The sequence below is a fragment of the Uliginosibacterium sp. 31-12 genome (assembly GCF_030548425.1).
GTDB classification, from domain to species: domain Bacteria; phylum Pseudomonadota; class Gammaproteobacteria; order Burkholderiales; family Rhodocyclaceae; genus Uliginosibacterium; species Uliginosibacterium aquaticum.
Genome location: NZ_JAUOOA010000012.1, coordinates 1 through 56,851 on the forward strand (window position 1 = coordinate 1; position 56,851 = coordinate 56,851).

At 64.1% G+C, this 56,851-nt stretch carries 49 protein-coding genes; 17 read left to right on the forward strand and 32 right to left on the reverse strand.

Annotation, left to right across the window (positions count from 1 at the left end; genetic code table 11):
- Positions 1–418: 418 nt before the first annotated feature.
- Positions 419–1,063 (forward strand): leucine efflux protein LeuE, encoded by a 645-nt coding sequence (gene leuE / locus Q3Y64_RS17880; protein WP_303563984.1) that lies wholly within the window; start codon positions 419–421, stop codon positions 1,061–1,063.
- Between the two features lie 61 nt (positions 1,064–1,124).
- On the opposite strand, the gene pelA is transcribed toward leuE, so the two are convergent.
- The 5 genes from pelA to Q3Y64_RS17905 all read right to left on the reverse strand — a co-directional run bounded on the left by pelA (position 1,125) and on the right by Q3Y64_RS17905 (position 8,063).
- The gene (pelA, locus tag Q3Y64_RS17885) at positions 1,125–2,477 is read right to left on the reverse strand and encodes a pectate lyase (protein WP_303563985.1); all 1,353 of its coding nucleotides are present in this window, start codon (positions 2,475–2,477) and stop codon (positions 1,125–1,127) included.
- A 217-nt stretch (positions 2,478–2,694) separates the two neighbouring features.
- Complete coding sequence (locus Q3Y64_RS17890) at positions 2,695–3,609, reverse strand: amino acid ABC transporter substrate-binding protein (protein WP_303563987.1); 915 nt, start codon at positions 3,607–3,609, stop codon at positions 2,695–2,697.
- 297 nt (positions 3,610–3,906) lie between these two features.
- On the reverse strand, positions 3,907–4,920 hold the full coding sequence (locus tag Q3Y64_RS17895; RefSeq protein ID WP_303563989.1) for a zinc-binding alcohol dehydrogenase family protein: 1,014 nt from the start codon (positions 4,918–4,920) through the stop codon (positions 3,907–3,909).
- Positions 4,921–4,963: 43 nt separating this feature from the next.
- A complete protein-coding gene (locus tag Q3Y64_RS17900) occupies positions 4,964–6,985 on the reverse strand; it encodes a PEP/pyruvate-binding domain-containing protein (protein WP_303563992.1) in 2,022 nt (673 codons plus the stop codon).
- A gap of 112 nt (positions 6,986–7,097) precedes the next feature.
- Positions 7,098–8,063 carry a DMT family transporter gene (locus Q3Y64_RS17905; protein WP_303563995.1) on the reverse strand — a complete coding sequence of 322 codons (966 nt, stop codon included), beginning with the start codon at positions 8,061–8,063 and terminating at the stop codon, positions 7,098–7,100.
- Positions 8,064–8,167: 104 nt separating this feature from the next.
- Between Q3Y64_RS17905 and Q3Y64_RS17910 the strand changes: the two genes are divergently transcribed.
- The gene (locus Q3Y64_RS17910) at positions 8,168–9,055 is read left to right on the forward strand and encodes a LysR family transcriptional regulator (protein ID WP_101940717.1); all 888 of its coding nucleotides are present in this window, start codon (positions 8,168–8,170) and stop codon (positions 9,053–9,055) included.
- A gap of 219 nt (positions 9,056–9,274) precedes the next feature.
- Here the strand turns inward: Q3Y64_RS17910 and Q3Y64_RS17915 are convergent, their stop codons facing one another.
- Both Q3Y64_RS17915 and Q3Y64_RS17920 read right to left on the reverse strand, forming a co-directional pair.
- Positions 9,275–9,673 (reverse strand): diacylglycerol kinase family protein, encoded by a 399-nt coding sequence (locus Q3Y64_RS17915; RefSeq protein WP_303563999.1) that lies wholly within the window; start codon positions 9,671–9,673, stop codon positions 9,275–9,277.
- A gap of 137 nt (positions 9,674–9,810) precedes the next feature.
- Positions 9,811–11,724, reverse strand: a complete 1,914-nt coding sequence (locus tag Q3Y64_RS17920; protein WP_303564002.1) for a hypothetical protein — start codon at positions 11,722–11,724, stop codon at positions 9,811–9,813.
- A gap of 120 nt (positions 11,725–11,844) precedes the next feature.
- Between Q3Y64_RS17920 and Q3Y64_RS17925 the strand changes: the two genes are divergently transcribed.
- Complete coding sequence (locus tag Q3Y64_RS17925; RefSeq protein ID WP_303564004.1) at positions 11,845–12,120, forward strand: hypothetical protein; 276 nt, start codon at positions 11,845–11,847, stop codon at positions 12,118–12,120.
- A gap of 95 nt (positions 12,121–12,215) precedes the next feature.
- Positions 12,216–12,911 carry a DsbA family protein gene (locus Q3Y64_RS17930; protein ID WP_303564006.1) on the forward strand — a complete coding sequence of 232 codons (696 nt, stop codon included), beginning with the start codon at positions 12,216–12,218 and terminating at the stop codon, positions 12,909–12,911.
- A 20-nt stretch (positions 12,912–12,931) separates the two neighbouring features.
- Here the strand turns inward: Q3Y64_RS17930 and Q3Y64_RS17935 are convergent, their stop codons facing one another.
- From Q3Y64_RS17935 to Q3Y64_RS17965, 7 genes are read right to left on the reverse strand one after another with little or no spacing between them, the layout of a single operon-like run.
- The gene (locus Q3Y64_RS17935; protein ID WP_101940711.1) at positions 12,932–13,867 is read right to left on the reverse strand and encodes a sugar kinase; all 936 of its coding nucleotides are present in this window, start codon (positions 13,865–13,867) and stop codon (positions 12,932–12,934) included.
- A gap of 2 nt (positions 13,868–13,869) precedes the next feature.
- Entirely contained in the window at positions 13,870–14,889 is a 1,020-nt protein-coding gene (locus Q3Y64_RS17940) for an SPFH domain-containing protein (RefSeq protein WP_101940710.1), read from the reverse strand.
- A gap of 25 nt (positions 14,890–14,914) precedes the next feature.
- Positions 14,915–15,934, reverse strand: coding sequence for a bifunctional nicotinamide-nucleotide adenylyltransferase/Nudix hydroxylase (locus tag Q3Y64_RS17945; RefSeq protein WP_303564011.1), 1,020 nt, complete (start codon positions 15,932–15,934; stop codon positions 14,915–14,917).
- A gap of 10 nt (positions 15,935–15,944) precedes the next feature.
- Positions 15,945–17,657 carry an NAD+ synthase gene (locus tag Q3Y64_RS17950; RefSeq protein ID WP_303564013.1) on the reverse strand — a complete coding sequence of 571 codons (1,713 nt, stop codon included), beginning with the start codon at positions 17,655–17,657 and terminating at the stop codon, positions 15,945–15,947.
- Entirely contained in the window at positions 17,654–18,157 is a 504-nt protein-coding gene (locus tag Q3Y64_RS17955; protein ID WP_101940704.1) for an NADAR family protein, read from the reverse strand. Before Q3Y64_RS17955 ends, Q3Y64_RS17950 begins: the two co-directional genes overlap by 4 nt.
- Before the next feature lie 12 nt (positions 18,158–18,169).
- Positions 18,170–19,375 carry a nicotinate phosphoribosyltransferase gene (pncB, locus tag Q3Y64_RS17960; RefSeq protein ID WP_303564016.1) on the reverse strand — a complete coding sequence of 402 codons (1,206 nt, stop codon included), beginning with the start codon at positions 19,373–19,375 and terminating at the stop codon, positions 18,170–18,172.
- A gap of 34 nt (positions 19,376–19,409) precedes the next feature.
- A complete protein-coding gene (locus Q3Y64_RS17965; RefSeq protein ID WP_303564018.1) occupies positions 19,410–20,276 on the reverse strand; it encodes a cysteine hydrolase in 867 nt (288 codons plus the stop codon).
- Positions 20,277–20,430: 154 nt separating this feature from the next.
- On the opposite strand from Q3Y64_RS17965, the gene Q3Y64_RS17970 reads away from it, so the two are divergent.
- A complete protein-coding gene (locus Q3Y64_RS17970) occupies positions 20,431–21,117 on the forward strand; it encodes an NUDIX domain-containing protein (RefSeq protein ID WP_303564020.1) in 687 nt (228 codons plus the stop codon).
- Between the two features lie 37 nt (positions 21,118–21,154).
- Positions 21,155–21,979: a hypothetical protein gene (locus tag Q3Y64_RS17975; protein ID WP_303564022.1), complete on the forward strand. Its 825-nt coding sequence runs from the start codon at positions 21,155–21,157 to the stop codon at positions 21,977–21,979.
- Between the two features lie 171 nt (positions 21,980–22,150).
- Here the strand turns inward: Q3Y64_RS17975 and Q3Y64_RS17980 are convergent, their stop codons facing one another.
- The 7 genes from Q3Y64_RS17980 to Q3Y64_RS18010 form a co-directional block, all read right to left on the reverse strand.
- Entirely contained in the window at positions 22,151–25,306 is a 3,156-nt protein-coding gene (locus tag Q3Y64_RS17980; RefSeq protein ID WP_303564024.1) for an efflux RND transporter permease subunit, read from the reverse strand.
- A 124-nt stretch (positions 25,307–25,430) separates the two neighbouring features.
- The gene (locus Q3Y64_RS17985; protein WP_303564026.1) at positions 25,431–26,918 is read right to left on the reverse strand and encodes an efflux RND transporter periplasmic adaptor subunit; all 1,488 of its coding nucleotides are present in this window, start codon (positions 26,916–26,918) and stop codon (positions 25,431–25,433) included.
- A complete protein-coding gene (locus Q3Y64_RS17990) occupies positions 26,915–28,180 on the reverse strand; it encodes a TolC family protein (protein ID WP_303564028.1) in 1,266 nt (421 codons plus the stop codon). The genes Q3Y64_RS17985 and Q3Y64_RS17990 overlap by 4 nt, the downstream gene beginning before the upstream one ends.
- On the reverse strand, positions 28,177–28,668 hold the full coding sequence (locus Q3Y64_RS17995) for a cupredoxin family protein (RefSeq protein ID WP_303564030.1): 492 nt from the start codon (positions 28,666–28,668) through the stop codon (positions 28,177–28,179). Before Q3Y64_RS17995 ends, Q3Y64_RS17990 begins: the two co-directional genes overlap by 4 nt.
- Positions 28,669–28,678: 10 nt before the next feature.
- A complete protein-coding gene (locus Q3Y64_RS18000) occupies positions 28,679–29,011 on the reverse strand; it encodes a copper-binding protein (protein WP_303564032.1) in 333 nt (110 codons plus the stop codon).
- Positions 29,012–29,077: 66 nt separating this feature from the next.
- Entirely contained in the window at positions 29,078–29,455 is a 378-nt protein-coding gene (locus Q3Y64_RS18005; protein WP_303564034.1) for a hypothetical protein, read from the reverse strand.
- 44 nt (positions 29,456–29,499) lie between these two features.
- Positions 29,500–30,765, reverse strand: coding sequence for a putative acyl-CoA thioester hydrolase (locus Q3Y64_RS18010; RefSeq protein ID WP_303564036.1), 1,266 nt, complete (start codon positions 30,763–30,765; stop codon positions 29,500–29,502).
- A gap of 242 nt (positions 30,766–31,007) precedes the next feature.
- Here Q3Y64_RS18010 and ydiK point away from each other — a divergent pair, with 242 nt between their 5' ends.
- The 8 genes from ydiK to yecR all read left to right on the forward strand — a co-directional run bounded on the left by ydiK (position 31,008) and on the right by yecR (position 42,528).
- Positions 31,008–32,120, forward strand: coding sequence for an AI-2E family transporter YdiK (gene ydiK, locus Q3Y64_RS18015; RefSeq protein WP_303564039.1), 1,113 nt, complete (start codon positions 31,008–31,010; stop codon positions 32,118–32,120).
- 12 nt (positions 32,121–32,132) lie between these two features.
- Positions 32,133–33,854 (forward strand): autotransporter assembly complex family protein, encoded by a 1,722-nt coding sequence (locus Q3Y64_RS18020; RefSeq protein ID WP_303564041.1) that lies wholly within the window; start codon positions 32,133–32,135, stop codon positions 33,852–33,854.
- Positions 33,854–37,654 carry a translocation/assembly module TamB domain-containing protein gene (locus Q3Y64_RS18025; protein ID WP_303564043.1) on the forward strand — a complete coding sequence of 1,267 codons (3,801 nt, stop codon included), beginning with the start codon at positions 33,854–33,856 and terminating at the stop codon, positions 37,652–37,654. Before Q3Y64_RS18020 ends, Q3Y64_RS18025 begins: the two co-directional genes overlap by 1 nt.
- A gap of 150 nt (positions 37,655–37,804) precedes the next feature.
- Positions 37,805–38,818 (forward strand): tRNA dihydrouridine synthase DusB, encoded by a 1,014-nt coding sequence (gene dusB, locus Q3Y64_RS18030; protein ID WP_101940692.1) that lies wholly within the window; start codon positions 37,805–37,807, stop codon positions 38,816–38,818.
- Complete coding sequence (locus Q3Y64_RS18035; RefSeq protein WP_101940691.1) at positions 38,815–39,051, forward strand: helix-turn-helix domain-containing protein; 237 nt, start codon at positions 38,815–38,817, stop codon at positions 39,049–39,051. Before dusB ends, Q3Y64_RS18035 begins: the two co-directional genes overlap by 4 nt.
- A 55-nt stretch (positions 39,052–39,106) precedes the next feature.
- On the forward strand, positions 39,107–40,702 hold the full coding sequence (purH, locus tag Q3Y64_RS18040) for a bifunctional phosphoribosylaminoimidazolecarboxamide formyltransferase/IMP cyclohydrolase (RefSeq protein ID WP_101940690.1): 1,596 nt from the start codon (positions 39,107–39,109) through the stop codon (positions 40,700–40,702).
- Between the two features lie 160 nt (positions 40,703–40,862).
- On the forward strand, positions 40,863–42,131 hold the full coding sequence (purD, locus tag Q3Y64_RS18045) for a phosphoribosylamine--glycine ligase (RefSeq protein WP_303564047.1): 1,269 nt from the start codon (positions 40,863–40,865) through the stop codon (positions 42,129–42,131).
- Between the two features lie 67 nt (positions 42,132–42,198).
- Positions 42,199–42,528 carry a YecR family lipoprotein gene (yecR, locus tag Q3Y64_RS18050; protein WP_101940688.1) on the forward strand — a complete coding sequence of 110 codons (330 nt, stop codon included), beginning with the start codon at positions 42,199–42,201 and terminating at the stop codon, positions 42,526–42,528.
- A gap of 59 nt (positions 42,529–42,587) precedes the next feature.
- Here the strand turns inward: yecR and Q3Y64_RS18055 are convergent, their stop codons facing one another.
- Positions 42,588–43,505, reverse strand: coding sequence for a hydrogen peroxide-inducible genes activator (locus Q3Y64_RS18055; RefSeq protein ID WP_303564048.1), 918 nt, complete (start codon positions 43,503–43,505; stop codon positions 42,588–42,590).
- A 235-nt stretch (positions 43,506–43,740) separates the two neighbouring features.
- Here Q3Y64_RS18055 and Q3Y64_RS18060 point away from each other — a divergent pair, with 235 nt between their 5' ends.
- The gene (locus Q3Y64_RS18060) at positions 43,741–45,195 is read left to right on the forward strand and encodes a DegQ family serine endoprotease (RefSeq protein WP_101940687.1); all 1,455 of its coding nucleotides are present in this window, start codon (positions 43,741–43,743) and stop codon (positions 45,193–45,195) included.
- 73 nt (positions 45,196–45,268) lie between these two features.
- Here the strand turns inward: Q3Y64_RS18060 and Q3Y64_RS18065 are convergent, their stop codons facing one another.
- The 9 genes from Q3Y64_RS18065 to Q3Y64_RS18105 form a co-directional block, all read right to left on the reverse strand.
- Entirely contained in the window at positions 45,269–45,964 is a 696-nt protein-coding gene (locus Q3Y64_RS18065; RefSeq protein WP_101940686.1) for a transposase, read from the reverse strand.
- Between the two features lie 7 nt (positions 45,965–45,971).
- Positions 45,972–47,099: a deoxyguanosinetriphosphate triphosphohydrolase gene (locus tag Q3Y64_RS18070; protein ID WP_303564055.1), complete on the reverse strand. Its 1,128-nt coding sequence runs from the start codon at positions 47,097–47,099 to the stop codon at positions 45,972–45,974.
- Between the two features lie 2 nt (positions 47,100–47,101).
- Positions 47,102–48,184 carry a 3-dehydroquinate synthase gene (gene aroB, locus Q3Y64_RS18075; protein WP_101940684.1) on the reverse strand — a complete coding sequence of 361 codons (1,083 nt, stop codon included), beginning with the start codon at positions 48,182–48,184 and terminating at the stop codon, positions 47,102–47,104.
- A complete protein-coding gene (locus Q3Y64_RS18080; protein WP_303564058.1) occupies positions 48,166–48,702 on the reverse strand; it encodes a shikimate kinase in 537 nt (178 codons plus the stop codon). The genes aroB and Q3Y64_RS18080 overlap by 19 nt, the downstream gene beginning before the upstream one ends.
- Before the next feature lie 90 nt (positions 48,703–48,792).
- Complete coding sequence (gene pilQ, locus Q3Y64_RS18085; RefSeq protein ID WP_303564059.1) at positions 48,793–50,931, reverse strand: type IV pilus secretin PilQ; 2,139 nt, start codon at positions 50,929–50,931, stop codon at positions 48,793–48,795.
- Positions 50,928–51,458, reverse strand: coding sequence for a pilus assembly protein PilP (locus Q3Y64_RS18090; RefSeq protein WP_254048175.1), 531 nt, complete (start codon positions 51,456–51,458; stop codon positions 50,928–50,930). Before Q3Y64_RS18090 ends, pilQ begins: the two co-directional genes overlap by 4 nt.
- An 8-nt stretch (positions 51,459–51,466) precedes the next feature.
- Positions 51,467–52,111 carry a type 4a pilus biogenesis protein PilO gene (locus Q3Y64_RS18095; protein WP_101940682.1) on the reverse strand — a complete coding sequence of 215 codons (645 nt, stop codon included), beginning with the start codon at positions 52,109–52,111 and terminating at the stop codon, positions 51,467–51,469.
- Positions 52,108–52,701, reverse strand: coding sequence for a PilN domain-containing protein (locus tag Q3Y64_RS18100; RefSeq protein WP_101940681.1), 594 nt, complete (start codon positions 52,699–52,701; stop codon positions 52,108–52,110). The genes Q3Y64_RS18095 and Q3Y64_RS18100 overlap by 4 nt, the downstream gene beginning before the upstream one ends.
- Positions 52,698–53,774, reverse strand: a complete 1,077-nt coding sequence (locus Q3Y64_RS18105; RefSeq protein WP_170022233.1) for a pilus assembly protein PilM — start codon at positions 53,772–53,774, stop codon at positions 52,698–52,700. Before Q3Y64_RS18105 ends, Q3Y64_RS18100 begins: the two co-directional genes overlap by 4 nt.
- 217 nt (positions 53,775–53,991) lie before the next feature.
- Here Q3Y64_RS18105 and Q3Y64_RS18110 point away from each other — a divergent pair, with 217 nt between their 5' ends.
- Entirely contained in the window at positions 53,992–56,283 is a 2,292-nt protein-coding gene (locus Q3Y64_RS18110; RefSeq protein ID WP_101940680.1) for a penicillin-binding protein 1A, read from the forward strand.
- A gap of 1 nt (position 56,284) precedes the next feature.
- Here Q3Y64_RS18110 and cyaY read toward each other — a convergent pair whose 3' ends face one another.
- Positions 56,285–56,617, reverse strand: a complete 333-nt coding sequence (gene cyaY / locus Q3Y64_RS18115; protein ID WP_303564065.1) for an iron donor protein CyaY — start codon at positions 56,615–56,617, stop codon at positions 56,285–56,287.
- A 65-nt stretch (positions 56,618–56,682) separates the two neighbouring features.
- Between cyaY and Q3Y64_RS19535 the strand changes: the two genes are divergently transcribed.
- Positions 56,683–56,793 (forward strand): lipoprotein, encoded by a 111-nt coding sequence (locus tag Q3Y64_RS19535; protein ID WP_217423406.1) that lies wholly within the window; start codon positions 56,683–56,685, stop codon positions 56,791–56,793.
- Positions 56,794–56,851 lie beyond the last annotated feature (58 nt).

A 56,851-nucleotide genomic window follows, 5' to 3' on the forward strand; every position in this document is an offset into this window, starting at 1 on the left:
GGTTGTCGTAGGTGCGGCTTCAGCCGCATGCGCCCCACGCCACCTCGGGCCCCGCCGGCTGAAGCCGGCCCTACGGGGCATTGATCGGAGACGGGTGAGTTTTCGTAGGTGCGGCTTCAGCCGCATGTGCCCCACGCCACCCCCGGCCCCGCCGGCTGAAGCCGGCCCTACGGGGCATTGATCGGAGATGGGTGGGTTGTCGTAGGTGCGGCTTCAGCCGCATGCGCCCCACGCCACCTCGGGCCCCGCCGGCTGAAGCCGGCCCTACGGGACACTGATCGGAGACGGGTGTTTTTTTTGTAGGTGCGGCTTCAGCCGCATGTGCCCCACGCCACCTCGGGCCCCGCCGGCTGTAGCCGGCCGGGATGGCGGACAAAGGCGTAAGCTTTCGGCTGTTTTTCTGCTCCAGGAGTGAGGCATGTTTTACGGTGTGACGGATATCTGGACCTATGCGCTGGGCGCGCTGTTCATCGTGCTGCTGCCCGGCCCGAATTCGCTGTACGTGATGGCGGTGGCCTCGCGCGAGGGCGTGGCGGCGGGTTATCGCGGCGCCTGCGGGGTATTCCTGGGCGATACCGTGCTGATGATCCTGTCGGCAGCCGGCGCGGCCTCCTTGCTGAAGACGCATCCGGCGCTGTTCATGCTGGTGAAGTATGCGGGGGCGGCTTATCTGGGCTGGGTGGGGCTGAGCCTGTTGCGCCAGGCGCTGGCGAACTGGCGCGGCGAAGCGCCGGCAGGAGGCGAAGCGCAGGCTGAGGCCTCGAAACCCTTTCAGCGTGCGCTGGTGATCAGCCTGATGAATCCGAAGGCGATCCTGTTCTTCATTTCCTTCTTCATCCAGTTCGTGGATCCGCAGGCGGCGCAGCCGGCGGTGGCTTTCCTGATCCTGGGGGTGATCCTGCAGATCCTGAGCGCGCTGTATCTCTCGGCGCTGATCTTCGGCGGGGCTTATCTGGCGGCCCAGTTCCGCAGCCGTCAGCGCCTCGCCGCCGCCGGCACAGCCAGCGTGGGCGGGGTGTTTCTGGGCTTCGGGGTGAAGCTGGCCACGGCCAGCCTGAGCTGATCGGCAGCAGACAGAAAAAGGCCCCGCACTAGCGGGGCCTTTTTCATGCGCTTGCCGTGGCTCAGTAGCCGACCGATGTGGCGTAACTCAGCAGGCTGGAGGCGTAGGCGCCGCCCCAGGAGTAGCCGTAGCGACGCTCGGCTTCGATGGCCATGATGTCGTACTGCTTGCCGGTGCAGGTAGCGAAGGGAGCCGGGGTGCTGCAATCGCTGCCGTTCGGGGTGCGGCCGCTGAAGAAGCCAACATCCTTGTCCAGATCGTAGAAGCGAAACCACATCACGCTGCCCGCCTGAGTCTGGATCGGGTTGTAGGTGATGTCGGTGCTGCCGGAGGCACGATTGACGTAGGCGGTATTGGCCACCTGCACGGCGCTGCTGCGAAACCAGGCCAGGCCCGCCTGCACGGCTGCCTTGATCTCGGCGGTTTGCGGCCGGCTCATCAGATAACCGATCACGCCGACCGACTCCTTGCCGCTCTTGGAGGGCCATTCATAGGCGCGACCCTCGCGTGCCACGTAGCTCACCGGGTCGTGCTGGGCGCACCACACCGTTTTCACCCCGTTCTGCACGATCTGGGATTTGAGGATGTAGTCCACGCCCTTGTCGATGGCGGTGGCCAGCTTGGCGTACTGCTCGGCGGTGAACAGGTCGGTGGCATCCAGCGGGGCCGTCTTCTTGGCGACCTGATCGAGCACCAGCATCACCCGGGCCATGGCGTCGTCATTGAAGGTGACGTAGTTGGAATAGGGCGTGTCGCCTGAGCGTGCCGGGTACACCTGTGGAAAGCCACCCGTGGGGTATTGCATCAGGAGCAGGAAATCGAGCGTTCTGCGGGCCGCATCGCGGTATTTGGTATCGCCGCTGCGCTTGTACACGTCGGCCAGGAAGAAGAGCTCAGAGGTAGTGGCGTCGTTGTCGATGGTGCCCAGATCTTCGCCATTCACGCCCAGCCAGGTGGAGGATTTGCTGCCGGCGACCCATTTGGTGACGTACAAGGCGGTCTTGCTGGTGCTGGCGGTGTTCTTGTAGTCAGTGAGGTGCTTGTAGAAGCCACCCTCGGTGGTCTGCCAGGTCAGCATGACGTCGGCCTTGGCCATGTCTGCGGCGAGCTTGGCCGCTGCATCGCCGGTGGTGCTGAGCAGGATCTGGTAAGTCGTCATCTCGCCGCTGGCGGGGTTGCCGCTCTGGCTGAGGATCGGAGCAGCACTGCTGACCGCGGCACTGCTGCTGGAGCTACTGGTGGTGGATCGGTTCGCGCTGCTGCTGGCAGCCGAGCTCGAAACCGCTGCGCTGCTGGCGGCACTGCTGCTCGCCGGGTTGCTGGATGTGCTGGCGGATGTGCTGCCGCCGCCCCCGCAGGCACTGAGGCCGGCGCAAAGCAGCAGGGCAAGCACGCTGTGGCGTGTGGTGATCATGGTTCTCCTCCCAAGGATGTTTCTTGTTTGATCGGGCCGTGCCGGATGGCGGCCAGCCCAGCCGCATTCTGACCATGCGGAGGGCTCCGGGGGCTTCTTTTTTCTGCCGGCCCCGCTTGCGATCTTGAACTGCCGCGCAGCAAAAAGGCCTCGCTTGCGCGAGGCCTTCCGGGTGATGCGAACAGCGCGTCAGGCGGTGAGGCCGCCTGTCATGTGATTACAGGGTGTAGCCGAGCACCTTGGCAAAACCCGAATCCTTGGCCGGACGGGTGAAGGCTTCGCGGGTGAGGCGCGACATCGGCACTTGCAGGCTGGAGGTGTTGAACCACTTGTCGTAGATGCGGTTGATCTCGCCGCTGGCGTAGAGCTCAACGAGGGTCTTGTCGATGGCGCTACGCAGTTCGTTGTCGTCCTTGCGCACCATGATGGCGTAGGGCTCGATCGAGAGGTAGTCACCGGCCAGGGCGTATTGATCGCGATCCGGCAGGGTGGACAGCAGGCCGGAGAGGAGCACGTCGTCCTGCGGGAAGGCGACGGCCTTGCCGGCTTGCAGGGCCTTGAGGGCTTCGGTGTTGCTGGGGTAGCTCTTGAGCTCGGTGGTGCGCAGCTCCTGATCACGCAGCTGGCTGAAGAGCTTCTCGGAGGTGGTGCCCTTGCTCAGTGCGATGCTGCCATTGGTAATGGTGCGCAGATCGGTGATGCCGGAATTCTTGCGAGTGAGGATCTTCATGCCGGCCACGAAGATCGTGTAGGAGAAGGAGACCTGCTCCTGACGTGCCTTGGTGTTGGTGGTGGAGCCGCATTCCATGTCGGCTTCGCCGCTCTTGATCTTGGGAATGCGCTCGGCGCCGCTCACGGTGATGTACTGGGCCTTGAGGTTGGGCAGCTTGAGATCCTTGCGCAGGCGCTCGACCACGCGCTGGCACAGCTCGACGGAGTAGCCGCTGGCCTGACCCTTTTCATCGACGAAGGAGAAGGGGCGCGAGGCTTCGCGGTTGGCAATGGTGATGGTCTGGGTCTGGCGGATGCGGGCCAGCGAATCAGCGGGGGTCTGGGCATGCGCAACGGAACTGGCAACGAGCAGGCCGGCAATCGCTAGGCCGGAAGAAAGACGGGAAAGGATGTACAGCATCGGGAACCTTGATCTTCAAAAATACAGGAGATGGCCTGGTGCAGACGGATCAATCCGCCCGACAGGCAAACGCACATGCTCAACCGGGGCGGTGAGCAACTGCGAACTGGTTCGATTCTAAAACATACCCTTTCGTACGGCTTGTATATCTTCTTTCTGTGAAACCTTATTTTTCACAAGCCTGCCCGGCTCAAGGGCGATTGCTGCGGCAAGCCCAAGCCCAAGCCCGTCATCCTGTGCATTGGCGCTGTGCCGGCTGCAGCAGGGCGGCCCGGCGGGCGCCCTGCCCCACTGCGTTCAGCGCCAGCCTTCGAGCACGATCTTGCCGCGGGCCTTGCCCGATTCGAGCAGAGCATGGGCGCGCTTGAGGTTGGCCGCATTGATCGGGCCGAAGTGCTCGCCGAGGGTGCTGCGGATCTGGCCGGCGTCGACCAGGGCGGCAAGCCGGTCGAGGATCTGGTGCTGGGCGACCATGTCCGGCGTGTTGAACAGGGCGCGGGTGAACATCAGCTCCCAGTGCAGGGACACGGACTTGCGCTTGAGCAGCTTGATGTCGAAGGGCGCCGGATCGTCGATGAGGCCGAAACGGCCTTGCGGTGCGAGGCATTCGGCAATCTGGGCGATGTGCTGGTCGGTCTGGGTGAGGCTCACCACGTAGCGCACCTGGGGGATGCCGATGCGCTTGAGTTCCTCGCTGAGCGGCTGGCTATGGTCGATCACATGATGGGCGCCGAGCTCGCGCACCCAGGCCTGGGTTTCAGGCCGCGAAGCGCTGCCGATCACGGTGAGGCCGGTGAGCTGGCGTGCCAGCTGGGTCATGATCGAGCCGACGCCGCCGGCTGCACCGATGATCAGGATGGCGTCGTCGCTCGTGCCGCCCTGCTTCACTTCGAGGCGGTCAAACAGCATTTCCCAGGCGGTCAGGCCGGTCAGCGGCAGCGCCGCGGCCTGTGCATCCGGGAGAGACTGCGGGGCATGGCCGACGATGCGTGCGTCCACCACATGGCGCTGGCTGTTGGCACCCGCGCGGGCGATGGAGCCGGCGTACCAGACGCGATCGCCGGCCTTGAACAGCGTCACCTCGGCGCCCACGGCGAGCACCCGGCCGACGGCGTCCCAGCCCAGTATCTTGAACTCGCCCGCCGCCGGGGCCGCACTCTTGCGCACCTTGGTATCGACCGGATTGACGGCGATGGCACTCACTTCAACCAGCAGATCGTGCGGGCCGGGCTGCGGCTCGGGCAGTTCAAGGTCCAGCAAGGCATCGCTGTGCTCGATGGGGAGGATGTTCTGGTAGGCAACGGCTTTCATGGGCGGTTCTCCTGCTTGCGGTGGGAATGTTGCGAAGCGTCTGTCAGCTTCGGGCGGGGCGTCTGGGGGGCTGCGTAGCCAGCCGGGTGGGCACTGCGGCTGCATAGGGGCGGGCCTGCAGGACGACGATCTGCTCGCCCTCGGTGGTAGCCCATTCGATGTCCTGATCGCGACCCCGGAACAATTGCCGGATGGCGCTGCCAACGCGCGCGAGCCGCCGGGCGCTGGCTTCGTCGAGCACGGTTTGCTGCTGATGGGCCTCGTCGATGGCGCGCTCGCGCACGCCGCCGGATTCATCGAGGGTCAGCTCGCTCTGTTCGTCGGCACGGCTGAGCAACTGCACAGCGCCGCTGCGCGCGTCGACCATGACTTGCTCGGCAATCCGGCGGCCCTCGACGACCTTGATGCCAATGCCGCGCTTGGCGGCGATGTAGCTGGCGCCGCGATGCGCCGGATCGAAAGGATCGCGGGTGATCATGACACCGGAGCGGCGCGCATCGATGGCAGTCTGGACGAGCACGCCCATGGCCACCGCCTCCAGCGGGATGGCGCCGGCGCGGCGGGCTTCGAAGGCTTCACTGTTGAAGACCGAGGCCCAGACGGTCTTGACGGCCTCGGGCAAGGCCTCGACGAGGCGCACATTGGGCACGGTGGTGTAGAGGCCGGCGCCACTGAAACCGGGCAGGTCTTCCGAGTTGGAGGAGCTGCGCACGAAGACGCCCGCGCCGCCCAGTTGCTGTTGCCACTGCGCCTGCCACTCAGCCAGCCAGGCGGCCGGCAGCGGCAGGGCGATGAGCTGGCTGCGCAGGGTCTCCAGCGCGGCATGGCGCACGCGGGCATCGTCGTCAAAGTGCGGCGTGACCAGCGCGGCCTGGATCAGGGCCTGGGCGTCGGCACGCTTGATGAACGCGGCGTAGCGCGCAAAAGGGATGCAGAAACCATCCGGCACCTGCACCGAGGGAATCTTTGCTGCGCGGATTTCACCCAGATTGGCGGCCTTGGCGCCGCAATGCGCGCGATCCCGGGCGTGCAGCTGGCTCAGCGGCGTCAGGCTCTGGTGGCTGAGATCGGGCCGCGGCAGCGTGCGTGCCTTGTGCGCGACGACCAGCGTCTGCGGCGGAATCGGCTGGATCGTATAGCCGGTGCGCGTCACCCGCAGTTCCACCCACTGACGGTCGTAGCCGGACAGCTCCGCGAGCGCGTTGCGCAGCCAGGCATTCGGAATGCCCCAGCCCTTGGCGAGCAGATTGACATGCGAGATGGCCGTCGAGGGACGACTGGTGATGACGCCCGCCACCGGCGGCAGGCTGATCGGCACTTCGTCGAGCACCAGGATGTCCTGTGGATCTGCATCGGCCACGATGCCACCTGCTGGCACCACACGCACCCGGCCCCTCGCCACGCCCTCGTTGAGGGGCAGAAAAGCCTGCTCGCGGATCAGCTGCTCCTGCGACACGAAGGCCACGCCGGCGGCTGTCGCCACCCGCTCATGGGCCTGTGCGTTGGCCTTGAACAGCAAGGGCGCGAAAAAGGCCGCCTGCAGGCTTTGCTGCGTGGTGCGCAGCAGGTTCGTATCGAGCTGGTCGCCCTCCCAGCATTCGAAGGTCCATTGCTGCGTGCTGTTCTGCCAGCTCAGGGTGCCGAGGATGAAGCGCCGGTCCGGCGCACGGTAGTTGGCGGCCATGGCGGCGCGCCCGAGCTGCAGGTGGAGTGGCCCGCGGGTCAGGAATTGCTCATGCAGCCCATAGCGCCGGGTGTTGATGAAGTAGGGCTGGTCGCCATGCTGGCGGTCAATCAGGAACAGCAGGTGCGGCAGCTCCAGCGGTGTGCCGAGGTTGTAGCGCCGCGCCAGGCGATCGAAGTCGGCGCGCTGGCTGATGTGATGGCGATAGGCCTCGCTCGCCGGCGGCAAGGGATCGACTTCTCCTGCCGCGCGGAAGGCCGAGGGCTTGGCTGCCAGCTGGGCCTGGACGGGCAGCGCGCCAAGGGAGAGCAGGCACAGCGCCGCCAGGGCGATTCGGCGGAGGCGGCAAGCCAGGGAGGAAACGGACGCAGTGCAGCTCATGCTGGATGAAGATGCCAGGGTAATGACAGGGCCCCCATCATGCCACCGGCCTTGGGCCACAGGTCTGCCAGCCGGAGCACCTGCGGGCCACTGATCCGGCCATCTCGCGCCTTCATTTGGGCGTTGCCAGCGCCGGGCGCAAGATTGAGGAAGGCTTGGCCCCGGCCTGCCCGCCCAGCTGGTTGAGCACCAGACTCACCAGCACCAGTGCAGCCCCGATCAGTTCACCATTGCCCAGCGCATGGCCACGCAGCACGCCGATCAGCAGCGCGGTGAGCGGCACCACATTGATGAAGAGCAGGCCACGCTGAGCGCCGATCTGGCGCATACCCTGATTCCAGCACAGCACCGCCAGCACGGCAGCCAGCAGCACCAGAAACAGCAGGGCCGGGGCCAACGCGGGCAAGGTTGCGGCGGAGGGCAGACGCAGCGCACCGAAGGCCCCCGCCAGCAGCCAGAAAGCCACCAGCCCGAGCGCACCCCCGCTGCTGCTGAGTGCGGTGTAACGCAGCGGCGACCAGTGCGGGAAGGCTGCCGCGCCCATCGAATACAGCACCCAGCACATTCCGCCGGCAATCATCATCAGGGTGGGCAGCAGCGCCGCATGTTCGGTGAGCCGCGCCGGGTGGCCGTCGGTGGTCAGCAGGAGCACGCCCACCACCGCCAGGGCCAGAGCCACGAAGCTGCGCGCCGCCGGGCGCTGGCCACTGCGAGCCCACTGGATCAGCACCGCGATCAGGGGCTGGAGGGCCATCACGATGGCACCGAACTCCGGCCGCGACATGCCCACGGCGTAGAACATGAGCAGGTTGAAGCCCGCAAACCCCAGGGTGCCGAGGCCCAGCAACTTCCAGCCCTGGCCTTCGAGGCGCAAAGCATCCGCGCCTTCGCGCCAGGCCAGCAGGGCCATGAAGATGGGCGCAGCGATGCCATAGCGCCACAGGCTCATGCTGATCGGGTCCATGTCAGCCAGCACGGCTTTCGAGACCGGGAAGGCGGCGCCCCACATGACGGTGGCGGTCAGCAGGGCGAGCCCGCCCCAGGCAGCGGGACTCAGACGGGGCGGGAAGGCGGACATGGTGCGATCTCGGTTGCAGCGGGGGATGGCTGCAGTTTAGGGTGAGTCGATCTGTCAAAAAAGCGCTACAGTCGAACATGATTGTTTCTAAATGAGCGCAAATCATGGAACGCCTGATCAATATGGCCAGCTTTGCCGAAGTGGTTGAAGCGGGTGGTTTTTCGGCTGCGGCAGACCGCCTCGGCTGCTCGCGCGCCGTGGTGAGCAAGCGCATCAGCGCACTGGAGAAGGATTTCGGCCTCACCTTGCTGCATCGCACGACCCGCCGCCAGAGCCTCACCGAGGCCGGCGAGGCGCTGTATGCCTACTGCCGCCGCGTGCTCGACGAGATGAACAGCGCCGAGGCGCATCTGCAGGAGCTCTCCAGCACGCCGCGCGGCACCTTGCGGATCACGGCGCCGCATTCCTGGGGCAACCACGTGCTGGGTCCGCAGATCGGGCGCTTCCTGCTGCGTTACCCGGAAATCCGGGTCGAGCTGCAGCTGAGCGATCAGCTCGCTGATCTGGCGGCCAGTGCGGTCGACATCGCCATCCGCCTCACCAACACCCCGGCACCCGGGCTGGTGGCGCGCCACCTGGCCGAGCTGCCCTATGTGATCTGCGCTGCACCGGCCTACCTGAAAACGCATGGCACACCGCTCCAGGCGCAGGAGCTGGCGCGCCACAACTGCATCTTCTATGCCGGCGAAGCCCGCCTCAACAACTGGCAGCTGCGCACCCCGCAAGGCGAACTGCTGACGCTGGAAGTGGCTGGTTCGCTGGCTGCCAACAGCGTTGAAGTGATGCGCAGTGCGGCCCTCGAAGGCCTCGGCATCGTCGCCCTGTCGCGCTACCTGGTGGATGCGGAGTTGCAGCGCGGCGAGCTGATCGAGATCCTGGCCGACTGCCAGATGCCGCCACGCCAGATCCACCTCGTGACCCTGCCGGATCGCCTGCTGCCCGCCAAGACCCGCGCCTTCATCGACTTCCTGCTGCCGGGGCGGCTGGCCTGAGCAAGCCCGCGGCTTTGGCCGCAGAACCATGCTCCACCCGGGCCCCGCCGGCTGAAGCCGGCCCTACAACAACCCCGACAAGCGCCCCGGTGCCCGGCGCCTGGCACAACAGGCACGAGCGTAGGTGCGGCTTCATCCGCAAAACCACATTCCACCCGGGCCCCGCCGGCTAAAGCCGGCCCTACAACGGCCCTACAACAGCCCCAACAGCCAGCCCCGTCACGGCGCCAACGCACTCAGCCTCGGCCACAAGGTGAGGGCGCCCAGCGCGGCGGCGGTCAGCGCGCAGACCAGCACCGCGCCGGCAGCCAGATCCTTGGCGCGCCGGACGCGTTCATCATGCGCAGGCGACACCAGATCGCAGACGAACTCGATGGCGGTGTTGATCAGCTCGGCCAGCCACACCAGCGCCACAGCCACGAGCAGCCAGCGCCAATCCGCCGCGCTGATTCGCAAGGCCAGCCCCAGCGCCCCCACCGCCAGCGTACAGGCGAGATGGATCCAAGCGTTGTGCTGGGTGCGCAGCATGAAGGCGATACCGCTGCCGGCGTAACGGAAACTTCGCAGGCGCTGCCGCAGCGAGAAGCGGCCATCCGCCCGGCCCTCAGCGCGGCGCATGCGGAGGCCTCCGTGCGGGCTGCCAGCGCAGCGGGTCCGGCGCGGTACGCCGAGCCCGCCCCGGCAAGGCGCGCAAGGCCGCCAGCACAAGGCCGCAGGCAGCGGCAATCAATACGCAACAAGCCATTTCTGTCTCCTCAGGTGTGGGGCTGGATCAGGATCTCGCGGCGCGCGTCGAGCGGCACCGTCACGCGCGCCGCACCCTGCGCATCGGCACGCACCCGGGTTTCGACGCAGCCGCTACAGAGATAGATCTGCCCCGGCCGCAACCCGGCCAGATCGAGTGTCTGCAGGCCGGGGCGCAGGCCCGGATAGAGGGTGGCCATGAGCACACCGGCGTGCTGCACGGCACGCGCCACCCGCACTTCGGGATAGGCGGCGCGGCTGATATGCGGCTGGCTGGCGGGCAGGTTCGGCTGAGTGACCAAGCGCCGGAAAGCACCTGCCTCACCAGTGCGCGCCATCAGCTCCACGGCATGCGCCCACACCGAGGCGCGCGGGCGCCAGTATGGGCCGCCCTGCGCGGACTCGTCCCGTGCCGGGCACGTTTGCTCAAGGGCGTAGAGACACACGCCCGCAACTTCACGATCGCCCATCTCCACCGCTGCGAGCGCCGTAGCCGCCAGGGCCGCAGCCGGCGAATGGCCGTAGTTGCCGGTATCGATCGGCCAGAAGCGCGTCAGGCGCAGGGCGCCGCGCGCATCGAGCAGGCTGCGGCGCAGCAGCAACCACTGGCGCAGGGCGATGTCCGGCAGGCTGGCGTTCAGGAATAAGCTCGGCAAGGCCTGCGGCATGGCGCCGCCGATGCCCGGCAAGGCCAGCCCGGTATGACTCGAACGACACGGCACGAAGGCCCCGCCAAGGGTGATGAATTCGGTTTCAAGCGCGGTGCGAAAGCGCGCGGCAAGGCCGGCCCAGTGCCGCTCCCCGCGCTGGGCATCGCAGGCCCGGATGCCGGATACGCCAATGGCATTGCAGAGCGGATAGATCCAGTTCGGCTCGCAAGCCATCAAGGTGAAGGAAGAATCGCCGAAGCCGCGCTGCAGCGCAGCCGTCAGCGCCGGCAGATCGGCCTGGTAAATCCTGCCGTCGGGATGCCTGAGCGGCAGACTGCCGGGTCGGGAAAACTCGCGGCGCCCGGAGGACGCCTGGTAGAGCGCCATCTGGGTGGCCAGAAAACCGGTGTACATGATGTTTTCGCGCGCGGTCGGGTCCGGATCGCAGCGCAGGTTGCCCCACAGGTTCTCGAGCGCCCAGTAGCGCCAAACGCGGTGATCGGCCTGCTTGTGGATCAGGTTCTGCTGGGCCTCATCAAGGTAGCCGCTGAAGGCCGACAGGCGGGTGCTGCGCGCCATCGCCAGAGCGTAGCCCATGAAGTGCAGCTGGTAGCGCACGGCCGCGGTCTGAAACTGGTCGCGCCATTCGAAGCCCTCGAACTCCGCCACCGGCTGCAGGGCTCGGTCGAGCACGAAGCCCATCAGCTTGAGCTCCTGCGGGCTCATCTCGGCAGGCAAGACTTCGGCGGGCCGCTCGAACCGGCAGACAAGCGCTGCGGCCTCATGAACCAGATAGTGATTGGCCTGTGCTCGCCGCCGACGGCCACGCCAGGCATGCAGCACACTCAGCAGGAGCGCGCTCAGCAACCCGCACAGCGCCAGCAGGCACAGCTCGTGCAGCGAATCCGCGCTGGCCCCGCCGGGCTGCATCCACGCGGCCATCAGTGCGGCCAGCAGCCAGGCCGCCGGGGGCGCCAGCAGATTGCCGGTGGCGAACCACAGCAGGCACGCCGCAGCAAAAATCAGCAGGCTGGCAACGAACAGCCCAGCCTGCAGCAGGCCCACGGCGGAGGCGCAATCGGCGCGTGCAAAGAAACCGCCGCCAGGCAGGATCAGGCCGAGGCCGAAGACCTGCCAGAAACGCTCGCCTGCGCCCCAAGCGAGGGCCGCACCGCTCAGGCACAGCAGACCGTGGATCGCGCCCAGCCGCAGCAGGCGTGACAGGCTCAGCGGGCCACAGGGCAAACGACGATCGGGCAACAGGCAGGGGCTCACACGTACTCCGGACAGGCATCAGGACAGGCGCCCAGTCTGGCCGGCCTGTGTGAGGCGCGTGTGAGCCCGGTGTGAAGTCAGCCCGGCCGCGCGAACCAGCTCGCCAGAAAGTCCAGCATCGTGCGCAGCTATCTGTGGATCCCGGCGCTGAAAACCGTGGCCGGTGGCGTCGTCGTCTCCAGCGGCATCCATATGTGGGTGGCCGACACGCAGAGCGCCAAGTCACGCCAGGACTGGCAGGCCACCCTCAAGGCCTTCGAAAAGGAAGCCGCCCGGGCCAAGGACTCCGCCACACTCATCAAGGCCATGAGCGCGAGCTACCCACAGGCGGGCGAAGCGGCCTCGCTGGAAATTTCGTCCAAGGTCATCAAGGGCGAAATGAAGTGGCCGCAGTGAGCGCAACGCGCAATACTTGATGACCCGGCTCCGCCATTCCCGCGCAAGCGGGAATGGCGTGTCATGAATACCAAAAACAGACGCAGGAAATCCCCATGAGCACGCTCCACTACATCTTTGATCCCCTTTGCGGCTGGTGCTATGCCGTCGCCCCGCTGCTCCGCGCGGCGCGCGCAGTGCCCGGCCTCAGCATCGCCCTGCATGGCGGCGGCATGATGACCGGCGCCAACCGGCGCAGCATCACTCCGCAATGGCGCGACTACGTGCTGCCGCACGACCGCCGCATCGCCCAGCTCACCGGCCAGCCCTTCGGCGAAGCCTATTTCGAAGGTTTGCTGCGTGACACCACGGCCGTGATGGACTCCGCTCCGCCGACCACCGCCATCCTCGCTGCCGAGGAGCTCGCCGGCCGTGGGCTGGACATGGCACACCGCCTGCAACACGCCCATTACGCTGAAGGTCGCCGTATCGCCGATCAGGCCGTGCTGCAGGCGCTGGCTGCCGAACTCGGGCTGGAGGTCGCTTCGTTCACTGCCGCGTTCGAGCGACTCGCGGGTGAAGCCACCGAGCAGCACTTCCGCGACAGCCGCCACTGGCTCGCCCGCGTCGGCGGCCAAGGCTTCCCGACCCTGGTGCTGGAACAGGCCGATGGCGCACTCACGCGCATCGATGTCAGCCCCTTCCTCGGCCAGCCAGAAGCCTTCGCCGCGGCACTACGCCAGCAAGTGCCGGCAGCAGATGCGGCTGAAATGATTCCGCATTGCGGGCTGGATGGCTGTACGGACGCCTGAAGCAAGCGCGTCCCTATTGTTCAACCAACCAGGATCCCGCGCCGCTCGGCCAGGCTGATGGTGGCGCGGGTGCCGGCATTGAACTGCAGGTAGTCGCTCTCGATGCCGTCACTGAAAATGACGCCGTTCTCCGCCATCTGCGACACCAGAATCAGCGGCGCCTCGCGTGAGACTTGTCCGAAGCTGATGCTGCTGGCCGAAGTCTTGCTGGGCCAGGGCTCGCGCACCGAAAAATACAGATAGTCCGACTCCCAGCGAAAGTCTTCGAGTACGCCAGCATTCGCATCCCCACCAAGCGCCGTGGCGATGCCGCTGGCACCGGCCAGCACGCTGCGCAACCAGCCACTGCCGCCCATCCCGGTCGACACGATGATGCCACTGGAGGACTGGCGCTCGGTCACCCCGCCGCAGCTGATTTCGTAGCGTGCCGAAGTGTGCGTGCGTGGCCCGATGAACAGGTCATTCACCGCACACAGGGTCTCTCCGGTATTGAGGCTGGCCTGCGCCATGCTCACCTCATGCAGCGGGCGCCGGGCAGCGAATACCTCGGGCAAGAGGCGATCCAGATCACGCACAACGAAAGGCAGAAGCACACCTTCCCAACGCGCCGGATCCGGATTCACACCAATCAGCGGCTGACCCTCGAGATACTTCAGCACATTGGCCACCAACCCGTCCTGCCCCAGCGCGACAACCGTATCGTGCGGGCCAAACACGAAGTTCGGCACGAAGGCTCGGTCCAGCACCTGCAGGCGTCCGTGGCGGGCCAGGGCCTGACTGGTTGCCGTCACCGCTTCACGGTAATGACGATGCTCCAGCTGATAGTCGGAAAAGTCCGCACCGAGATGTTCGACGTAGAAGCGCGCCTGCCCCTCGGTATTGAAGCGCTGGATCAGCTCTTCAAGCCGGGTGCGCCGCGTCACCAGCACGATCTTGTTCTCGCTGCTGCGCTCCATGCTCAGTTGCGCTCGCGCTCAAGCAGGCCCTGCAACAACTCGGAGGAGATATTGAGCTCACCGATCTTGCCGGCGTTCTCGGCCAGCTCCTTGAACGACAGGGCGACCAGTTGCGCCGCATCGAGGCGGGCACTGGTGAGTGCCTGCAAGACCTTCGGATCGGTTTCGGAGAGCGCACGCATCATGGCCGAAATGCCATAGGCCTTGGCATCGGCCTCCTCGCGGGTGTTGGCCGTGGAGAGTGCCAGCAGATCCTTGTTCTGCTCTTCCAGCGCGATCTTGGTGGCCATCTCCGCTTCGCGCAGCTCGCGCTTTTTCTGCTGCACGGATTTCTCCGCGTCCATCTGCGCTTCCTTGATCTGGCGCTTCTTGTTCTCCACCGCAATCTCGGTATTCAGCTCGTTCTCCTTGATCGAGCGCTCCTGCTCCACGGCAGCATTGCGCCGCGCGAACACCGCCTCGTCCGCCTGACGCAGGATGGCTTCGCGGGCTTCGGCCTCAAGCGCGCGCGAGGTCTCCGGCGTTGGCTTGATGGCCAGAATGGAGAGCCCAAGCACCTCGATGCCCAGCGAGGTAATCACATCGGCAGCCTGCATGCCGACCCGCACGCTGCCCACCAGGCGATCTGCCCCGCCCAGCGCCTCACGCAGGGACATCACGCGCAAGGACGAACTGGTCAGCACCTGGGCGTGGTTGATGAGGCGCTGCGGTAGCTTCTGCGGATCCTCCGAGGCGTAATCACGACCATTCGCTGCCAGGGTGAAATTCATCAACTGGGCCAGCTTGCGCGGGTCTGTGACGCGATAGGAAAGCTGGCCCTGCACAGTGACCGACTGAAAATCTGCCGTGGCCTCTTCGAAGATGAAGGGCACATCGACACTGCCCACCGGCACGCGCACCAGCGAGCTGGTGGGGCCGTAATAGAAGAAGGACAAGCCCACGCCCTCGCGTACGACCTTGCCGCTTTTGTACTGCAACAGGAAATCGGTCGGGCCAACCTTGATGAAGCGGATACCGAACATGGATGCTCCTTTCGTGATCGTGGATTCAGTTAGCGAGAGCGAGGAAGTGGTTGAGGATATTGAAATGATCCTCGAAGAACTCGCCTTCCATGCCGGCGAGTTGGGCGACCGGGAACCACTTCGCCTCGGCCGCATCATCGGCACCTTCCACTTCGGGCGGGCGGGTGTGCTTCAGGTCGAAGAAGTGGGCATGGGTGATGGTGCGGGCGCGGGTGCTGCGATCCGGATGATCGAACACGGCCGTCCCCGCCAGCGCCTCTTCCAGCGTGGCATCGAGCAGGCCAAAACCGGTTTCCTCGCGCAGTTCGCGGATCGCGCCCTGCAGCACACGCTCACGCCCGTCCAGAAAACCTCCGGGCAGCGCCCAGGTGCCTTTGCCCGGTGCCCGGCCGCGCTTGACCAGCAGGATCTGTTCCGACGCCTTGACCACCGCGTCGACGGTGATGAAAGGCCCGTTGCCCCAGACCCTGCGGCTCTCCTCGACAGCGAAGTGCTCGTCGCGCAGATGGGCGAACATCGGCAAGGCCGCCCAGCCGCGCATGTAGTGCAGCGCGGCGGCGGGCAGCAGCGGCGCGAGCAGGGCGCGGGTCACCTCCGGGTCTTCGCCTTCAAACCAGATGCGGCGCAGGGCGGTAGCATCGATCTCGCCCTGCCGTGGCATGCCGATGAATTCCCAGTCCGGAAAGCGGTTCAGGTACTGGCTGGAGGCATCTTTCAGGTAACCAATCAGGGCCACGCGGGCCTTGCGCCCAAGCGCCTGCTCGACCAATGCCGCGGCAGCCGATGCCCAGCGCGTATCGTCGTAGTAATCACGCATCGGCAGGAAGCTGACGCGGGCATGCTGCGCCTCGCTCAAGGTGCAGCCAATCATTGCGGCACGCTCTTCCCAGCTGAAGGGATTCTTGGCGTTGCGGGCGGAGAAAGCCGAGCCGAGCAGGACGATCACGCGCGGCGCGGTTTCCAGCGCCTGGGCGAGCAAGGCGGCATGGCCGTTGTGAAAGGGCTGAAAACGGCCGATCAGGACGGCGGCATCGAATTGACTCATCTGTTTCTCCTCAGAAATCGTATTTCGCCGCAATCGGCATCTGCCGCCCGCTACCGAAAGCACGCCCGCGCAGGCGCAGGATCGGCGGAGCCTGACGGCGCTTGTATTCGTTGCGGGCGATCATGCGCTTGATGCGTGAAATCAGCGCCCTCCCCTCCTCGCTGGCCTGCTGCCGGGCGAAAGCAGCGGCTACCGCAGCGCGCTCATCCTCGCCAAGGCGTTCGCCCTCGATGAGCTGCTTGAGGATCGCGTCCAGCACCGGATAAGGCGGCAGGCTGTCGGTATCGCGCTGGTCCGGTGCGAGCTCGGCGGAGGGTGCCTTGTCGATGATCGCAAATGGAATCAGCTCGCGGCCGGCGGCGGCGTTGAGATGGCGGCACAAATCGAAGACTTCGGTCTTGTAGAGATCGCCAATCAGCCCGAGGCCACCGTTGGTATCGCCATACAGCGTGCAGTAACCCACCGAGATCTCGCTCTTGTTGCCAGTAGTGAGCAGGAGGTGACCGAAGGCGTTGGAATATTCCATCAGGATGGTGCCGCGCACGCGCGCCTGCAGGTTCTCCAGCGGGAGGCCCTGCAGTGGCGCCGAGAAGGCTGCGGAGAAGCCCGCGCCGTAAGTTGCCACGAGATCGCGGATCGGATGCTCGATCAGGCGCACACCAAGATTGCGGCACAGGGTCACCGAGTCGTCGACGCTACCGGCACTGGAGAACTTCGAGGGCATGGTGATGCCGACGACGTTCTCCGCGCCCAGCGCCTCGGCCGCCAGCGCCAGGGTCAGGGCGCTGTCGATCCCGCCGGAAGAGCCAACCACCGCTCGCGTGAAACCGCAGCGGCGGGCGTAGTCACGCAGGCCCAGCACGATCTGGCGACGGTAGAACTCCATCGCCGGCAGGCCTTCATCGCTGCTGGGTGGCAGGCAGGCGCCACTGGCCTCGCAGAAATGGCCATCGTTGAAAGTCAGGGTCCGGATCGCCTCGCTGAAGCGCTCCGCCTCGAAGACCACCCCGGCCTGCGGCTCCACGGCGAAGGACGATCCATCGTAGATGATCTGGTCATGTCCGCCGACCTGGTTCACGTACACCAGCGGCAGCTGATGACGAGCGCTCGCCGCCGCGAACAACTTGCGGCGCAGGGCATGCTTGCCGATGCTGGAGGGTGAAGCATTGATCGACACGACCAGATCCGGCGCGGCATCGGCAAGGCGCTCAAAGGGGTTCACTGCATAGTCGCGCCCTTCATCGTTCCAGCCATCCTCACAGATCAGGAAGCCGACCTGCTGACCGCCCACGCGCAACACGCGGGCCAGGTCCGGTCCCGGTTCAAAGTGGCGGCGTTCATCGAAGATGTTGTAGGTCGGCAGGAGCTGTTTGGCATAGCGCAGGCGCACCGCGCCATCGGCCAGCACCAGCAGGCAATTCTGCAGTGCCTTGCCCGGCCCCTCGCGACGCTGCGGCGCCCCCACCACCCAGTGCAGACCCGGTGTGCTGCGGGTAGCGCTCAGCAGGTCCGCCAGGCCTTGCTCGATGCGGGCGAGGAAGTCCGGCTCGTCGAGCAGGTCACCGGGGTAGTAACCGGTCAGCGAGAGTTCAGGGAAGACCACCAGGCTGGCGCCTGCGGCCTGGGCCCGGGTGGCCGCGCCCTGCATCAGGGCGCAGTTGCCGGTAATGTCCCCAACGGTCGGGTTGATCTGTGCGAGGGTGAGTTTGAAGCCGGATGTCATGAACGGGATCTGCCTGAAAATTGTTGCAAGCGGGTGCGCACCTGCATCAGCACCTTGCCGAGGCGGTTCTCACCCTGCCACTGGGTGGGATCGAGCGCGCGCGGGTCTTCCTCTTCCAGCCCGATGCCCCAGATCGGATCGTCCGGGCTGGCTTCGACGAGCAGGCGCTCGCCGGTAGCGAGCAAGGCTTCGCCGAGCACCGGGTTCTGACGGAATTTCTCGAGCAGCCCGATGGCCACCAGTGCCTCGCACTCATCAGACCAGCGCACGCTGTCGAAACCGCGGATCTTGCGGCCCAGCAGCTTCTGCCGCCGCGGATGGACTTCGGCCAGGATCGCCGCAGCCATCTCTGCATCGCCGAACAGGCGGGCCTTGGCAAACATCATCCATTGCTCGCCGCAATTGAAGCGCTGCCCATCGATCTCGAACACGCTGGGATACCAGTTCGAGTAAATCTCGTTGGCTCGCCAGAACAGCAGCATCTGCGGAGTAAGGCGCATCGGGCTACGGCCTCAGAGCGAATGATCGAAAACCTGACGCAGGTAGGCGAGGAAGGTTTCGTCCTCGCACAGCGTCTTGCCCGGTGCATCGGAGAGCTTGGCCACCGGCTGGCCATTGCAGGCGGTGATCTTCATGACGATGTTGAGCGCCTTGTGCGGCGTGTCGTTGGAGAGATCGGTACCGATGCCGAAACTGGTCTGGATGCGGCCGTGGAAGTGCTGATATAGCTCCAGCGCGCGTGGAATGTTAAGACCGTCTGAAAACACCAGACGCTTGCTAGCCGGATCGATGCGCAGCTTGTGGTAGTGGGCGATGGCCTTCTCGCCCCACACGACGGGATCGCCGGAATCGTGGCGCAAACCATCGAAGAGCTTGGCGAAATACAGATCGAAATCGCGCAGGAAGGCATCCATGCCGACGACATCGGTCAGCGCCACGCCGAGATCCCCCCGGAACTCCTGCACCCAGCCCTCCAGAGCGGCCTTCTGGAAGTCCCGCAGACGGAAGCCGAAAGACTGGTAGGCCTGCAGATATTCATGGGCCATGGTGCCGATCGGGGTCAGGCCAAACTTCTTCGCCAGGTAGACGTTGGAGGTGCCCCGGAAGTGCTGGGGCGCCACCTCGGCAAAGCGCTGCACCACCTCCTCCTGCCAGGCACCCGAGTAGCGGCGGCGCAGGCCGAAGTCGAAGAGCACGAAGGGAGAGGCCGTGTTCGCCGGAATGCTCTGCAAACCGGCCTGCAATACGCCGATCTTGGCCTGCAGACGTTCGCGGGCCACGGTCATCACCCCTTCCTGCGGCAGCCGGCGGAAGTACAACTCGTTCACGATATAGAGCACGAAGATCTCAAAGCCCATCACGTGCACCAGGGGGCCACGTGCCACGACCTCCAGCGTTTCGCCCACCGCGCGCACTTCGATGAAGCGGCGCTGGAAACGGAACAGGGAGAGGAAATCGACGAAATCGCTCTTGATGAAGCGCAGACTGGCGAGGTAATCCAGCTCATCCTGGGTGAAGTACAGGCTGCACAGGTGATCAAGCTCGCGCTCCACGTCATCCTTCAGCTCGGCGAGCGGAAAGGCCGGCCGGTTGCGGCAGACAAACCGGTACTCCGCCTGAGCGCCCGGGTTGCTGTGCAGCAAGGCCTGCCACATCGTGAATTTGTAGAGGTCGTTCTCCAGCAGGCTGCGTACGACTGGTGTCTGATTGGCTTGCATGTGTGTGGCTCCGCCGAGGGTCTTGCCTGTCATTTCAACGCGCATTGTCCAGCAGTTCTGCACGCACTTCGCTGGCGTTCATCAACTGCACGCCGCGCTCGCGCATCGCGGCGAGGAATTCCGCATACGCGGTCTCGAAACCGCTTACCGGGCTGATGCAATCCTCGATCAGCACCAGCTTGCCCAGCTCGGCGGCCGGCCAGTGCGCCACGATATGCTCGGTAGTGGCCCTGACGCAGTGACTGCCCGCCTCGCCAGCGATGAAGACGCGCTCTGCACCGCGCAGCCGGGCCAGCAGCGCCTGATTGAGCTGGGTGGCGGCATCCGCCGGATCCGGCACCTCGGCCTGCATCGCGCTGTAGTGTTCGGTCAGCGGGTTTTCGCCCTTGCTGACTTTGGCGACGATGGCCGTCCGGGCCTCTTCCCAGCGATTGAGCGCCAGGCGCAGAGCATGGTGAATGTTGTGACCCCAGCTGCCGATCTCGCAATGCACCGGCCAGATCATGTGGGTATAACGACCCGCGGCCTCCAGTGCATCGAGATAGCTTTGCGCGCGCGCCTGCCACTGCGGCGCGCGCGGCAGGTAGCGGCCTGCACGCAGCTCGGCGGCCGTAATCTGGGTGAAGGGTGCGACGGCCTGGCCATCGGCATCCTGCCAGAAGGTCGGGTGAGCGATATCGAGGTGCTGGTGCGAATCGAGCGTGACCGTGATGGCTTCTAGCCCCGCGCGGCCGGCATCGACCAAGGCAGCAAGGGCCTGCATGTCAGCGTGTGCGCCGGGCACCGGCAGGCTCGGTGCAAAACGGCCGCCGAGCGGATCGAGCGGGCAATAGTCGGCGGGCAGATCACAGAAATCGTTCTGCGGGTCGATGATGAGCAGATGAAGATTGCGCTGAGCCATGAATTTCTCCTGGATCACCCGCGTTTTCCGGCGGGTATGGATCCACTCTAAACAACTTAGATGCGTTTTGCAACTAACACTCTATCGGAGTCGTAAAAATCATGGATAGTCGCTAGACTGTTCGTGTCTTTTTGCAACTAAGCAGGGATTCCTGATGCCTCAGAAGGCCATCATCTGCACTGTCGACGTCGTACTGTTGTGCCTGCGCGGGGCGGTCTTGAACGTAGCGCTGTGGCGGCGCGAGCGCGCGCCCTTCGAAGGCAGTCCGGCGCTCCCCGGCGGCTATATCCACCCCGAGGAAGACGTGGATACGCTGGACGCCGCAAGCCGCATGCTGCGCGAGAAAACTGGCATTGCCAGCCCTTACCTGGAGCAGCTCGGCACTTTTTCCGGCGCCAGTCGCGATCCGCGTGGCTGGTCCATCTCGATCGCCTACTACGCCCTGCTTCCGGCCGAACTGATCGAACAGGAGCCGGCGCCGGGCCTGGTGCTGCAAGCCGTCGAGCAGCTCAAGGGCCTGCCCTTCGACCACAAAGACATCGTGCAGGCTGCAGTGCAGCGGGTGCGCAACAAGAGCAGCTACTCCTCGCTGCCGGTCTATCTGTGTGGCGAGCAATTCACCCTGCCACGCCTGCAGGCCGTCTATGAAGCAGTGCTCGGTGAGCCGATCAACAAGGTCAGTTTCCGCCGCAAGATGGAAGAGCTGGACATGCTGGAAGCGGTAGAGGGCGCCATGGAAACCGGCCGCGCCAACCGGCCGGCCCAGCTCTATCGCCTCAAGCACGAGTTTCAGCAGTGCCTGTCCGTTTCGCCCCGCTCCCTGACGGCTGCCGCAGGCTAAGTCCTGCGTCTGCCGGGTTTTCACTCCCGGATATCTCATGCCCGAAGCACGCCCCCAGACCCGCGTCATCCGCAGCCTTTCCGTACTCCTGACGAGCTGCCTTGGATTTACCAGCGCTCATGCGCAGGACCCCCAGCCGCTGTTTGACCAGCCCATCCAGGAACAACACCTGCGCCTGCCTCCCGACCCGCTGAATCCACACACGAAGCCGGAAGTGGCGTGCTTCCATTACCCCGGCCTGATGATCAAGCAGGTCGATCTGGGCGAGAAGGGCGCAGCGCGTCTGGCCATCATTTCAGTCCCGCCCGACAAGAAAGCCCCGCCTTGTACGCGCCAGAAAGCGCGCGGGGAGCGGGTCGTCGATAGCACCGACTGGGCTGGCTATTTCGAGGGCGTGAAAGCCCCCTTCGTGTTCTTCACCAGTGACGATGGCCGCAATGATGGGCAAGGCTTTGCCGTCTTCACCCAGGAGGGCCGGAAAATATTTGCGGACCTCAGCAGCGGGCTGCACCGCATCGAGCTGCTGAGCCCCCCGCAACGACCGGAGGACAGGCCCTGGCATAGCAGCCTGTTGAAGCTGCGCTACGAGCGTATCCACCTGGCCAGCTGCTCGCTGCGTGCCGCTACAGAAGCTTGCTGGCAGACCATTCGCCAGGCCACCGGCCTGAGTGCCTCGCAGCCGCCGGATTGCAGCGCCTCCTACGAAGCGGAGGAAAAGCGCGTACCCGCAGGGCTCCGCGAGCAAGTGGCCGCCGATCCCAGCGTGATTGCCTACGAAGTGGAAGTCGTGCTCGATGACGGCGGCACGGTACAGCGGGTAACGCCTGTGTCCGAGGCCAGGGGCTGCTGGGCAGCACAATAGACGGGCACAAAGCCACCAGCCTGAAGCACCGCACTGAGCGGGAATCCAGCGCCGTCGAGCAACGCTGGATCCCCGCTTTCACAGAGACGACTAAAACGTAATGCCAAACGCCTAACTAAACGCTATCGCGCGCCGATCGGGTTCCTTCAAACCGACGGGTGCGAGGCTGTGTCAGGAGTCGGACGACGCATGCGTCTCGTCCACGCCAGGTTTTCTTCTGCGCATCAGCAGATACGCCGCCGGCACCAGAAACATCGACAGCAGCGGCGCAGTGATCATGCCCCCAACCATCGGCGCGGCGATGCGCTGCATCACCTCTGAGCCGGTGCCGCCGCCCCACATGATAGGCAGGAGGCCGGCGAGGATCACCGCCACGGTCATGGCCTTGGGGCGCACGCGCAGCACCGCACCTTCGCGGATTGCGTCGAGCAGGGCTTCGCGATCTGACAGGCCTTTTTCCAGACGTTCCTCCCACGCATGCTTCAAGTACAGCAGCATGATCACGCCGAATTCGGCCGACACGCCGGCCAGCGCGATGAAGCCGACCGCGCCGGCCACCGAGAGGTTGTAGCCCAAGAGCCACAGCAGCCAGATGCCGCCGACCAGCGCGAAGGGCAGAGTGGCCATGATCAGCAGGGCTTCGTCGACGCGGCGGAAGGTGAGGTAGAGCAGCAGGAAGATGATCATCAGGGTGAAGGGCACGACGATCTTCATCTTCGCGGCGGCGCGCTCCATGTACTCGAACTGGCCGGACCAGGCCAGGGAGTAGCCCGCCGGCATTTTCACCTGCTCGCTCACGGCCTGCTGCATGTCATGCACGGTGCGCGCCAGATCGCGACCGCGGATGTCCACATAGACCCAGCCGGACAGGCGCGCGTTCTCGCTTTTCAACATGGGCGGGCCGTCGCTGATGCGGATCTGTGCCACATCACCGAGCGACAGGCGCTGGGCGCGCGGGCCAACGATGGGCAGCTCGCGCAGCTTCTGCACCGAGTCGCGCAGCTCGCGCGGATAGCGCACATTGATCGGATAGCGGGCGAGTCCCTCGATGGTCTCGCCGACGTTCTCGCCACCAATCGCCGCGCTCACCACGCTCTGCACATCGGCGATGTTCATGCCGAAGCGCGCGGCGGCGTCGCGGTCGATGTTTACGTCGATGTAGCGTCCGCCGGTGAGGCGCTCGGCCAGCGCCGAGCTGACACCGGGCACCTCCTTCACCACGCGTTCGATCTGCGTGGTGAGGCGTTCGATCTCGGCCAGCGAGGCTCCGCCGACCTTGATGCCCACCGGGCTCTTGATGCCGGTGGCGAGCATGTCGATGCGGTTGCGGATTGGCGGTACCCAGATGTTGGCGAGGCCCGGCACCTTGACGATGCGATCCAGCTCCTCGATCAGCTTCTCGGTCGTCATGCCCGGCCGCCATTCGCTCTTCGGTTTGAACTGAATGGTGGTCTCGAACATCTCGATCGGCGCCGGGTCGGTGGCCGTTTCGGCGCGCCCCGCTTTGCCGAAGACACGCGCGACTTCAGGCACGGTGCGGATCAAGCGGTCGGTCTGCTGCAACAACTCGCTGGCCTTGCCGGCGGAGAGCATTGGCAAGGCGGTCGGCATGTAGAGCAGATCGCCTTCATCCATCGGCGGCATGAACTCGCCGCCGATGTGCTGTAGCGGCCACAGGCTGAGCGCCAGCAGCACGAGTGCCCCGGCCAGCGTGGCTTTGGGCCAGGCCAGCACGCCATCGAGCAGCGGGCGGTAGAGCGCGATCAGGAGGCGGTTGAGCGGGTTGCTGTGCTCGTCCGGAATCTTGCCGCGAATCAGGTAACCCATCAGCACCGGGATCAGCGTTACCGCCAGCAGGGCGGCAGAGCCCATGGCATAGGTCTTGGTAAAGGCCAGCGGCGAGAACAGCCGTCCCTCCTGTGCCTCCAGCGTGAATACCGGGATGAAGGACAGGGTGATGATCAGCAGCGAGAAGAACAGCGCCGGGCCGACTTCGGCGGCGGCTTCCGCGATGATCTGCCAGTGCGCCTCGCCGCGCGGCTCCGCGCCGGGATGCGCATGCTTCCATTTTTCCAGATGCTTGTGGGCATTCTCGATCATCACGACTGCTGCATCCACCATCGCGCCGATGGCGATCGCGATGCCGCCCAGAGACATGATGTTTGCATTTACGCCCTGGTAATGCATCACGATGAAAGCCATCAGCACGCCCAGCGGCAGCGAGATGATCGCCACCAGCGAGGAGCGCAGGTGGAACAGGAAGATGAAGCACACCAGCGCGACGACGATGAATTCTTCCAGCAGCTTATGGCTGAGGTTGTCCACTGCGCGTTCGATCAGGTCGCCGCGATCATAGGTCGGCACGATCTCCACGCCCTCGGGCAGGCTGGATTTGAGTGACTCCAGCTTGGCCTTCACCGCGTGGATGGCTTCCAGCGCATTCTTGCCGCTACGCAGGACGACCACGCCACCCGCGACTTCGCCCTCGCCATCGAGCTCGGCGATGCCACGGCGCATTTCGGGGCCGATCTGCACGCTGGCCACGTCGCCGAGGCGCACCGACACGCCCGAAGCTTCGGTCATCAGCGGAATCTTGCGGAAATCGTCCAGCGTTTGCAGATAGCCGGAGGCGCGCACCATGTACTCGGCCTCACCCAGCTCCAGCACCGAGCCGCCGGTTTCCTGATTAGCGCGGCCGATGGCGTCGATCACCATCTGGTGGCTCAGGCCATAGGCGCGCAGCCGGTCGGGGTTCAGTATCACCTGATACTGCTTGACCATGCCGCCCACCGAGGCCACCTCGGCCACGTTCGGCACGGTCTTCAGCTCGTACTTGAGGAACCAGTCCTGCAGCGATCTCAATTGCGCCAGATCGTGCTTGCCGGATTTATCCACCAGCGCATAGCTGTAGATCCAGCCCACGCCGGTGGCGTCCGGGCCCAACGCGGTCTTGGCGGACGGCGGCAGGCGCGACTGCACCTGATTCAGATACTCCAGCACGCGCGAACGCGCCCAGTACAGGTCGGTGCCATCCTCGAACAGCACGTAGACAAAGGAGTCGCCGAAGAAAGAAAAGCCGCGCACCGTCTTCGCGCCCGGCACCGAGAGCATGGTGGTGGTGAGCGGATAGGTGACCTGGTTCTCGACGATCTGCGGCGCCTGCCCCGGGTAGCTGGTGCGGATGATCACCTGCACGTCGGACAGATCCGGCAGCGCATCCAGCGGGGTGCGCAGCGCAGCGTAGAGGCCCCATGCGGTGAGCATCACGGTGGCGAGCAGGACGAGGAAGCGGTTGCTGATCGACCAGCGGATGAGTTTGGCGATCATGACTCAGCCCTCACGCGTAGCCCGGATGCAGCGCAGCGGAATCCGGGGCTGGCCTGTATGGCGCCACTTGTCCCGGATTCCGGCCTTTGGCCTGCATCCGGGCTACGAAAATGGAGGTGCGCGTTCATTTCCCACCCCCGATCACCATCACATGCGTGAGCTGTGGCTCGCCGCTGGCGGGCGTGGTGAAGGCGATGTGCACTTTCTGGCCGGGCTTCAGATCCTTGGGCAGGCCGTCTTTCGGCAGCTTGAAGCCCATAGTCATCGCGCCCCACTTCAGCTCGGGAATAGCCGGGTGCGAGAGCATGACCATGTCATCGACGACAGATTCGAATACCGCTTCGACCTGATACTCCTTTGCGCTCAGCGCTACCGGCTCGGTGACGCGAGTACCGACCGCACGCAGGCTGGCCTCCGAATCGAGCAGGAACTGGCCAGAGACGACGACCTTTTGCCCTGCGGCGAGGCCACTGCTGATCTCGATCTGACCATTGGCTTCCTGCCCGGTCTGCACGTCCACCGGGCGGTACTTGCCTTCGGCTTCGGCGAGCATCACCACCGTGCGGGTGCCGGTGCGGATCAGAGCTTCGCTCGGGATCATCAGTCCCGACTTCGCCGTGCTGCCTAGAGCAATCCGTACAAACATGCCCGGCGACAGACGCCCGCCGGGATTGGCGAGCTCGATGCGCGCCTTCAGCGTGCGCGTGCTGGCTTCCACCTCGGGCAGGATGGCCTGCACTGTGCCTTTGAACATCTGCCCGGAGAAGCCCGCCAGGCTTGCCTCTACAGGCATGCCCGGTTTGATCAGGGCGGCCTGGCTCTCGGGGATTTCGGCATTCACCCACACGCTGTCCAGCGCGTTGATGCGGAACAGCGTGGCACCGGCCATCACCGTCATGCCTTCGCGCGCGGCGAGTTCGATGACGCTGCCCGCAGCGGGCGCCGTGATCGTGATGCGCGCCTGCACCGCGCCGGATTTCTCGACCTGTGCAATCAGAGCCTCGCTCATGCCGGCCTGACGCATGCGCTGGCGTGCAGCATCAAGCAGTGCGGCCATGCCTTCGCCCGCCATCTTCTTCACGGCGAGAAATTCTTCCTGCGCGGCGACCCAGTCCGGCACATACAACTCGGCCAGTGCCTGGCCCTTACTGACGCGATCCAGGGTGGCGCGTACGAAGAGCTTTTCGACGAAGCCGGTATTGCGTGCCTGTACAACCGTGAGGCCGCGCTCGTTCCAGGCTACGCTGCCGCTCACTTCGATCTGCGGACTGAGGCTGCCCTGTGCGACTTCAACCGTGCGCAGGCCGAGGTTCTGGGTTTGGCGCGGGCTGATGCTCACACCACCCGCATCGCCCGTTTCATCGGCGTAAACCGGCACCAGCAGCATGTCCATGAAGGGTGACTTCCCCGGCTTGTCGAAACGCTGGCCGGGCACCATCGGGTCGTGCCAGTACAGCACGCGGCGGCCCGTACCCGGGTCAATCTTCGCGTCGTGGCTTTCTGCTACAGCAGGTGCGGCGTGGCGACTGCCGAGTTGGTAAGCGCCGTAGCCGACCGCACCCAAGGCGAGCAGGACGGCAAGGACGATGAGTTTCTGACGGTGATTGTTCATGGTTGTTCTCCATGCGCAGCGGAGACAGACGCCTCCTGCGGATTCAGGAAATTAAGCTGGGCCCAGGCGCGGGCGGCTTCCAGCGCCACGCGCTGGTGCTCCATGCGGGTGTCGAGCGCCATGCGGCGGGCTTCGAGCACGCGGGTCAGCGAACCGCTGCCGGCACGGTAGGCAGCGAGCGCCGCTTCGACCTGCTGCTGGGCCAACGGCAGCAGTTGCTGGTCGTAGCGTTGCAGGCGTTCGCGCGCGTTATCGAGCACGGCCAGATTGCCGCGCAGCTCGGCGCGGTAGGCGCGTTGCATGTCGGCCTGCTGGGCACGCGCCTGATCGAGCTGAGCCAGGCGCGCCCCATGCTCGCGATCCTGCCGGCTGGCTCGATCCCAGGGCAGCGGCATGGACAGGTTCACAGAGACGAGGTTGGAAAAGCCCGGGCCGCGCTGGCCATACATCAACTCGACGGCGATATCCGGGGTGCGGTTTTCACGCGCCATGCGGGCATCCGCTTCCGCCAGAGCGACCAAGGCCTGCTGGCTCGCCAGCAAGGGATGCTGCTCGGCAGACTCGGCCAGTGCCGGATGCACTTGCAGCTGGCTCTTCAGCTCAGGTGGCGGCGCCAGCGGGCGCTCCGCGTCCTCGCCGATCCAGCGCGCCAGTCGTGAGCGGGCCATGAGGATGTCACGCTTCATCTGAGCCAGCTGATCCTGGCTGCGGGCAATCGCCAGCTGGTTGGCAAACACATCGGCCTGCTCGCCACGGCCGGCGCGAAAGGCCGCGTCAGCCGCCTGCTGCTGCAGATGCAGTTCGGCGATCTGGCTCTCCAGCAAGGCCTGCATGCTGCCCTGATAAGCAAGATCGAGCCAGGCCAGAGTAGTGTCGCGACGTGTGTCAGCCAGGCTCTGGCGCTGGCTCACATGCGCCAGTTCAGCCTCCCGCAGGGCCTTGTCGGCGCGCGCCTGGCGCTTGTCGCCACGCGTGAACTCCTGCATCACACCGATCTGGCGCATGGTCATGCTCTCCTGAGTCAGGCTCCAGGCCATCTCGCCATCGGTGGGCACGTTGCTGAGGCCCAGCTTGAGCACCGGATCCGGCAACTGACCAGCCGCCACGGCCATCTCGCGCGCCGCCATCTCCTGTGCACGCAGGGCTTCGATCTGCGGCGCCCGCGTCTCGGCGATCCGGCGCGCCTCCTCCAGGCTGAGTGGCTCGGCCGCCAGCAGCGGAGCGGCCAGCAGCAAGGCCAGCCAGGGCAGGACTCTTTTCATGGTGTCACCTCGATCATGCCGCGCATGCCTTGTGCGTAGTGATTGCCGACCAGACAGGCAAACTCGAAGCTGCCAGGGCGATTGAAATGCCATAGCAGCTCGCCGCGCTGACGCGGCAGCACATGTGCCATCCAGGCGTCGGCATGCTCCATCTTCGGGAATTTCTTCATCAATGCAGCGTGCTCGGCAATTGCGCCGGGTGTGCCGATCACCATTTCGTGCAGCTTGCGGCCGGCGTTGCTGATGACGAAGCGGATCGTTTCGCCCTGCTTCACGCGAATGCTGGCAGGGGTGAAAAGCATGTCATCGGTCATGCGGATTTCAATGCTGCGCACGGAAGAACCGGTGCTACCGGCGATGCCCCAGGCAGTCTGCTCGGCGGGCTGGGTCGCTGCCTGCGCCGGGGTATGGGTATGGGCGAGTACTGGCGGTGCCACCCCGGCAAGGGCGGCACTCAGCCAGACCATCTGGAATGGTCTGCGGATCATGGCGGTGACCTCAGCGCTTGAGGGTGGTGACGGTCAGGACGCCGCCGAGGTCTTCGACCCGGACCTCGACCTTGTCGCCGGCCTTCAGATCGGCAGGCAGGACAAGCTTCTTGTCGAGCGCGAAAACCATGGTCATGCCGGGCATACCGAGGTTCTTCAGATCCCCGTGCTTGAGGGTGATCTTGCGAGCTTTCAGATCGAGGGCGCGTACTTCGGCGGGTACCAGTTCCTGACCCATGGCATGACCAGCATGCATGTCATGGCTCATGCCCTGGGCCAGAGCGGGTTGCGAAAGAGAGGCAAGGGCGAGCAGGACGCTCGCGAAGGCGATACGGATGTTCATGGCAATTTCCTGAATTAAGTACAACGACAATGGCGGGCAGAAGGCTGCCAGCGCTTGAGGCGGAGTTCAGGAAAGGCGTCTGGGCGGACGCTCGAGGCCGTCCGGAATATGGCTCGGCGGAATGCCTGCCGGCAACAGCAGGTAGCTGCTGCCAGCCTGCGTCGGCAGAGCGGACGGCACGGCGCTGGCGTCAAGCATGGCTCCGCAGCAACTGCCGCAGGCCTTGAGCTTGAGGGGGGCATGGTGCTGGCCGCGCTCTTGCTGCGCGCTGCCGCCATCCGCCGCGGTACTGGCGCCATGGCAGCTGGCGTGCAGGTTTTCGGCCACCGGCTGATCCTGCCCAGCCACCGGCAAGAGCAGGCTCATCTGTACGGCCGCCAGGCCCTGAACGGGAACGCTCAGAGCCAGCAGGCAGATGCAGAGGAAGCGGAACAGGGCACGCATGGCCGGAGTTTAGTACGAAATTGCGCGCCAGGCGCCAGCCCTGTTCAGCGCGCGGCCGCCCCCGGCCCGTAATTGTTGAACTCCCACAGGCGGTTGAAGCCCGGGTCATCCAGATCGCGCGCCGGATCGGCATTGCCGCGGTGCGGCCGGCGCGTGGTGGCGGCGTGGTCCCAGGGGCTGTCGGCGCCACAGGCGACGTCTATGAAACTGTCGCGGATCACGAGCTGGCCGTTGGCCGTCTTGCCCGGCAGGTAGCCGGTATTGCCGGCGCCCTGATCCCAGCTGCGGCCAAGGAAGCTGCGGCCATCCTGTTGTAGCCAGGCGTCTGCGGTGAAGCGGCAGTCCAGCGCGAGGAAGCCGAAGCGCTTGCCCGGATGCGTGTCCGGCGCAAACACGATGGTCGGTGCACGGCGCCGGCTCGAAACGGAATGAAACTCACAGCGCTGGAACACGGCGCTGGCACTGCCGAACACATAGTCGGTATCGCCTTCGATGTAGCACTCGGTCGCCAGCAGGCGGGCATCGCGATCACGGGCGTAAGCGCCCATCGCATTGGCGGCACGCGGGGCCTCGCCGGCATTGCAGAAGAAGGTGTCCTGGCGGCTGATCAGGCGCAGGCCTTCGAGCTGGCAGCGATCGCCATCGCTGCGCAGGGCCACGGCCTGGTGAGTGCTGCCATCCACCGTGTCGAGCTGGCTGTTCACGATGCTGAAATTCTTCAGCTGCAGATCGCTGGCCTGGCTCCAGAACACGGCCGCGCTAGGCGTGTCGATGCTCTTGCCGTCCGGACGCCCGGCGCAGGCCTGATACATATGCCAGGCCGGATCTCCGGGCTGGAATTCAGCGGCCGGATTCACGCGCTGAATGTACTCCGCCACCGTCATACGCGAATCGAGGCATAGTTCGATGCGCACGTCGGAGCCATGGCAGCCGCAGCCGACGAGGCTCAGCGGCGGTGCAAAGGCCGGGATGTAGACCGCTCCGCAATACACGCCGGGCAGGATGTGGATGTACTGACGCTCGATGCGGCCACTGCGGATCGCCGCATTCACTGCGGCCTGCACACTGGCATGACTGCCGCCGGGGCCGACGACGAAATCGGCACGCGAATCGGCAATGGCGGCGGGCCGCCAGGGGCCGTCCGGCGCGGCGTGCAGGCCGCCCTCGGCGAAATACGCCGTCGGCACGAACGCTGCCGCTTCCGCCGCACTGAGCTGAGGACGCTGCGCCGTGTTGGGCGGGCTCAATCGCCCGGCAGTTCCGGGCAAGGCATCCCGGTGCGCGAGTTCGGGAGAGGCAAGGTGATTCATGAGGGGAAATACTCCAGCGTCAGGCCACGCCGGAAGTGAAGGCATGATACCGGTCGCAACCCTAGCATCGGCAGTGGTATTGCTCAAGGCTTCGAACCAACACTTTTGATCCGCGTCTGCAAATTGATGTAGCAGCGCCAACGCCCGGCCGCTGCGGCTGTGCACCATGCGGGCAGCAGCGCCTACAGCCGATTCGCTTATCATGGAACACTCGTCCATTGCCATCCAGCCGGAGCGCCCCCATGCCTGCCTTTCCGCCCCGCCGTGATCTCGCCCAGATGCTCCTGAGCGTTACCCTCACGAGCGGCCTGCTGCTCGCTTCGCTGTGGGTGCTGTCGCCCTTTCTGCTGGCCCTGACATGGGCGACGATGATCGTCGTGGCATCCTGGCCACTGATGCTGCGCCTCGAACAATGCCTGTGGGGACGCCGCAGCCTGGCCGTACTGACCATGATCGGCGGACTGCTGCTGGTGCTGTTCCTGCCCTTCATGGCTGCCATCACCACCCTGCTCGATAATTCGGACCGTCTGATTGCCCTGCTCAGCAACTTCGATGGCGAGCACATTCCCAGCGCCCCAGGCTGGCTCGGCAGCATTCCTCTGGTGGGCGAACGCCTCGCCGAGCTGTGGGCACAGATCGCTGCGCTGGGCGTGAAGGGCCTCACCTCCAAGCTGGTGCCGCACCTGGGCAGCCTCAGCAAATGGTTCGCCGCCAAGATCGGCGGCCTGGGCCTGATCCTGCTGCAGATCCTGCTCGCCATCGTGCTGGCCGCCATTCTCTACATGAACGGCGAAGCCACGGCCAGCGCCCTGCGCCGCTTCGCCCACAAGCTCGGCGGCACCCGCGGCGAAAGCATGCTGGAGCTGGGGGCCGGTGCCATCCGCGGAGTGGCGCTGGGCGTTGGCGTCACCGCCGTGGTGCAGGCCCTGCTCGGGGGCATCGGTCTGCTGATCGCGGGCATCCCGCTGGCTCCGGTGCTCACCGCCCTGATGCTGATCCTGTGCATTGCCCAGCTGGGCGTGCTGCCGGTGCTGGCGCCGGCCGTGATCTGGCTCTACAGCAGTGATCAGAGCGGCATGGGCACTTTCCTGCTGGTGTGGATGCTGATCGTGGTCAATCTCGACAATGTGCTGCGCCCCTGGCTGATCCGACGCGGTGCGGATCTGCCCTTGCTGCTGATTCTCGCCGGCGTCATTGGCGGCTTGATGAGCTTCGGGCTGCTCGGCATCTTCCTTGGTCCATTGCTGCTGGCAATCAGTTACACCCTGGCCGGCTCCTGGCTGACCGAAGACACTGCGCCGACGTCGGACGCCCCGCTGCTGCCCGAGCCCCCCGCTCCGCCGGTCACGGACTGAACCCGGCCGCGCATGATCTTCCCGCCGCACCCGACATGCCGCCTGCTCGCCGGCCTGCTCGCCCTGTGCTGGGCCGGCGCGGCTGGCGCGGCGCTACAGATCGAAGCCGATGCTGAGCTGCTGCCGCTGCTGCAAACCCATCTCGAATATGACGCAGACGAGATCGCGCGCGGCGGCGAATGGCGTGAGGCCCAGCAGCACAGCCTGCTGCGCCAGGCGCGCGACCTGCTGGCCACGGCCGGCTACTTCAGCCCGCAGCTGAGTAGCGAAGACCAGGGCACGGAACTGCTGTTGAAGGTAGACAGCGGGCCGCGCAGCCGCGTCAGCGCGGTAGACATCCGCGTCGAAGGCAAGCTGAGCCCGGATGAGCTTGAGCAGATCCGCGCGAGCTGGTTGCTGCCGGTCGGCGCCGCCTTCACGCAGAACGACTGGGATCGCGCCAAAACGGCTCTGCTGGCCCGCCTCGGCAGCGAGGCCTTCCCCGACGCCAGCCTCGCCAGCAGTGATGCCGAGGTGGATCCGGCCAGCGCCAGCGTACAGCTGAGCCTCTTGTTGCGCAGTCAGGCGCGCGTGCTCTTCGGCGCCATCCACTACAGCGGCCTGCAGCGCTATTCCGAGAATCTTGCCGCACGCTATGCCATTGGCGTGAAACAGGGTGATCCCTTCAGCACCGACGCGATGCTGGAGCTGCAGCAATCCCTGCAGCGCACACCCTATTTCTCGACCGTGCAGCTGGAGCTGCAGCCCCCCGCGGCCGACAGCCCCGAGCCCCAGGTACGCGACGTGCTGGTGCGCCTCACCGAGCGCGAAGCGCATGCGCTGAGCAGCAGCGTCGGCTACAGCTCCAACACCGGCGCCCGCGTCGGCCTGGCCTTCGATACCGCCGACCTGTTCGGGCGCGGCTGGGAAATGCACACCGGCGCGGACATCGAGCAGCGCCGCCAAGCCGCCTTCGTGGACGTGTTCATGCCGCGTACCCGCTTCGGCGCCAACTACGGCGTCGGCGGTGGCATGGAGCGCTCGGACATCGAGAACCTCTACACCGAGTCCACCGCCTTCGGCCTGATCCGCACCCACTCGCGCGGCGCGCTGGAAATGCGCGACACCCTCAACTGGCAGGCCGAGACCCAGTCCAGCCCGGACCGCGACACCCAGGACAACCGAGCCATCACGCTCAACCGCATGTGGTCCTGGCGCCATCTCGATTCCGCCACCGCCCCGCGTCGCGGCGTGGCCCTGATGGGCCAGCTCGGTGGCGGCATACGCCCCACCCGGCCCGATGAAGGCTTCTTCCGTCTCCACGGTCGCGGTCACTACTACCTGCCCGTCGGCAGTGTCGACACCCTGGCCCTGCGCACCGAGCTCGGCGCCACCCTCACCCACGAAACCGAGGGCATCCCGAGCGACTGGCTGTTCCGCACTGGCGGCTCGCAATCGGTGCGCGGCTACCGCTACCAGAGCCTCGGCATCCAGGAAGGCAGCACCGTGTACGGTGCGCGCTACCTCGCCGTAGCCAGCGTCGAATACACCCACTGGTTCGGCCCCAGCTGGGGCGCGGCGAGCTTCATCGACCTTGGTGACGCGCGTGATGCCCTCGGCGACTTCCGCCTCGCCCGCGGCATCGGTTTCGGCCCGCGCTGGCGCAGCCCGGTCGGCCCGCTGGCGCTGGACCTGGCCTGGGGCGAACGCGAGCACGAATGGCGCGCCCACTTCTCGCTGGCGATTCCGTTCTGATGTCCAATAGCCCACAGCCCCGCCTCTTCGCTGCCGCGCTGCGCCATGTGCTGTGGACCAGCGTCGCCAGCGCCTGCGTGCTGGCCGGCACCGTGGCCTGGCTGGTGGCCAGCGACAACGGCCTGCAGACCCTCGCCCGCGCGGCGCAAGGCCTCGTCCCCGGCCTGCAGCTGCAAGGCCTGCACGGCCGCGTGCTGGGCCCGCTGCAGCTGGCCAGCCTGCGCTGGCAGGGTGCCGGCGGCAGCCGCCTCGAAATCGACGCCCTGAACCTCGCCTGGCAACCTGCCGCGCTGCTGCGCGGCCAGGTCGAGATCGAACTGCTGCAGGCCGCCCGCCTGCACTTCACTCCGGGCACCGGCGACGACAGCCCGCTGCAGGCACCGCAGATCCCTGCCTCGCCCGTAGTCGTGACGATCCAGCGCCTGGCCCTCGGCACGCTCGAAGTCGCCGGCCTGCCCGCCGCCCTGCAGGGCCTTGAAGCCCAACTCACAGCCGACGCAAGCGGCTACCGCGTACAGCTCGCCGATCTGCGCAGCCAGCGCCTCAAACTCAGCGGCGAAGCCCGCCTCGCCGCGCCCGCGCCGCACACCCTCACGGCGCACCTGCAACTTGAGCAGCAGGGCGAACAGGCCTTCATGCTGCACGCCAGCGCCACCGGCGAACTGAGCGCCCTGCAATTGCAGCTCAAGGCCAGCGGCAGCGTTGCCGGCGCGGGCCAGCTCCAGCTCGAACCCTTCAAGCCCCAGCCCCTGCGCGCTGCCGAACTGCAACTGCAGGGCCTTGATCCGCACAGCTGGTTCGCAGCCGCCCCCGCAGCCCGCATCGACATTGAAGCCCACAGCAATGCACAGGATTTCCGCCTCGACGCCCGCAACCAGCGCCCGGGCCTGCCCGAACGCGGCCTGCTGCCACTGCAGCGCCTGAGCCTCGCCGGCCGCTGGCAGAACGAACGCCTGAGCCTCAGCCACTGGCTGCTCGATCTGGGCCGCGCCGGCCAGCTCGCGGGCACCGGTGAATGGCAGGCGGGCCAGCTCGACCTGGCCGGCCGCATCAGCGCCCTGAACCCCGCCGCACTGCACTCGAAGGCCGTGCCGGCGAGCCTCGGCGGACACTTCAGCAGCCGCCTTGCGGCCGGCGAGCAAGCCCTCGATCTGCAACTTGCCGACGCGCGTCTGCAGCTCAACGCCCGCGCGCGCCGCGATGCCCGCGCCATCCGCCTCGAAACACTGGCGCTCTCCAGCGGCCCGGCCCGCCTGCACGCCAGCGGCCAGCTCGACCAGGCCTCAGGTGAATTCAGCCTGCAGGGGCGCATGGAGCAACTCAATCTGGCCCGCTTCGCCGCCCTGCCAGTCACCCACCTGAACGCCCAGCTCAGCGCACGTGGCCGCCTCGGCCCCGCGCTACGCGCCGAAGCCGGCTTCAGCCTGCAGGATTCCAGCGTGGCCGGCCACGCCCTGAGCGGCGAAGGCCAGCTCATCTTGGCGGGCGAGCAACTGGAAATTCGCCGCCTGCAACTCCTGGCCGGCGAGAACCGCCTCGATCTGCATGGCCGCCTCGGCCAGCGCGACGATCTGCTCGAATTCGCCCTGAACGCACCGCGTCTGGAGCAGATCGGGCTGGCCGGCAGCCTCACGGCCCAGGCGCGCCTGCGCGGCACGCTGGCCGCCCCGGCGCTGGAGCTGCAGGCCAGCAGCCCGCAGCTCGGCGTGCCGGGCTACGTCCAGCTGGAACAGCTCACGGCCGTGCTGAATTTCTCGCCACAGCCGACCGCCCCGCTGCGCCTGAAGCTGGATCTGGGCCGCCTGCAGTTGCCCGGCCAGAGCGCCATCGAAGCGCTCAGTGCCCGCGTCGACGGCAGCCTGCAGCAGCATCGCGCCAACCTCGCCGCGCGTCACGGGCCGATGGCTGTGCAGATCGCGGCGGAAGGCTCAGCCGACCGCCCGGCACAGGTCTGGCAAGGCCAGCTGAGCCAGCTCAGCGTGGACGGCGCACCGCTGCCGCTGCAACTCGTCAGCAACGAGGCCCTGCGCGTCTCCGCCCAAGGTCTGCAACTGGGCCGCAGCAGCTTCCGGCTCGGTGAAGCGAGCCTCGATCTCGCCGCGCTGGACTGGCTGGCCGGCCAGCTGCACAGCCGCGGCAGCCTGCAGAACCTGGCCCTGGGCCCACTCCTGAAACTGCCGGGCGACTTGCGCATCGGCGGCGACTGGGATCTCCACTACCCGCCGGTGCAGCCCGGCCGCCTGAGCCTCGCGCGCAGCAGTGGCGATCTGCAGCTGGCCGACGGCCGTAAACTGGGGCTCGACACGCTGGAAGCAAGCGCCCGCATCGACAGCCCGCGCAGCAGCCTGCAACTGAGCGCTCACAGCCAGCTAGCCGGCCAGCTCAAGGCCAGCCTGAGCGTGTCCAGCGGGCCGGATGCTGCAGCGCTGGAGGAGCGGCCGCTGCAAGGCCAGGCCGAGCTGAGCCTGCCAGACCTCAGCGTGCTCTCGGCCCTGTTCGGCCGCACGCTGCGCGCCAGCGGCAGCCTGCACGGCCAGGCCAGCCTCGCCGGCAGCCTGCAGGACCCGCAATGGCAGGCCCGCCTGCAGGGCACGGCACTTGGCCTGCAATGGCCGGACACCGGCCTGTGGCTGGACAAGGGCGCGCTCGACCTTGAACTCGCCGGCGAGCAGCTCAAGGTAAGCCAGCTCCACTTCGAAGCGCCGCACCGTGCCCTGCCACGCGATCCGCGCCTGCCGCTGGAGCGCCTCACCGCCCAGCCCGGTAGCCTTGACGCCAGCGGCACGCTGAACCTCGCCAACGGTCGCGGTGACCTGGCGCTGAGCGCCGAACGCGTCGGTGTGATGCAGAAGCCGGGCAGCTGGCTGCTGCTCTCGGGCCAGGCCGAAGCCCGCGTCGAGGAAGAGCGCCTGACCCTCAGCGGCCAGCTCAAGGCCGATGCCGCGCGTTTCGAAATGCCGCCGGCCAGCCGGCCCCAGCTCTCGGATGACGTACGCATCCGCGGCAAGGAAGTACGCAAGCCCTCCAGCTACGGAGTCCGTATCGACCTCAGCGCCGATCTGGGGCCTGCCTTCTACTTCAAAGGCGCCGGCCTCAACACACGGCTGGCCGGCGAGCTGCGCCTCAGGAGCAACGAGACCGACCCACTGCGCGTGAATGGCTCGGTGGACGCCAGCGGTGGCCTCTTCGAAGCCTACGGCGCGCGCCTGAACATCCGCCGCGGCCTGCTCAATTTCGTCGGTCCAGTCGGCAACCCGGGCCTCAACATCCTCGCCCTGCGCAGCAGCCCCACGGTGGACGCCGGCGTCGAAGTCACCGGCAGCCTGCAGAAGCCGAGACTGCGACTGGTCTCCGAACCAGATCTGCCGGACCAGGAAAAACTCAGCTGGATGCTCTTCGGGCGCGGTCCGGACCAGGGCTACACCGGCACCGACGCCAGCCTGCTGGTTTCGGCCGCCGCGGGCCTGCTCGGCGACACTCAGCTCGTGCGCACCCTCGGCATCGACCAGTTCGAGATGCGCTCGGGTTCGCTCAGCGGCAGCAGCAACGGGCGTGGCAGCCGCATCGCCAGTACCGGCGGCTTCAGCACCAACAGCACGGAGACAAATGACCAGATCCTCAGCGTCGGCAAGACCCTCTTCAACCGCTTCTCCATCGCCTACGAAGAATCCATGCTCGACGCCGGCAGCGTCGTGAAGCTCAGCTACCGCCTGTCACGCGCCCTGACCCTGGTCGGCCGCACCGGCAGCGACAACTCACTGGACCTGCACTACGCCCTGCGCTTCGGGCGCAGCAAGTAGACGCGGCGCCCTCTGCCTGCCTGCGTGCAACACCACTTGTTGATACGCCACATTTGCTGCGCAAAAAGTAAGCAATCCTCACCGCGCTTCGGGTAGAATCGCGCCCCTTCCCTGCTCCATTTCTGCGCAGCGCCGCGCCTGCCCGTCGCCATGCAATTCGCTGGATTCCAGTTACAAAACAACCTCTTCCTCGCGCCCATGGCTGGCGTGACGGATCGCCCCTTCCGCCAGCTGTGCAGGCAGCTCGGTGCGGGTCTGGCCGTGTCCGAGATGGTCACCTCCAACGCACTCCTCTACGCCAGTAACAAGACCCGCCGGCGCACCGACCACGCCGGCGAAACCGGGCCGATCTCGGTGCAGATCGCAGGCTCGGACCCGGCTATGATGGCTGCCGCCGCCCGCCACAACCGCGATCACGGCGCGCAGATCATCGACATCAACATGGGCTGCCCGGCCAAGAAGGTCTGCAATGTGGCCGCCGGCTCGGCCCTGATGCGCGACGAGGCGCTCGTCGCGCGCATCCTCGAAGCCGTGGTGGCGGCCGTGCCGGAGTTGCCGGTCACGCTCAAATTCCGCACCGGCTGGGACCGCGAGCATCGCAACGCGCCGACCATCGCCCGCATCGCCGAGGAGTCCGGCATCCGCCTGATCGCCATCCATGGCCGCACCCGCGCCGATCTCTACATGGGCGAAGCCGAGTACGACACCATCGCCGCGGTGAAATCACGCGCCGGCATCCCGGTGATCGCCAACGGCGACATCGATTCGCCGCAGAAGGCGAAACTCGTGCTCGATCACACCGGTGCCGACGGCGTAATGATCGGCCGCGCCGCGCAAGGTCGGCCGTGGATCTTCCGCGAGATCGCCCACTACCTCGCCACCGGCGAAACCCTCGCCGCCCCTGCGCTGGCCGAGATCCACGCCATCTGCCGCAGCCATCTGGCTGAGCTGCATGCCTTCTACGGCGAACTCGGCGGCGTACGCGTGGGCCGCAAGCACATCGGCTGGTATACCAAGGGCATCGCCGGCGCGCAGGTCTTCCGCCAGCACCTGAACCAGCTCGAAACGCCGCAGGAGCAGTTCGACGCCATCGACGAATTTTTCATCCAGCAGGCACCCAGCCTGCAAGACGACAACAATCAGCCTGAGGCATTGGCCGCATGAACAAGAAAAACGATATCGCTCTGTGTGTGACACAGGCACTCGATCGCTACTTTGCCGATCTGGACGGTGAGAAACCCGTCGACATTTACGACATGGTCATCCGCCAGGTGGAACGCCCGCTGCTCGAATCGATCATGGGGCGGGTCAGCAACAACCAGACCCAGGCGGCCGAACTTCTTGGCATTACCCGCAACACCCTGCGCCGCAAGCTGACCGATCACGGTCTGCTCTGAATCTGCTACGCATCCACGTCCGAATCTCCACTCTTACGCTCTACAGGCCCACACCATGAAAGTCACCCAAGCCCTCCTCAGCGTCTCCGACAAGACCGGCGTAGTCGAGTTCGCGCGCGAACTCGCCGCCCTCGGCGTCGAACTCCTGTCCACCGGCGGCACCGCCAAGAGCCTGCGCGATGCCGGGCTGGACGTGACCGACGTGGGTGACTACACCGGCTTCCCCGAAATGCTCGACGGCCGCGTCAAGACCCTGCATCCGAAGGTGCATGGCGGCATCCTCGCCCGCCGCGATCTGAAGGAGCACCTCGACACCATCGACGCGCACAACATCCCGCGCATCGATCTGGTGGTGGTGAACCTCTACCCTTTCCAGGCCACGGTGGCCAAGGAAGGCTGCACCCTGGCCGACGCCATTGAAAACATCGACATCGGCGGCCCGACCATGGTCCGCGCCGCAGCCAAGAACCACGGCAACGCCTGCGGTGGTTGCGGCATCGTGACCGAGCCGAGCGACTACGCTGCGATTCTTGCCGAGCTGAAGTCCAACGCCTGCACCCTTTCGCACAAGACCCGCTTCGAGCTGGCGCGCAAGGCCTTCACCCACACCGCGCGTTACGACTCGATGATCGCCAACTGGCTGACCGCCGTCGATGCCGATCAGCTCAATGAAGCCGCCGCTCCGGTGCGCGCTGAATATCCGACCCGCCTGCAACTGGCCTTCGACAAGGTGCAGGACCTGCGCTACGGCGAGAACCCGCACCAGACCGCCGCCTTCTACCGCGATCTGGCCTCGCCCGCCGGCGGCATCGGTAGCTACACCCAACTGCAGGGCAAGGAACTCTCCTACAACAACATCGCCGACTCCGATGCGGCTTGGGAATGCGTCAAGGCCTTCGATACCTCGGCTGTTGCCTGCGTGATCGTCAAGCACGCTAACCCCTGTGGCGTGGCGCTCGGCGCCAGCGCCGAAGAAGCCTATCGCAAGGCCTTCTCGACCGACCCGACCTCGGCCTTCGGCGGCATCATCGCCTTCAACGCCGAAGTCGACAAAGCCACGGCCGAAGCCATCTCCGGTCAGTTCATGGAAGTCTGTATCGCCCCGTCCTACACCGCCGAAGCGCTCGAACTGCTGGCCGTGAAGAAGAACGTGCGCGTGTTGACCTGCCCGCTCGGCAAGATCAGCCAGACCGACTACAAGCGCGTCGCCGGCGGCCTGCTGGTGCAAACCTATGATGACGCCGTGCTGACCGAAGCCGACCTGAAGGTCGTCACCCAGCGTGCCCCAACGCCGAAGGAAGTCAGCGACTTGCTCTTCGCCTGGCGCGTGGCCAAGTACGTGAAGTCCAACGCCATCGTGTATTGCAAGGACGGCATGACCGTCGGCGTCGGCGCCGGCCAGATGAGCCGCGTCGATTCCGCCCGCATCGCCAAGATCAAGGCCGAGAACGCCGGTCTGGTGATCCCGGGTTGCGTGGTGGCATCCGACGCCTTCTTCCCCTTCCGCGATGGTCTGGACGTGCTGGCGCAAGCCGGTGCCACCGCCGTGATCCAGCCGGGTGGCTCGATGCGTGATGCCGAAGTGATTGCTGCGGCCGACGAGCAGAACGTCGCCATGGTGTTCACCGGCTTCCGTCACTTCCGCCACTAAGAAGCCGTAACAAAATGGTTCTGGCGTTGTTGCGCTGCCTTGCCGTACTGAATGTACTGTCTGCGGCAGCGCGTCTAGCCAGAACCGCGTTGCTCCATTTTGTTCCAGCTTCCCGCCGCGTCAGGGCTCAAGTCCTTCTATTTCATAAATCAAAGTCACCATGAAAATTCTCGTTATCGGTTCCGGCGGTCGTGAGCACGCCCTGGCCTGGAAGCTGGCCCAGTCGCAGCGCATCCAGAAGGTCTATGTAGCGCCGGGCAACGCCGGCACCGCTACCGAGCCCGGTCTGGAGAACGTTGCCGCCAACAGCATCCCGGAATGGATCGCCCTGGTTCGCCAGGAAGGCATCGGCCTCACCGTGGTAGGCCCCGAAGCACCGCTGGCCGCCGGTGTGGTGGACGCTTTCCGCGCCGAGGGTCTGCCGATCTTCGGGCCGACCAAGGCCTGCGCCCAGCTCGAATCCTCCAAGGATTTCGCTAAGCAGTTCCTGATCCGTCACGGCATCCCCACCGCCAAGTACCAGACCTTCTCCGACGCCGCACTAGCCCACGCCTACGTGGATCGCGAAGGTGCACCGATCGTCATCAAGGCCGATGGCCTCGCCGCCGGCAAGGGCGTGGTCGTCGCCATGTCACTGCAGGAAGCGCATGAAGCCATCGACATGATGTTGCTCGGCAACAAGATGGGCGACGCCGGTGCGCGCGTGGTGATCGAGGAATTCATGGCCGGCGAGGAAGCCAGCTTCATCGTGATGGCCGACGGCAAGCACGCGCTGGCCATGGCCACCAGCCAGGATCACAAGCGCCTGAAAGACGGCGACGAAGGCCCCAATACCGGCGGCATGGGCGCCTACTCGCCAGCGCCGGTGGTGACGCCGCAGATCCACGCCCGCGTGATGCGCGAAATCATCAACCCGACGCTAGCCGGCATGGCCGCCGACGGTCTGCCCTATAGCGGCTTCCTGTATGCCGGCCTGATGATCGACGAAGCCGGCGCACCGCGCGTGGTGGAGTTCAACTGCCGTTTCGGCGACCCCGAAACCCAGCCGATCATGATGCGTCTGAAAACCGACCTGGTCGAACTGATCGAGGCCGGTATTGCCGGCAAGCTCGATACCGCCGAAGCCGACTGGGACCGCCGTGTGGCGCTGGGCGTGGTGCTTGCCGCCGGTGGCTACCCGGATGATCCGAAGAAGGGTGACGTGATCTCAGGGCTGGATGCCAAGGTGGAGGATGCCCATGTGTTCCATGCTGGCACCACCCTGCGCGACGGCAAGGTAGTCTCCAGTGGCGGTCGCGTGCTGTGTGTGACCGCACTTGGCGACTCAGTGAAGGAAGCGCAGACCCGCGCTTACGAGCTGACCAGCCAGATCCAGTTCGACGGCATGCAGTACCGCCGCGACATCGGGCACCGCGCCATCAAGCGCTGAAGCCAGGATCAGACCTGCAGTGCGCCCACCGCGCACTGCGCCGCATATTCACGACGGGGGTTGGAAGATGCACAAGAAGGTGAAGGTATTGGGCGCAACGGTTTTCGGCCTGCTCCTGCTGGCCGCCTGTGCCACGCTGGATCAGAGCGACTTTCTGCGTAGCGGCGGCAGCAAGGATGCCGGTTTCGTCGAAATCTCCTGGGATCAGACCCGCATCGACAATGGCAAGGGCGCCAGCACTGGCAGTCTTAATGAAGCCAGCGCCGCATGTCGCGAATGGGGCTTCACTGGCGGGGCAGAACAACCCATGAGCCAGCCCGAAGAGCGCTGCGTGTCGCTGCGCGGAATGGGCTGCGGGCGCTTCGTGATGAGCCAGAAGTTCCGCTGCCTGCGCTGAGCGCTTGTGCGTGAGAACGGCTGACCCGCCTGGGTCAGCCCTGGCCACGGGCCAGCCGTTCAGCCGCGTACCGGCGTGGCGCCGGGCAAGCCACTGTCGAGAATGGCCGCGCGCAAGAGGTCGATGACCTTGGTGCGCGGGTAAGTCACCCGCCAGGCAATCGCCACCCTCCGCGTCGGCTCCGGCGCGGCAAAGGGCCGGATAGCCACCAGCTTCTGGCTATCCACCAGCGGGTCAGCTGCCGAGCTCGGCAGCACCGTCACCCCCAGTCCGGTCGCCACCATGTGGCGGATGGTCTCCAGCGAACTACCTTCCATGGTCTTTTGCAGACCCGTGCCATGAGCACAGCGCGGGCAGGCTTCCAGCACCTGATCGCGAAAACAGTTGCCGGCCCCCAGCAATAACAGCGGCTCTTCCTGCAGCTTGGCAGTCGTCAGGGCTTCTTCCTTCACCCAGGAATGCGCTGCGGGCATCACCACGCGGAAGGGCTCGTCATAGACGGCCTGGGTCACGATGCCTTGCTCGGCAAAAGGCAAGGCCAGGATGGCCACGTCGATTTCCCCCTTCTTGAGCTGATCAGCGAGACGATGGGTGTAGTTCTCCTGGATCATCAGCGGCATGCGCGGCGCGCGCTCAGCCAGCAGCGGAATCAGCGAAGGCAGCAGGTAAGGCGCGATGGTGTAGATCACGCCTATGCGCAAGGGGCCGGACAAGGCATCGCGCCCTGCTTCAGCCAGATCGCGGATCTGGCTCGCCTCGCGCAACACGCGCTCGGCCTGCTCGACGATGTGGCGGCCAATCTCGGTAACTTTCACGTCCACCGCGCTGCGCTCGAAGAGCAGCACGCCGAGCTGTTCCTCAAGTTTCTTGACGGCCACCGACAGGGTCGGCTGGGAGACATGGCATTTCTCGGCAGCACGCCCGAAATGGCGTTCCTGCGCGAGCGCGACGATGTAACGCAGATCTGTGAGGGTCATGGGAATGCCCGGCTCCGGAATCCGGCTAAAGCGCATGAATAGGATTTTCCAATTATATGCACTCCGCTAGATAGCTTGCTTGATCGATGTCGACCGGACTTGAAGTTTCTGCAGGCCACCCCACTTTTTGTAAGCGGATGTAATCGGTGGAACCTCTCCCGACCGGCACAGTCCGACACTTCGCGCTACAACAAAGCGCTTGTCATCCCACAAACCCTCATTCCCGGAGGACCCGATGCGTCGTTCCTTCTTCCGCGCAAGTCTCGTGGCCAGCGTCGCCACCGTTGCGTTTACCGGCTGCCTGCAAGAGTCCGGCATGCCCTCGTCCCACGCCAGCACGCCGGCCGTCAGCCCGGCCGCCGTGAGCGCAGCCCGCGCCGGCCTGCCCGACTTCAGCGGGCTGGTCGAAGCCATTGGCCCGGCTGTGGTCAACATCAGTGTTACCAGCATCGAAAAGCCCAGCCGCGGCGGCTTTCCGATCGATGAGAACGATCCCTTCTTCGAATTCTTCCGCCGCTTCGGCATTCCTGGTCAGGGCCAGGGTCAGCAAGCGCAACCACGCGTGCAGCAAGGCGTCGGTTCGGGCTTTATTCTGAGCGCAGATGGTTACATTCTGACCAACGCCCATGTGGTGGACGGTGCCAGTGAAGTCACGGTCAAGCTCACCGACAAGCGCGAATTCAAGGCCAAGGTGATCGGTGCGGACAAGCGTACCGACGTGGCCCTGATCAAGATCGATGGCAAAAACCTGCCTACGGTGAAGACCGGCAATCCCGATGCCAGCAAGCCCGGCCAGTGGGTGATCGCCATGGGTTCGCCCTTCGGCCTGGAGAACACGGTGACGGCCGGCATCATCTCGGCCAAGGCACGCCGCCTGGATGGCGACAGCTATGTCAATTTCATCCAGACCGACGTGGCCATCAACCCCGGCAATTCCGGCGGCCCGCTGATCAATCTGGATGGCGAAGTGATCGGCATCAATTCGCAGATCTACTCGCGCTCCGGCGGCTACATGGGAATCTCGTTCTCAATTCCGATCGATACCGCCTTGAAGGTGAAGGAGCAGTTGCAGAAGCACGGTAAGGTTTCGCGCGGCCGCCTCGGGGTGGTGATTCAGGGAATGGACAAGGATCTGGCCCAGTCTTTCGGTCTCGACAAGCCTAGCGGTGCGCTGGTGAACTCGGTCGAGCCCGGTGGCCCGGCGGACAAGGCCGGCCTGCAGGCGGGTGACATCATTCAGCAGGTGGATGGTGCAAAGGTGGAAGACTCCACGGATCTGCCGCGCATCATTGGTGAGCGCAATCCGGGTGACTCGGTGAAGCTCAAGGTATGGCGCGACAAGACCAGTCGCGACCTCAGCGTGAAGCTCGGCGAACAGGCCAGCGAGCGCGTTGCGGTGAACAACGATGATGCGGCCACACCGGGCGGCAAGCTGGGTCTGGTGGTACGCCAGCTCAATGCTCAGGAAGCACGCCGCAGTGGTGTGACGGCCGGGCTGCTGGTCGAGGAAGTTTCGGGTGCGGCGGCCAAGGCCGGTATCCGTCAGGGCGATCTGATCCTCGGCGTGAGCAACCAGAAGGTCACCAGCGCTGAACAACTGCGCAAGGCTGTTGAAGCAGCAGGCAAGAACGTACCACTGCTGATCCAGCGCGGCGAAAACCAGCAATATGTAGTGGTTCGCCTGAACTGATTTTGTCTCCTCCCCGGCAGAGTGCAGGACGGGCTCTGTGTTGCAACGGCCGCCGCAAAGCGGCCGTTTTTTTTCACCCCTCCAACGGCTTCTTGCGTGGACGCCCCTTGGGCAAGGGGCTCAGACGCCGGTTGGGACTCAGCTCCCCACCCGCCAGCGGCAACTCGCCCAGCATCCAGCCCCGGTTGGCGGTATAGCGGATAGCATCCAGCTCATCCAGCGGCGTACCGGCCTCCAGCAAGGCACGATAGGCCGCCTGGCGTTCAAAGGGCGTATTGCCTAAGGCCCAGTAGCGCGCATGGTCGGTAATGAGTGGATCCGGCTCAAGACCGAGGTGATGGCGGCAGCTGGACCAAGGGTAATGCTCGGCGCTGGCCGCATGTCCCGCCCGTAGCGGATTCAGTTCGATATAACGGCTGGCCGCCAGCAACCAGTGCATGGGTTCAATCACGGTGGAACGATAACGCCCCTCCCACAAGGTACCGCTGCGCAGATGGCGATCATTAAACCAGCGTACATAGCGCCGGCCAAGACGCTGCATCATGTTGCCCGCAGCGCCCTCGTCGGGCGGGGTGATCAGCAGGTGAGCATGATCGGGCATCAGTACATAGGCATGCAACGCAACACCAGCCTCGCGGGCAGCCTCGCGCAGGTGCAGGCGATACTGCTGGAAGTCCGTCTCGTCGAGAAAGACAGGGGCTCGATTATTGCCACGCTGCAGCACCAGCTGTGGCATGCCTGGAATGTAGAGGCGCGGCAGGCGGCTCATGGATGTTCTATTTGCCGTCGGCCAGCGAGAAGAGACGGCGGTGTTCTTTCATTGCGTAGCGATCAGTCATGCCTGCGATATAGTCGGCAATTGAGCGCGCCTTGTCGTCCCGAGCCATGGCCTGATACTGCGGCGGCAGCAAACGGGTGTCCGCCATGAAAAGCTCGAACAAATCGGCAATGATCCGCCGCGCCTTGCTCATCTCGCGCAGCACCTGATAGTGCCAGTAAAGGTTATCGCGCAGAAACTGCTGCAATTGTTGCAACTCACGGCCCATCGCTGGCGAGAAAGCCACCAGCGCGGAGGCACTCCGTACATCGTCGAGCGTGGAGATGCCATTAGCATCAATATTGGCGCGAGTCTGTTCGATCAGGTCGACGGCTTGCGCATTGATCATGCGCCGCACTGTTTCGTGGATCAGGCGTCGGCCGGCCAGTGCGGGATAACGCGCCCTCACTGCTGCACTATGCCGTGCAAAGGCCTCGACATGCTCCAGTTGCTCAAGCGTCAGCAGACCAGCGCGCAAACCGTCATCCACGTCGTGGTTGTTGTAGGCAATGGAGTCGGCCAAATTGCACAGTTGCGCTTCCAGCGAAGGCTGCTGCTTCTCTATAAAGCGCTGCCCCAGCTCACCAAGCTTGTGAGCGTTGGGCAGAGAGCAGTGCTTGAGGATGCCTTCGCGGGTCTCATACATCAGGTTGAGGCCGTCGAACTCCGCATAGCGCTCCTCAAGCTGATCAACGATGCGTAGGGACTGCAGGTTGTGCTCGAAACCGCCATGGGGCTTCATGCAATCGTTGAGTGCGTCCTGCCCCGCATGGCCGAAAGGCGTGTGGCCCAGATCGTGTGAGAGCGCGATGGCTTCGACCAGATCTTCGTTGAGCGCCAGCGATCGTGCCAGCGAACGGCCAATCTGCGCCACTTCGATGCTGTGGGTCAGGCGGGTCCGGAAGAGGTCGCCTTCGTGATTCACGAAGACCTGAGTCTTGTACTCCAAGCGTCGAAATGCGGAGCAGTGGATGATGCGATCACGATCGCGCTGGAATTCACTGCGCGCGCTCGGTGCCGCCTCGCACACCTGGCGTCCGCGGCTGTTGGTTTCGCCGACGGCATAGGGCGCAAGTGGGATCTGCATCGTCAAGCGCAGCAGCTGTCGATGGCTGCGGCGATATCCTCGAGTGAGGCGGAGTCGTGAATGACGCCTTTCCCGACCTGCTGCAACAGGATCAGACGCAAACGCCCCGCTTCAACTTTCTTGTCATGACGCATCAGCTCGATGTAGCGCTCGGCGCCGAGCTTTGGCCCCACGGAGGGCAGACCGGCGCGTTCCAGAATGCGCCGCACGCGCGCCACATCAGCTGAATTCAACATCCCCAGGCGTGCAGAAAGCTCTGCCGCCATCACGGTGCCCGCCGCCACGGCTTCACCGTGCAGCCACACGCCAAAGCCCAGACCGGCTTCGATGGCGTGGCCGAAGGTATGGCCCAGATTCAGCAGGGCGCGCTCGCCTTGCTCGGTCTCGTCTGCCGCCACAACCTCGGCCTTGTTGATGCAACTGCGCTCGACGGCGTAGGCCAGCGCAGCCGGATCCCGTGCCAGCAAGGCATCCAGATTGGCTTCCAGCCACTCCAGGAAAGGCAGGTCGCGAATGAAACCGTACTTAACGACCTCGGCCAGGCCAGCTTTGAGCTCCTGTTCAGGCAGAGTCTGCAGGGTGTCGATATCTGCCAGTACCAGTTTCGGCTGGTAGAAGGCGCCGATCATGTTCTTGCCTAGCGGATGGTTGATGGCCGTCTTGCCCCCCACCGAAGAGTCGACCAAGGACAACAGGGTGGTCGGAATCTGGATGAAAGGCACCCCACGCTGGTAGGTTGCAGCCGCAAAGCCGGTCATGTCACCAATCACGCCGCCGCCGAGGGCGATCAGGGTGGTCGAGCGCTCACAGCGCGCGCCCAACAGACCATCAAAGATCAAGTTCAGGGTCGGCCAGTCCTTGTGCGCCTCGCCATCCGGCAGCACGATTTCGGTCAGGCTTACGCCGGCGGCCTTCAGGCTGTTGCGCAGAGTGGCCAGATGCAGAGGCGCAACCACTTCGTTGGTCACAATGGCCGCACGCGAAGTCTTCAGATAAGGCACAAGCAGATCAGCCGAGGCCAGCAGGCCACGTCCGATCCGGATCGGATAGCTACGCTCAGCCAGCGCTACGTTGACAGTTCGCATCGTTTTTCCCATTCAGCAAGGATCTTGCTCACCGCAGTCTGTGAGTTCAGGCGCGAGCCATCAATCACCAAGCCGGCGATTTCCCGGTACAGCGGATCACGTTCAGTACGCAAGGCATTCAGTTTGGCCGCCGGATCCGCAACCTGCAGCAGCGGACGATTGGTGTCGTGGCGGGTACGCTCAAGCAGGATATGGGTCGGCACATCCAGATAGATCACCCAGCCAGACTCCTTCATGCAACTGCGGTTGACCGGGTCAAGCACAGCACCACCGCCAGTGGCCACCACCACGCCACCTTCTTGCGCCAACTCGGCAATCACCTGCGTCTCACGGCGACGAAAACCCGCCTCACCCTCGAGTTCGAAAATGATCGGGATCCTTACGCCAGTGCGGTGGACGATTTCATGGTCGGAATCATAGAAGGCACGCCCCATGCGACGCGCCAACTGGCGCCCGATGGTGGTCTTGCCCGAGCCCATCAGTCCGACCAGATAAATGTTGGCTTGAGTGGTATTCACGCGCCGATTTTAACAGCGCCGCGATTGCTACCGGCAAGAAAAAACCCGCCGGACCATCAGGTGCGGCGGGTTTGTGCGAAGCCTAAAGACTCAGCGCGAAACGACTTGATCGGTCAGAACCTTCGGCGTGATGAAAACCATCAACTCGACCTTCTTGTCGCTCTTTTCGTCATTGCGGAACAGATAACCCAGCACAGGGATATCGCCCAACAGCGGCACCTTGGTCACTACACCGCTGGTGGTCTGCTGGAAGATACCGCCGATTACCACAGTGCCGCCGTTCTCAACCAGTACCTCGGTCTTGACGTGCTTGGTATCGATCGCCACGCCAGCACCCGTAGCGATAGAGGTGTTCGGGGTGTCCTTGTTGATATCCAGCGACATCGCCACGCGCCCATCAGGCGTGATCTGCGGCTTAACCTTTAATGACAGGTTGGCCTTACGGAATTGCACCGAGGTAGCACCGGAACTGGTGGCATTTTGGTACGGAATTTCCACACCCTGTTCGATCAAGGCTTCGATTTGATCGGCCGTCATGACTCGCGGACGAGACACCACACGACCACGGCCATCAGCCTCCAGTGCCGAAATTTCAAGGTTCAGGAATCGGGTAGCGGCGCTGTTCCAAAGAGTCAGGGCGAACTGACCGGCTGACTTGCCAGCAATTGAAGATGCCGGATTATTGAAACTCAAGGCATCGGTCAGGAAGTTCGGCGTATCAGCCACCTGTCCAGTGTGATACCCCGTATCAGCGACGTTGCCACCCAGTGCATAGCGGCCACCACCTGCAGTACCGCCGGTGTTATGCACACCAAAGCGCGCGCCCAAATTGCGGCTAAAACCATCCTCAGCTTCGATGATCTGGGCTTCAATCAGCACCTGGCGTGCTGGCAGATCAATGTCACCCAGCATCCGACGCACATCATCCAGACGCTGAGCCGTATCTGTCACGATCAGCTTGTTGCTGCGCTCATCCATGATCACGGCGCCACGCTTGGACAGGATGGTCTTTTCCTTGTCCTTCAGGATTCCATCAAAAATGGCCTTAGCGCTGTGGTAATTGATCTGGAAGGTCTCGGTGCGCAGCGGCTCAAGATCGTTAATCTGCATCTTGGATTCGAGCTCAAGTTTCTCGCGCGCAGCAAGCTCTTCACGTGGCGCAATCCAGATCACATTGCCGTTCTTGCGCAGGTCCAAACCCTTGGCCTGAAGGATGATTTCCAGCGCCTGATCCCAAGGCACGTCCTTCAAACGCAGGGTCAGGGAACCAGTCACTGAGTCACTGGTAATGATGTTGAAATTGGTGAAGTCAGAGATAACCTGCAGCACCGAACGCACATCGATATTCTGGAAATTCAGAGAGAGCTTCTCACCCGCATATTTCACGGCACGGGAACTGCCCTGTACCAGTTTGCGCGGATCCTCCTGACTGGGCTTCACCTCCAGCACGAACTGGTTATCAGTCTGGTAAGCGTTGTGCTCCCACATACCAGTCGGGGTGATGGTCATGCGCACCGCTCCGCCCTGCTGGATCGTCGTGACATTGGTGATCGGCGTGCCGAAATCAGTCACGTCAAGGCTCTTGCGCAAACGATCTGGCGCCGAAGTCTTGAGAAAATCAACAATCAGCTTAGTGCCGGACTGACGAATATCAATCCCGGTATTAGCGTCTGACAGATCAATGACAACACGACCTTCGCCATCCTTGCCGCGGCGGAAATTAATGTCTCGAATCGAATGCGTGTCGGGACCACCCTTTTGCTCAGCAAAACGAGCGGTTGTCGTTGCCTCCGGCGATTTGGCCGTGGCCACAGCCAGATTGATCAGCAACTCGCGGCCCTCGATTTTCGTGTCGTAAGCCAGAGGGCGCAGCAAGTTGATAACCAAACGGGTGCGATCGGCGACCTGAACGATATTCACGCTGCGAACATCTCCCTCACCGATAGTCTGGGCGGTCTTGCCCGTACCATTCGAAGTCGAGGGCAGATCGATTGCTACGCGTGCAGGATTCGACACACTGAAACTGCCAAGCTGACCTTCCAGTGGCTGCTTGAGGGTCACCTTGAGAGTGATGCCCGTGGCAGACTGGACTGCTTGAATAGACTCAATACTGTTTTTGGCTTCGGCAGCAGCGGCGGCCGGCGAGCCCTGCGCGCTGGCAGTGCCACTCGCAACGATGCCAACGAGCACACACAATACCGGCGCAATCAGACGCGTTACGGTTTTCATTTCTTCGTCTCCTGCTCTTGCAGCTGCATGGTGCTGAAACGCTCGATCCAGTCGCCGTTGGCGTCCTCGATCAGCTCTTTCAACGTGAGGTCGTTTTCGGTGATTTTGGTCACCACTCCAAAGTTCTGGCCCAGATAATTACCCGCACGAACCTGATGAATGGTCTTGTCCGCCTTCACCAGCGCAACCGGCTTACCATTCATCAACATCATGCCGACCATATTGAGCGTCTCGAGAGGATAGGATTCCAGCGGTTCGCGGCGGCGCGTGTCGTTGCGCGGACTAGCCTTCCCGCCCCGCTTCTCGGGCTCCAAACGACTCGCCTGAAAGGGGTCAACCTGACCCACCACCTCGTATTCCACTACTGGGAACTGAGTCAGTTTGGGCAAAGGCTGTATCTTGCCCTGCATGCCCTGAGTCTCGTTTGCCATCCAGGCACGCAGATCCTGATGCTCATCGCTGCTGCAAGCACTCAGCAAAAGAGCAAAAGACAGAATCAGCCAGACAGGTTTCATGATTTTCTTCATCCCTGGCCTCAATTCTTCTTCTCGCCAGCCTTGGAACGCTTCTGTTTGGCCACTTCCTCGTCATCAAGATAACGATAGGTAACGGCAAAAGCATCCATCTTCAGCTGCCCATCCTTACCAGGCGCCACGTTAAGGTCGCGCAAGGTCACGATCCGCGGCAGCTTGGCCACATCACTCACGAACTGTCCAAGGTCATGATATGACCCGGTAATCGCAAGAGCGATCGGCAGCTCGGCGTAAAAGTCTTTGATGGCCTCCTGGCCCGGCTTCCACAATTCGAATTGCAAACCTCGACCGCGACCAGCCTGGTTAATGTCGATCAACAAGGTTTCCATCTCAGACTTGTTCGGCAACTGCTTGAGCAACGCACCAAACTGACGGTCCATCTCGGCCAATTGCTTGCGGTATTCATCAAGGTTAACCGCCTGACGCTTCTTGCCGAGCCACTCATCCTTGAGCTTGACCTCTTCCTGCTGAGCCTGCTCCAGCTGCTCCAGCTTGCCCTTCCAGTCAAACCACCAACCAGCAGCAATCACGGCAGCAAGAATCAGTACCAGAGCTAGAACCTTGGGCGCCAGCGGCCAGACACCAGGGTCGTTCGGGTCAAGCTGACGGAAATCGCTGATGATGCGATCGAGGCGAATATCTTTCATGACTTGCCCCCCGCAGCAGGCGCTTTTGCTGCATCCACACCCTCAATTGGCGCACGTTCGATGCTGACCCCCAGGATGAACTCGCCCACCTGACGCCCCTTGTAACTAACAGCCTTGATCTCCTGCAGCATCGGCCGCTCAAAGATCGGTGAAGCGTCAAGGTTGCGCATCAACTGGGAGACACGGGCATTAGATTGCGACAAGCCGACAAACACGATCCCGTTGCCGGTCTGCTTGACGGACTTGAGGAATACCCCTTCCGGCATCTGCTTGACCAATTCGTTGAATACCGTAACCGTCTCGGTCCGGTTTCCTTGCAGGGATTCGATTACCTGCTTGCGTGCCAGCAGCGATTGGGTCTGCTCCTTTAGGCGCGCAATTTCAGCGATTTCCTTGTCGAGAGAAGCAATCTCGCGCTTGAGGAAATCATTGGAGGAGTTCTGTGCGTCGATCTGGCTGCCGATCAGGGTGCTGCCGACAAACCATACCGCGGCGCCCGCCAGAACCATCAGCACAGCGAGACTAATAAACTGCTGACGACGGTCTTTGCGCGCCTCTTCACGGTGCGGTAACAGATTGATGCGAATCATGCGTCAAACCTCCGCAAAGCCAAACCGCATGCGACAAGCAAGGCGGGCGCCTCGGCAGCCAGATTTTTGGGGCGTACGCGCTGCGAAAGCGCCATCCCTACAAAAGGATTGGCCACTTCGGTCGTGACCTGAGTCCGCCCGGCCACAATCTGGTCAATACCCGGAATCACGGCACAGCCTCCGGAAAGAATGATGTGGTCAACCTGATTGAACTGGGTCGAAGTGAAGAAAAACTGCAAGGCACGCGAGATCTCAAGCGCCACGCTTTCACTGAAGGGCCGCAACAGATCGTGCTCGTAGTTTTCCGGCAAGCTGTTAGAACGCTTGGCAGATTCAGCTTCCTCTGTACTCATGCCGTAACTGCGGGAAATATCCTGAGTCAGCTGATTGCCGCCGAATGCCTGCTCACGCGAATACAGAACATTCTCGTCGCGCAGGATGGTGACCTTCATCATCTGCGCGCCGATATCCACCAAGGCAACAACCTTACCCCTACCCGCCTCAGGCAGACGACGCTTGATCAGATCGAAAGCAGCTTGCGAAGCGAAAGACTCGACGTCCATCACCGTAGCCTTGAGACCTGCGGCCTCAGCAGCAGCCACACGATCCTCAACCTTCTCCTTGCGAGAGGCTGCGATCAACACTTCGACTTCATCCGCGCCTGTATTGGCGGAACCAAGCACCTGGTAATCAAGATTGACTTCTTCGATCGCAAATGGAATGTACTGGTTAGCCTCAGACTCAACCTGAACCTCCATTTCCAACTCACGCAGGCCCGCGGGCAAAGTAATCTTCTTGGTGATCACGGCTGCAGCCGGCAAGGCCAACGCGACCTGGCGAGTAGAGGAGCCCAGGCGTTTCCAGGCGCGCCGGATGGACTCTGCCACCGCTTCAAGGCTGGCAATATTGCCATCCGTGACGGCATCGCGCGGAAGCGGCTCAATCGCATAGCGCTCGAGCCTGTACTGGTTCGAGCCCGCTTCGGCCAATTCCACCAATTTGACTGCGGAAGAGGAAATATCCAGCCCTATCAAGGCTTTCGATTTTCCTCCCAGCAAGGTTTTGATATCCATAACGTCTGGCTGTCCTCTAAATATCGTTAAGAATCAGATACTTGGGCGCACTTACAATAAATTACTTTAAATCCTAACAGTAACTCGCGATACAAGTAAAGCATATGGACGCCGAACGGTAGGCAGCCTGGCGCGAAAGACAACTCCGTCCGTCCTGCGCTTCAAGCCCGCTCCGGCAGGGCCGCATATAATCGCCCTTCAAACAATCGGGGCCACCATGCGAAACCGCCTGCTCATCCTTTGTCTTGCTGTAATGCTCGGACTGCCTTTGCTGGCAGCCGCAGGGATTGCTGTTGCAGCTGCCTTTGCCTGGCCGCAACTGCCGTCGCTTGAGGCTCTGGCTGATTACAAGCCACGTATTCCTTTGCGCATCTATACCTCGGATGGCGCACTGATTGGGGAATTCGGCGAGGAACGTCGTACATTCGTCGCCATACGGGATGTGCCAGAGGGTCTCAAGCACGCCATCCTAGCAGCGGAAGATGATCGTTTCTTTGAACACGGTGGTGTCGATATTGCCGGTCTGATGCGCGCAACCCTGTTGAATCTGGTCGGAAGCAGCAAGCAGGGCGGTAGTACGATCACCATGCAGGTCGCACGCAATTTTTATCTGAGCCGCGAGAAAACAGTCAGTCGCAAGCTGTATGAAATCCTGCTCTCTTTCAAGATAGAGCAAAGTCTGAGCAAGGATCAGATTCTTGAGGTCTATATCAACCAGATCTATCTGGGCCAGCGTGCCTATGGCTTTGCTGCAGCGGCACAAACCTATTTTGGCAAGGATCTGCAAGCGCTCAGCAACGCCGAATTCGCAATGCTCGCTGGATTGCCCAAAGCACCATCCCGCTACAATCCGGTAGTAAACCTATCACGCGCGACAGAGCGCCAGCACTATGTACTTCGCCGCATGCGCGAACTGGGCTTCATTGATGAAAAAGCACTTGAGCAAGCACGTGGCGAGCCCCTGCGTCTGGCTCAGGGCCGCCATGCAGTTCAGGCCGCAGCACCTGCCCTGCATGCCGAGTTCGTCGCCGAAATGGCTCGCCAGCTAGCCTACGAACAGTTCAAGGATGACGTTTACAGTAGCGGTATCAAGGTCATCACCACCATCAGCAAACTCGACCAGCAGGCCGCCTACGAGGGGCTACGGCGCGGCTTGATCGACTACGAACGCCGGCATGGCTACAGGGGCGCCGAAGGCAGGGTCGATCTGGCGCAACTCAAGGCCGAAGGATCGGAGGAAACACTGGAAGATCTGATCGAGCCATTCCCGGACCTGGACGAGATGCGTGCAGCCATCGTGCTGGAAGCTTCGCGCCAGAAACTGGTGGCCTATCTGCGGGGCGGCGAGCAGATCGAGATCAGCGGCGATGCGCTCAAATACCCGACGCCCATGATGGCGGAGAATGCGGCTCAGGCAAAACGCGTGTCCCCCGGGGCAGTCATCCGGGTGGCGAAATACGCCAAGGGCTGGCAGGTTGTACAGCCGCCACAGGTTGAAGGTGCCTTCGTGTCACTAGATCCACGCGACGGCGCCATCAAATCGCTGGTGGGCGGCTTCGATTTCAATCGCAACAAGTTCAACCACGCCACCCTGGCCTGGCGTCAGCCTGGCTCCAGCTTCAAACCCTTCATTTTCTCGGCGGCTATCGACAAGGGCTTTACGCCTGGCAGCGTATTCGATGATGCACCCTTGAGTTTCTCCGCGGAGCAGACCGGCAGCCAAGCATGGAATCCAGGCAACTACGATGGTAAGTACGAAGGCCCGATGAGCCTGCGTACTGCCCTAGCGAAGTCCAAGAACATGGTTGCCATCCGAGTGCTGCAAGCGATCACGCCGGCCTACGGGCAGGATTACGTAACCAGTCGTTTCGGTTTCGACCCGGTCAAGAATCCTCCCTACCTGACCCTGGCTCTGGGCTCCGGCGCCGTCACCCCCTGGCAGATGGGTGCTGCTTACTCGATCTTCGCCAATGGGGGTTATCGCATCCGCCCCTATATCGTGAAGGAAATGCTCGACAGTGAAGGGCGGGTGCTGGCGAAGGTTGAACCGCAGCGCGCGGGTAGCGACGAATCCGAACGCGTACTGGATCCGCGCAATGTTTACCTTTCGGACCTGATGATGAAGGACGTGGTCCGTCGCGGCACAGCCGGCAAGGCGATGGCACTGGGCCGGGGCGATCTTGCAGGCAAGACCGGCACGACCAACGAGTATGTCGACGCCTGGTTCTGTGGCTACCAACCCAGTCTGGTCGGCATTGCCTGGGTGGGTTTCGACCAGCCCAAGAAGCTTGGCTCAGGTGAAACTGGTGGTGCACTGGCACTCCCGATCTGGGTCGACTACATGCGTCGCGCTCTCAAGGACAAGCCTGAGCAGTATCTCGCGGCGCCGGAGGGCCTCGTCGAGGTCAAGCCGAGCTTCGAGCGCGAAGGACCGGACTACATCTACGCTGAACATTTGCCGCAGGCAGCGACACCTGAGGCGTCGGCCCCGGCAGCTGCCCCGGAGTAAGTCACGACAGGAGCTGAATCTGCTCTCCCGCCTGTTCGCTGATCAGGCGGGAGAGCATGGCGTACAGCTCGGCACCATCACGCGTTCCAACCCACTGTTCGCCCTCACTACGGAAATGAAAACCACCGGAGCGTGCGGCCACCCAGATCTCACGCGCCGCGGCATGGCGATTGATGATGATCTGGCTACGGTTGTCGAACTCCAGCTTGAGAATGCCGCCTTCCTGAGGCTCCAGATCGATATCCACACCCGCCGCCTCGGCGGCCTGCTCAATGCTGGCCTCCAGCCTTGCCAGCACCGCCTCGGCCAATGCCAGGAATTCCGCTTCGTCCATACTGCTGCACTCCTTGTTAAGATGGGCGCCCATCTCCCTGTCTGTGTCCGGATACCATGCGCCCGATGATTCTTCTCGCCTTCCTGAGCCTGAGCTTGGCTGCCTGTGGCATCAAGGGCCCGCTTGAGCACCCCCCGGCGCAACGCCCTGCCCCGACTCAGTCCGCGCCTGCCTGAAGCATTCTAGCGACTTCTGCCCTTGCGGGCAGATGCATACCAGGACGGCGCGCAGCCA

Excerpts from the sequence above, each read along its gene's own strand:
- Q3Y64_RS17910 (WP_101940717.1), top strand. The coding sequence starts at position 8,168 with ATGGAACGCCTGATCAATATGGCCAGCTTTGCCGAAGTGGTTGAAGCG.
- Q3Y64_RS17965 (WP_303564018.1), bottom strand. The coding sequence starts at position 20,276 with ATGGCTCAGCGCAATCTTCATCTGCTCATCATCGACCCGCAGAACGAT.
- Q3Y64_RS18025 (WP_303564043.1), top strand. The coding sequence starts at position 33,854 with ATGTCCAATAGCCCACAGCCCCGCCTCTTCGCTGCCGCGCTGCGCCAT.
- aroB (WP_101940684.1), bottom strand. The coding sequence starts at position 48,184 with ATGCGAACTGTCAACGTAGCGCTGGCTGAGCGTAGCTATCCGATCCGG.
- pelA (WP_303563985.1), bottom strand. The coding sequence starts at position 2,477 with ATGATCACCACACGCCACAGCGTGCTTGCCCTGCTGCTTTGCGCCGGC.
- Q3Y64_RS18070 (WP_303564055.1), bottom strand. The coding sequence starts at position 47,099 with ATGCAGATCCCACTTGCGCCCTATGCCGTCGGCGAAACCAACAGCCGC.
- Q3Y64_RS17975 (WP_303564022.1), top strand. The coding sequence starts at position 21,155 with ATGCCCGAAGCACGCCCCCAGACCCGCGTCATCCGCAGCCTTTCCGTA.
- Q3Y64_RS17895 (WP_303563989.1), bottom strand. The coding sequence starts at position 4,920 with ATGAAAGCCGTTGCCTACCAGAACATCCTCCCCATCGAGCACAGCGAT.
- Q3Y64_RS17890 (WP_303563987.1), bottom strand. The coding sequence starts at position 3,609 with ATGCTGTACATCCTTTCCCGTCTTTCTTCCGGCCTAGCGATTGCCGGC.
- Q3Y64_RS18020 (WP_303564041.1), top strand. The coding sequence starts at position 32,133 with ATGATCTTCCCGCCGCACCCGACATGCCGCCTGCTCGCCGGCCTGCTC.
- Q3Y64_RS17900 (WP_303563992.1), bottom strand. The coding sequence starts at position 6,985 with ATGAGCTGCACTGCGTCCGTTTCCTCCCTGGCTTGCCGCCTCCGCCGA.
- Q3Y64_RS18065 (WP_101940686.1), bottom strand. The coding sequence starts at position 45,964 with ATGAGCCGCCTGCCGCGCCTCTACATTCCAGGCATGCCACAGCTGGTG.
- Q3Y64_RS18100 (WP_101940681.1), bottom strand. The coding sequence starts at position 52,701 with ATGATTCGCATCAATCTGTTACCGCACCGTGAAGAGGCGCGCAAAGAC.
- Q3Y64_RS17950 (WP_303564013.1), bottom strand. The coding sequence starts at position 17,657 with ATGACATCCGGCTTCAAACTCACCCTCGCACAGATCAACCCGACCGTT.
- Q3Y64_RS18000 (WP_303564032.1), bottom strand. The coding sequence starts at position 29,011 with ATGAACATCCGTATCGCCTTCGCGAGCGTCCTGCTCGCCCTTGCCTCT.
- Q3Y64_RS18105 (WP_170022233.1), bottom strand. The coding sequence starts at position 53,774 with ATGGATATCAAAACCTTGCTGGGAGGAAAATCGAAAGCCTTGATAGGG.
- pncB (WP_303564016.1), bottom strand. The coding sequence starts at position 19,375 with ATGCAAGCCAATCAGACACCAGTCGTACGCAGCCTGCTGGAGAACGAC.
- Q3Y64_RS17945 (WP_303564011.1), bottom strand. The coding sequence starts at position 15,934 with ATGAGTCAATTCGATGCCGCCGTCCTGATCGGCCGTTTTCAGCCCTTT.
- Q3Y64_RS18035 (WP_101940691.1), top strand. The coding sequence starts at position 38,815 with ATGAACAAGAAAAACGATATCGCTCTGTGTGTGACACAGGCACTCGAT.
- Q3Y64_RS18055 (WP_303564048.1), bottom strand. The coding sequence starts at position 43,505 with ATGACCCTCACAGATCTGCGTTACATCGTCGCGCTCGCGCAGGAACGC.
- Q3Y64_RS17955 (WP_101940704.1), bottom strand. The coding sequence starts at position 18,157 with ATGCGCCTTACTCCGCAGATGCTGCTGTTCTGGCGAGCCAACGAGATT.
- purD (WP_303564047.1), top strand. The coding sequence starts at position 40,863 with ATGAAAATTCTCGTTATCGGTTCCGGCGGTCGTGAGCACGCCCTGGCC.
- dusB (WP_101940692.1), top strand. The coding sequence starts at position 37,805 with ATGCAATTCGCTGGATTCCAGTTACAAAACAACCTCTTCCTCGCGCCC.
- Q3Y64_RS18090 (WP_254048175.1), bottom strand. The coding sequence starts at position 51,458 with ATGAAGAAAATCATGAAACCTGTCTGGCTGATTCTGTCTTTTGCTCTT.
- Q3Y64_RS17935 (WP_101940711.1), bottom strand. The coding sequence starts at position 13,867 with ATGGAGCGCAGCAGCGAGAACAAGATCGTGCTGGTGACGCGGCGCACC.
- yecR (WP_101940688.1), top strand. The coding sequence starts at position 42,199 with ATGCACAAGAAGGTGAAGGTATTGGGCGCAACGGTTTTCGGCCTGCTC.
- cyaY (WP_303564065.1), bottom strand. The coding sequence starts at position 56,617 with ATGGACGAAGCGGAATTCCTGGCATTGGCCGAGGCGGTGCTGGCAAGG.
- Q3Y64_RS18060 (WP_101940687.1), top strand. The coding sequence starts at position 43,741 with ATGCGTCGTTCCTTCTTCCGCGCAAGTCTCGTGGCCAGCGTCGCCACC.
- ydiK (WP_303564039.1), top strand. The coding sequence starts at position 31,008 with ATGCCTGCCTTTCCGCCCCGCCGTGATCTCGCCCAGATGCTCCTGAGC.
- pilQ (WP_303564059.1), bottom strand. The coding sequence starts at position 50,931 with ATGAAAACCGTAACGCGTCTGATTGCGCCGGTATTGTGTGTGCTCGTT.
- Q3Y64_RS17970 (WP_303564020.1), top strand. The coding sequence starts at position 20,431 with ATGCCTCAGAAGGCCATCATCTGCACTGTCGACGTCGTACTGTTGTGC.
- Q3Y64_RS18005 (WP_303564034.1), bottom strand. The coding sequence starts at position 29,455 with ATGCGTGCCCTGTTCCGCTTCCTCTGCATCTGCCTGCTGGCTCTGAGC.
- Q3Y64_RS18095 (WP_101940682.1), bottom strand. The coding sequence starts at position 52,111 with ATGAAAGATATTCGCCTCGATCGCATCATCAGCGATTTCCGTCAGCTT.
- Q3Y64_RS17985 (WP_303564026.1), bottom strand. The coding sequence starts at position 26,918 with ATGAACAATCACCGTCAGAAACTCATCGTCCTTGCCGTCCTGCTCGCC.
- Q3Y64_RS17980 (WP_303564024.1), bottom strand. The coding sequence starts at position 25,306 with ATGATCGCCAAACTCATCCGCTGGTCGATCAGCAACCGCTTCCTCGTC.
- Q3Y64_RS17915 (WP_303563999.1), bottom strand. The coding sequence starts at position 9,673 with ATGCGCCGCGCTGAGGGCCGGGCGGATGGCCGCTTCTCGCTGCGGCAG.
- Q3Y64_RS19535 (WP_217423406.1), top strand. The coding sequence starts at position 56,683 with ATGATTCTTCTCGCCTTCCTGAGCCTGAGCTTGGCTGCCTGTGGCATC.
- Q3Y64_RS17990 (WP_303564028.1), bottom strand. The coding sequence starts at position 28,180 with ATGAAAAGAGTCCTGCCCTGGCTGGCCTTGCTGCTGGCCGCTCCGCTG.
- Q3Y64_RS18010 (WP_303564036.1), bottom strand. The coding sequence starts at position 30,765 with ATGAATCACCTTGCCTCTCCCGAACTCGCGCACCGGGATGCCTTGCCC.
- Q3Y64_RS17930 (WP_303564006.1), top strand. The coding sequence starts at position 12,216 with ATGAGCACGCTCCACTACATCTTTGATCCCCTTTGCGGCTGGTGCTAT.
- purH (WP_101940690.1), top strand. The coding sequence starts at position 39,107 with ATGAAAGTCACCCAAGCCCTCCTCAGCGTCTCCGACAAGACCGGCGTA.
- Q3Y64_RS18110 (WP_101940680.1), top strand. The coding sequence starts at position 53,992 with ATGCGAAACCGCCTGCTCATCCTTTGTCTTGCTGTAATGCTCGGACTG.
- Q3Y64_RS17995 (WP_303564030.1), bottom strand. The coding sequence starts at position 28,668 with ATGATCCGCAGACCATTCCAGATGGTCTGGCTGAGTGCCGCCCTTGCC.
- leuE (WP_303563984.1), top strand. The coding sequence starts at position 419 with ATGTTTTACGGTGTGACGGATATCTGGACCTATGCGCTGGGCGCGCTG.
- Q3Y64_RS17940 (WP_101940710.1), bottom strand. The coding sequence starts at position 14,889 with ATGTTCGGTATCCGCTTCATCAAGGTTGGCCCGACCGATTTCCTGTTG.
- Q3Y64_RS17905 (WP_303563995.1), bottom strand. The coding sequence starts at position 8,063 with ATGTCCGCCTTCCCGCCCCGTCTGAGTCCCGCTGCCTGGGGCGGGCTC.